This window comes from Pseudomonas sp. NPDC085632, assembly GCF_044541255.1.
Taxonomy (GTDB): Bacteria; Pseudomonadota; Gammaproteobacteria; order Pseudomonadales; family Pseudomonadaceae; genus Aquipseudomonas.
On the sequence record NZ_JBITSX010000002.1, the window covers coordinates 170,188 to 227,858 of the forward strand.

General features: G+C 58.2%; 51 protein-coding genes (1 of these 51 running past the window's edge). 33 read left to right on the top strand and 18 right to left on the bottom strand.

What is annotated here, in order from left to right; translation table 11 throughout:
• Positions 1 to 242 precede the first annotated feature (242 nt).
• The 8 genes from ACIF4X_RS02670 (at position 243) to ACIF4X_RS02705 (ending at position 7,402) form a co-directional block, all read left to right on the top strand.
• Positions 243 to 518, top strand: a complete 276-nt coding sequence (locus tag ACIF4X_RS02670; RefSeq protein ID WP_397480811.1) for a hypothetical protein — start codon at positions 243 to 245, stop codon at positions 516 to 518.
• A gap of 94 nt (positions 519 to 612) precedes the next feature.
• Complete coding sequence (locus ACIF4X_RS02675) at positions 613 to 1,755, top strand: hypothetical protein (RefSeq protein ID WP_397480812.1); 1,143 nt, start codon at positions 613 to 615, stop codon at positions 1,753 to 1,755.
• 359 nt (positions 1,756 to 2,114) lie between these two features.
• Positions 2,115 to 2,414: a hypothetical protein gene (locus ACIF4X_RS02680; RefSeq protein WP_397480813.1), complete on the top strand. Its 300-nt coding sequence runs from the start codon at positions 2,115 to 2,117 to the stop codon at positions 2,412 to 2,414.
• A gap of 177 nt (positions 2,415 to 2,591) precedes the next feature.
• On the top strand, positions 2,592 to 2,753 hold the full coding sequence (locus ACIF4X_RS02685; protein ID WP_230669414.1) for a YhfG family protein: 162 nt from the start codon (positions 2,592 to 2,594) through the stop codon (positions 2,751 to 2,753).
• 173 nt (positions 2,754 to 2,926) lie between these two features.
• The gene (locus ACIF4X_RS02690) at positions 2,927 to 3,421 is read left to right on the top strand and encodes a helix-turn-helix domain-containing protein (RefSeq protein WP_397480814.1); all 495 of its coding nucleotides are present in this window, start codon (positions 2,927 to 2,929) and stop codon (positions 3,419 to 3,421) included.
• Entirely contained in the window at positions 3,418 to 4,683 is a 1,266-nt protein-coding gene (locus tag ACIF4X_RS02695; protein WP_397480815.1) for a type II toxin-antitoxin system HipA family toxin, read from the top strand. The genes ACIF4X_RS02690 and ACIF4X_RS02695 overlap by 4 nt, the downstream gene beginning before the upstream one ends.
• A 291-nt stretch (positions 4,684 to 4,974) precedes the next feature.
• Entirely contained in the window at positions 4,975 to 6,042 is a 1,068-nt protein-coding gene (locus tag ACIF4X_RS02700) for a nucleoid-associated protein (RefSeq protein WP_397480816.1), read from the top strand.
• Positions 6,029 to 7,402: a hypothetical protein gene (locus ACIF4X_RS02705; RefSeq protein ID WP_397480817.1), complete on the top strand. Its 1,374-nt coding sequence runs from the start codon at positions 6,029 to 6,031 to the stop codon at positions 7,400 to 7,402. Before ACIF4X_RS02700 ends, ACIF4X_RS02705 begins: the two co-directional genes overlap by 14 nt.
• 69 nt (positions 7,403 to 7,471) lie before the next feature.
• Here the strand turns inward: ACIF4X_RS02705 and ACIF4X_RS02710 are convergent, their stop codons facing one another.
• Positions 7,472 to 9,013: a phosphoenolpyruvate carboxykinase gene (locus ACIF4X_RS02710; protein ID WP_397480818.1), complete on the bottom strand. Its 1,542-nt coding sequence runs from the start codon at positions 9,011 to 9,013 to the stop codon at positions 7,472 to 7,474.
• A 181-nt stretch (positions 9,014 to 9,194) separates the two neighbouring features.
• The gene (hslO, locus tag ACIF4X_RS02715; RefSeq protein WP_129387612.1) at positions 9,195 to 10,097 is read right to left on the bottom strand and encodes an Hsp33 family molecular chaperone HslO; all 903 of its coding nucleotides are present in this window, start codon (positions 10,095 to 10,097) and stop codon (positions 9,195 to 9,197) included.
• Positions 10,098 to 10,202: 105 nt separating this feature from the next.
• Here hslO and ACIF4X_RS02720 point away from each other — a divergent pair, with 105 nt between their 5' ends.
• Positions 10,203 to 11,003, top strand: a complete 801-nt coding sequence (locus ACIF4X_RS02720) for a phosphatase PAP2 family protein (protein ID WP_397480819.1) — start codon at positions 10,203 to 10,205, stop codon at positions 11,001 to 11,003.
• Between the two features lie 154 nt (positions 11,004 to 11,157).
• On the opposite strand, the gene ACIF4X_RS02725 is transcribed toward ACIF4X_RS02720, so the two are convergent.
• The gene (locus ACIF4X_RS02725; RefSeq protein ID WP_397480820.1) at positions 11,158 to 11,565 is read right to left on the bottom strand and encodes an RNA-binding S4 domain-containing protein; all 408 of its coding nucleotides are present in this window, start codon (positions 11,563 to 11,565) and stop codon (positions 11,158 to 11,160) included.
• Positions 11,566 to 11,801: 236 nt separating this feature from the next.
• Here ACIF4X_RS02725 and ACIF4X_RS02730 point away from each other — a divergent pair, with 236 nt between their 5' ends.
• A complete protein-coding gene (locus tag ACIF4X_RS02730; protein ID WP_171057267.1) occupies positions 11,802 to 12,263 on the top strand; it encodes an ATP-dependent zinc protease in 462 nt (153 codons plus the stop codon).
• Positions 12,260 to 13,165, top strand: coding sequence for a 30S ribosomal protein S6--L-glutamate ligase (gene rimK / locus ACIF4X_RS02735; protein ID WP_007949201.1), 906 nt, complete (start codon positions 12,260 to 12,262; stop codon positions 13,163 to 13,165). Before ACIF4X_RS02730 ends, rimK begins: the two co-directional genes overlap by 4 nt.
• Positions 13,166 to 13,365: 200 nt before the next feature.
• Here the strand turns inward: rimK and ACIF4X_RS02740 are convergent, their stop codons facing one another.
• Together ACIF4X_RS02740 and ompR are read right to left on the bottom strand one after the other, a co-directional pair.
• On the bottom strand, positions 13,366 to 14,679 hold the full coding sequence (locus ACIF4X_RS02740) for an ATP-binding protein (protein ID WP_007917930.1): 1,314 nt from the start codon (positions 14,677 to 14,679) through the stop codon (positions 13,366 to 13,368).
• Positions 14,680 to 14,792: 113 nt separating this feature from the next.
• Positions 14,793 to 15,533, bottom strand: a complete 741-nt coding sequence (ompR, locus tag ACIF4X_RS02745; RefSeq protein ID WP_064388985.1) for a two-component system response regulator OmpR — start codon at positions 15,531 to 15,533, stop codon at positions 14,793 to 14,795.
• Positions 15,534 to 15,891: 358 nt separating this feature from the next.
• Between ompR and ACIF4X_RS02750 the strand changes: the two genes are divergently transcribed.
• From ACIF4X_RS02750 to tauD, 7 genes are all read left to right on the top strand, one after another.
• On the top strand, positions 15,892 to 18,216 hold the full coding sequence (locus tag ACIF4X_RS02750; protein ID WP_397480821.1) for a Tex family protein: 2,325 nt from the start codon (positions 15,892 to 15,894) through the stop codon (positions 18,214 to 18,216).
• Positions 18,216 to 18,599, top strand: a complete 384-nt coding sequence (locus tag ACIF4X_RS02755) for a PaaI family thioesterase (RefSeq protein WP_007917925.1) — start codon at positions 18,216 to 18,218, stop codon at positions 18,597 to 18,599. Before ACIF4X_RS02750 ends, ACIF4X_RS02755 begins: the two co-directional genes overlap by 1 nt.
• A gap of 269 nt (positions 18,600 to 18,868) precedes the next feature.
• Positions 18,869 to 20,452, top strand: a complete 1,584-nt coding sequence (gene gshA, locus ACIF4X_RS02760) for a glutamate--cysteine ligase (RefSeq protein ID WP_397480822.1) — start codon at positions 18,869 to 18,871, stop codon at positions 20,450 to 20,452.
• A 300-nt stretch (positions 20,453 to 20,752) separates the two neighbouring features.
• Complete coding sequence (tauA, locus tag ACIF4X_RS02765; protein WP_397480823.1) at positions 20,753 to 21,730, top strand: taurine ABC transporter substrate-binding protein; 978 nt, start codon at positions 20,753 to 20,755, stop codon at positions 21,728 to 21,730.
• 16 nt (positions 21,731 to 21,746) lie between these two features.
• Entirely contained in the window at positions 21,747 to 22,541 is a 795-nt protein-coding gene (tauB, locus tag ACIF4X_RS02770) for a taurine ABC transporter ATP-binding subunit (RefSeq protein WP_397480824.1), read from the top strand.
• Complete coding sequence (gene tauC / locus ACIF4X_RS02775) at positions 22,538 to 23,377, top strand: taurine ABC transporter permease TauC (protein WP_397480825.1); 840 nt, start codon at positions 22,538 to 22,540, stop codon at positions 23,375 to 23,377. The genes tauB and tauC overlap by 4 nt, the downstream gene beginning before the upstream one ends.
• A 58-nt stretch (positions 23,378 to 23,435) precedes the next feature.
• Complete coding sequence (gene tauD / locus ACIF4X_RS02780) at positions 23,436 to 24,278, top strand: taurine dioxygenase (protein WP_397480826.1); 843 nt, start codon at positions 23,436 to 23,438, stop codon at positions 24,276 to 24,278.
• Positions 24,279 to 24,502: 224 nt separating this feature from the next.
• Here tauD and mgrA read toward each other — a convergent pair whose 3' ends face one another.
• The 3 genes from mgrA to ACIF4X_RS02795 form a co-directional block, all read right to left on the bottom strand.
• Positions 24,503 to 25,540 (bottom strand): L-glyceraldehyde 3-phosphate reductase, encoded by a 1,038-nt coding sequence (mgrA, locus tag ACIF4X_RS02785; protein ID WP_007917913.1) that lies wholly within the window; start codon positions 25,538 to 25,540, stop codon positions 24,503 to 24,505.
• 110 nt (positions 25,541 to 25,650) lie between these two features.
• Positions 25,651 to 26,970, bottom strand: a complete 1,320-nt coding sequence (locus ACIF4X_RS02790; RefSeq protein WP_397480827.1) for an LLM class flavin-dependent oxidoreductase — start codon at positions 26,968 to 26,970, stop codon at positions 25,651 to 25,653.
• A 1-nt stretch (position 26,971) separates the two neighbouring features.
• Positions 26,972 to 29,197: a TonB-dependent receptor gene (locus ACIF4X_RS02795; RefSeq protein ID WP_397480828.1), complete on the bottom strand. Its 2,226-nt coding sequence runs from the start codon at positions 29,195 to 29,197 to the stop codon at positions 26,972 to 26,974.
• A gap of 205 nt (positions 29,198 to 29,402) precedes the next feature.
• On the opposite strand from ACIF4X_RS02795, the gene ACIF4X_RS02800 reads away from it, so the two are divergent.
• A complete protein-coding gene (locus ACIF4X_RS02800; protein ID WP_397480829.1) occupies positions 29,403 to 30,440 on the top strand; it encodes a LacI family DNA-binding transcriptional regulator in 1,038 nt (345 codons plus the stop codon).
• A 189-nt stretch (positions 30,441 to 30,629) separates the two neighbouring features.
• Positions 30,630 to 30,890 carry a hypothetical protein gene (locus tag ACIF4X_RS02805; protein ID WP_077570197.1) on the top strand — a complete coding sequence of 87 codons (261 nt, stop codon included), beginning with the start codon at positions 30,630 to 30,632 and terminating at the stop codon, positions 30,888 to 30,890.
• A gap of 23 nt (positions 30,891 to 30,913) precedes the next feature.
• Here ACIF4X_RS02805 and betT read toward each other — a convergent pair whose 3' ends face one another.
• Both betT and epsC read right to left on the bottom strand, forming a co-directional pair.
• Positions 30,914 to 32,875, bottom strand: coding sequence for a choline transporter BetT (betT, locus tag ACIF4X_RS02810; protein ID WP_172828122.1), 1,962 nt, complete (start codon positions 32,873 to 32,875; stop codon positions 30,914 to 30,916).
• 370 nt (positions 32,876 to 33,245) lie between these two features.
• The gene (gene epsC / locus ACIF4X_RS02815) at positions 33,246 to 34,172 is read right to left on the bottom strand and encodes a serine O-acetyltransferase EpsC (protein WP_016983653.1); all 927 of its coding nucleotides are present in this window, start codon (positions 34,170 to 34,172) and stop codon (positions 33,246 to 33,248) included.
• 190 nt (positions 34,173 to 34,362) lie between these two features.
• Between epsC and ACIF4X_RS02820 the strand changes: the two genes are divergently transcribed.
• The 12 genes from ACIF4X_RS02820 (at position 34,363) to ACIF4X_RS02875 (ending at position 46,649) form a co-directional block, all read left to right on the top strand.
• Complete coding sequence (locus tag ACIF4X_RS02820; RefSeq protein ID WP_397480830.1) at positions 34,363 to 35,355, top strand: D-cysteine desulfhydrase; 993 nt, start codon at positions 34,363 to 34,365, stop codon at positions 35,353 to 35,355.
• Between the two features lie 286 nt (positions 35,356 to 35,641).
• Complete coding sequence (gene tcyJ / locus ACIF4X_RS02825; protein WP_397480831.1) at positions 35,642 to 36,442, top strand: cystine ABC transporter substrate-binding protein; 801 nt, start codon at positions 35,642 to 35,644, stop codon at positions 36,440 to 36,442.
• Complete coding sequence (tcyL, locus tag ACIF4X_RS02830; RefSeq protein ID WP_007918741.1) at positions 36,442 to 37,107, top strand: cystine ABC transporter permease; 666 nt, start codon at positions 36,442 to 36,444, stop codon at positions 37,105 to 37,107. Before tcyJ ends, tcyL begins: the two co-directional genes overlap by 1 nt.
• Positions 37,108 to 37,111: 4 nt before the next feature.
• Entirely contained in the window at positions 37,112 to 37,861 is a 750-nt protein-coding gene (gene tcyN, locus ACIF4X_RS02835; RefSeq protein WP_007918739.1) for an L-cystine ABC transporter ATP-binding protein TcyN, read from the top strand.
• Between the two features lie 465 nt (positions 37,862 to 38,326).
• Positions 38,327 to 39,091: a hypothetical protein gene (locus ACIF4X_RS02840; RefSeq protein WP_397480832.1), complete on the top strand. Its 765-nt coding sequence runs from the start codon at positions 38,327 to 38,329 to the stop codon at positions 39,089 to 39,091.
• A 267-nt stretch (positions 39,092 to 39,358) separates the two neighbouring features.
• The gene (locus tag ACIF4X_RS02845; RefSeq protein WP_397480833.1) at positions 39,359 to 40,600 is read left to right on the top strand and encodes an SfnB family sulfur acquisition oxidoreductase; all 1,242 of its coding nucleotides are present in this window, start codon (positions 39,359 to 39,361) and stop codon (positions 40,598 to 40,600) included.
• A 25-nt stretch (positions 40,601 to 40,625) separates the two neighbouring features.
• Positions 40,626 to 41,819 (top strand): SfnB family sulfur acquisition oxidoreductase, encoded by a 1,194-nt coding sequence (locus tag ACIF4X_RS02850; RefSeq protein ID WP_397480834.1) that lies wholly within the window; start codon positions 40,626 to 40,628, stop codon positions 41,817 to 41,819.
• A complete protein-coding gene (locus tag ACIF4X_RS02855) occupies positions 41,819 to 43,177 on the top strand; it encodes an LLM class flavin-dependent oxidoreductase (RefSeq protein ID WP_397480835.1) in 1,359 nt (452 codons plus the stop codon). Before ACIF4X_RS02850 ends, ACIF4X_RS02855 begins: the two co-directional genes overlap by 1 nt.
• Positions 43,178 to 43,302: 125 nt before the next feature.
• The gene (locus ACIF4X_RS02860) at positions 43,303 to 44,112 is read left to right on the top strand and encodes a MetQ/NlpA family ABC transporter substrate-binding protein (protein ID WP_397480836.1); all 810 of its coding nucleotides are present in this window, start codon (positions 43,303 to 43,305) and stop codon (positions 44,110 to 44,112) included.
• 2 nt (positions 44,113 to 44,114) lie between these two features.
• Positions 44,115 to 45,236: a methionine ABC transporter ATP-binding protein gene (locus ACIF4X_RS02865; protein ID WP_397480837.1), complete on the top strand. Its 1,122-nt coding sequence runs from the start codon at positions 44,115 to 44,117 to the stop codon at positions 45,234 to 45,236.
• Positions 45,226 to 45,870, top strand: a complete 645-nt coding sequence (locus ACIF4X_RS02870) for a methionine ABC transporter permease (protein ID WP_034151854.1) — start codon at positions 45,226 to 45,228, stop codon at positions 45,868 to 45,870. The genes ACIF4X_RS02865 and ACIF4X_RS02870 overlap by 11 nt, the downstream gene beginning before the upstream one ends.
• Before the next feature lie 152 nt (positions 45,871 to 46,022).
• Positions 46,023 to 46,649, top strand: coding sequence for a class I SAM-dependent methyltransferase (locus tag ACIF4X_RS02875; RefSeq protein ID WP_397480838.1), 627 nt, complete (start codon positions 46,023 to 46,025; stop codon positions 46,647 to 46,649).
• Between the two features lie 218 nt (positions 46,650 to 46,867).
• Here the strand turns inward: ACIF4X_RS02875 and ACIF4X_RS02880 are convergent, their stop codons facing one another.
• From ACIF4X_RS02880 to ACIF4X_RS02890, 3 genes are read right to left on the bottom strand one after another with little or no spacing between them, the layout of a single operon-like run.
• On the bottom strand, positions 46,868 to 49,915 hold the full coding sequence (locus tag ACIF4X_RS02880) for an efflux RND transporter permease subunit (protein WP_397480839.1): 3,048 nt from the start codon (positions 49,913 to 49,915) through the stop codon (positions 46,868 to 46,870).
• Entirely contained in the window at positions 49,912 to 50,976 is a 1,065-nt protein-coding gene (locus ACIF4X_RS02885) for an efflux RND transporter periplasmic adaptor subunit (protein ID WP_397480840.1), read from the bottom strand. Before ACIF4X_RS02885 ends, ACIF4X_RS02880 begins: the two co-directional genes overlap by 4 nt.
• On the bottom strand, positions 50,973 to 52,076 hold the full coding sequence (locus ACIF4X_RS02890; RefSeq protein ID WP_397480841.1) for an efflux RND transporter periplasmic adaptor subunit: 1,104 nt from the start codon (positions 52,074 to 52,076) through the stop codon (positions 50,973 to 50,975). Before ACIF4X_RS02890 ends, ACIF4X_RS02885 begins: the two co-directional genes overlap by 4 nt.
• Positions 52,077 to 52,278: 202 nt before the next feature.
• Here ACIF4X_RS02890 and ACIF4X_RS02895 point away from each other — a divergent pair, with 202 nt between their 5' ends.
• On the top strand, positions 52,279 to 53,475 hold the full coding sequence (locus tag ACIF4X_RS02895; RefSeq protein WP_397480842.1) for an AAA family ATPase: 1,197 nt from the start codon (positions 52,279 to 52,281) through the stop codon (positions 53,473 to 53,475).
• 221 nt (positions 53,476 to 53,696) lie between these two features.
• On the opposite strand, the gene ACIF4X_RS02900 is transcribed toward ACIF4X_RS02895, so the two are convergent.
• The 5 genes from ACIF4X_RS02900 to ACIF4X_RS02920 all read right to left on the bottom strand — a co-directional run.
• Complete coding sequence (locus ACIF4X_RS02900; protein ID WP_016985632.1) at positions 53,697 to 54,569, bottom strand: transporter substrate-binding domain-containing protein; 873 nt, start codon at positions 54,567 to 54,569, stop codon at positions 53,697 to 53,699.
• Positions 54,566 to 55,348, bottom strand: a complete 783-nt coding sequence (locus tag ACIF4X_RS02905; protein ID WP_397480843.1) for an amino acid ABC transporter ATP-binding protein — start codon at positions 55,346 to 55,348, stop codon at positions 54,566 to 54,568. Before ACIF4X_RS02905 ends, ACIF4X_RS02900 begins: the two co-directional genes overlap by 4 nt.
• A complete protein-coding gene (locus tag ACIF4X_RS02910; RefSeq protein ID WP_053116496.1) occupies positions 55,345 to 56,004 on the bottom strand; it encodes an amino acid ABC transporter permease in 660 nt (219 codons plus the stop codon). The genes ACIF4X_RS02905 and ACIF4X_RS02910 overlap by 4 nt, the downstream gene beginning before the upstream one ends.
• Positions 55,985 to 56,650: an amino acid ABC transporter permease gene (locus ACIF4X_RS02915; protein ID WP_397480844.1), complete on the bottom strand. Its 666-nt coding sequence runs from the start codon at positions 56,648 to 56,650 to the stop codon at positions 55,985 to 55,987. Before ACIF4X_RS02915 ends, ACIF4X_RS02910 begins: the two co-directional genes overlap by 20 nt.
• Before the next feature lie 645 nt (positions 56,651 to 57,295).
• Positions 57,296 to 57,671 carry the end of a MetQ/NlpA family ABC transporter substrate-binding protein gene (locus ACIF4X_RS02920; RefSeq protein WP_322845508.1) on the bottom strand. 422 nt of this gene lie beyond the right edge of the window, so the window shows 376 of its 798 coding nt (coding positions 423-798); its start codon lies beyond the right edge, outside the window; its stop codon occupies positions 57,296 to 57,298.

A 57,671-nucleotide genomic window follows, 5' to 3' on the forward strand; every position in this document is an offset into this window, starting at 1 on the left:
CGATACAGCGGTTTATCGCGAATCGCCTGACAATCACGTAGGAATTATTACGCCTAAGGGTTTTGGCCTGAAAAAGCTGGGAAAACACGTAGGGCATTTCCTCAAAACACGGAAAAACCCCTACGAATACTGTCCATTGCGGCTGTCTTGTCCCACAGAGAATCGCCCTTCTATAGTGGCCGGCGCGGCTGCAAACACTCTGCCGGCCCGCCCCAGCGCCTTCGAACAGGACATGCCTCACCATGATCAACCGCTATCGCCCCCTCAAGACCTGCTACAGCGAAAAACCCGTACTGCTTATCGACAGCCACTGCAGCCAGACTGACCTGATCAATGCCGCCGATCAGCGTCTGCGCGCAGCCAGTGATTTGCTGGAAACGCTCTACTGCTTATGTTTCAAACAGGCTGACGTGAAAGATATTCCCAACATCGTCAATGCCCTTTATCTGCTGGTGCAGGACGGTTGCGACTTACTTGAAGTTGCCAAACTGAAAACACCGCAAACAACATACAACTAATCCGCATTACAAATGCGGAAACACCACCACACTTTATTTATACATGCAACTGACACTAACTTGTTCGCTCTTACAACTAAACGAGAGCAACACCATGACAGTTTTAACTATATTTTTTTGCGGCACGGGTTCCAACAAGTTCGATACCGCCCATGAAAACTTCTGGGACGGCGAACTGGTTTCCACGCTGGCTGCCAACCATAGCGGCCGTGAGTTCGCCGAATGGATCGTCGTCGACGGCCCCGGCAGCGGCAACCTGCAAGCCGATGACCTGTTCACCAAGACCAAGGAGTACGGCCTCACCGGCACGCTGTTCGGCAAAGGCTGGGAAGAAAACGTACAGCATGCCGTCAATGTCATCAAGGGCAAATGCGACTGGCAGCGTGAGCAACTGACCGAGGCGGAATACAACCGCCTTAAAGCCGCCGGCATTCCTATTGAGGATGTGAAGGTCGAAGGTTCGTGGTTCTGGCGCAAATATAACTACGGTGATCGCAGCGTGACCCAACAGAAGTTACAGGAGCAGATTATCAAGACGTTTCGCAAGGACGCTGTCATTCCCACTCAAGTCAATCTGGTGGGTTGGAGTCGAGGCGGAATAAGTTGCCATATGCTGGCCAATGCGATGTTAAATGATCGAGAGTTGAACAATATCCCGGTGAATATATTTGCCCTTGATCCAGTCCCGGGCATCGGTAACTTCCAGGACGCACGCGTCAAACTCGGCGCCAACGTCAAAGAATATGTCGCCTTCTATGCCCGCGATGAACGCTCCAAAGGATTCAGCTGTGTCATTCCGCAAACCGCCACCGGCACTAAAACCTGCGTGTACCCGATGGCCGGCCGCCACGCGACCATGGCCGGCAACGCCACCGCCGCCGGCGGCGTACCCACCAACAGCGGCGACCTGAAAACGCTGGTTGAACCTGGCCGCATCGTCCGCCACCTCGCCGAAACCTGCCTCAAGCGCTGGGGCGTACAACTGAACAAAACCCTGAATCTGAGCGAAACAGATCTGCTGCGCCTGACGGGCGCCATCGTCGCCGACGAAGCGCGCTACAAGCAGATGCACAGCATTTCCTACACCTACTTCACCGAACTGGATAAAGGTGAGCGCTATGTTTCGCTGGGTAGCAAAGGGGTGCCGTTCTCGGCGGTGAAGGGTTCGATCTACGCGCCGGCAACGGGGCTGACGACGAGCCTGTTAAACGTTGCGGAGTATCGGAATATTGGTTGATGGCGCTGGGGGTGTGAGCGCACGAAAAAACCTACAGCAATGGCCTATTCGCTATTCGTCCAGTTCCTACAAACCTAGACTCCGTTGCCGCCTATCGCGGCTTGGTAAGTCAAATCTATAGTCGTGGCTGTCGCTGCCTAATCAGCGACTCAGGCTTGGTCACCTGATGGAACACACAAACACGTCCGTTGTATGCTGCCGACACTTCAAATGTCTGCATGCTTCATGGTGACTGTGTTCGGGACGCTTTCGAGCGTGCCGGATTGTGTGTTCCTCCGGTTGACCAACCTGAACACAGTTCGCCTCCCATCGCTTGGTCACGGTGGGGATGACACTTCACGACATCTGGAATACACATTATGAAAGCATGGAACCCGCTTACCCCTGATCGCTACCGCCCACTCGAATCCAACCTCACCGATACCAAGCCTCTCCTCATCGACACAGCCGCCAACCCGCAAGACATCCTCGAATGCGCCGTCCAGCGCCTGCGCGCTTCGAGCGACCTGCTTCGCACCCTCTACTGCCTCAGCTTCAAACAAGCCGACGTCGAAGACATCCCCCACATCACCCACGCCCTCTATTTGCTGACGCAGGATGGCTGTGACCTGCTGCAAGTCGCACAGCAGCAGATGCTCAATTGGAAGGCTCCAGTCTGAAATTGAGTGATCGTATCGCTCTTATGCACTCTGTGAGAGCGATCAAAAAAACGGTAATTAAACATGGGAGCAACCATGAGCAAATTCTTTGATGAGCTGATGGAAAGCGTTATCGAAATGGACGAGATCTTACGCAAAAATCATCGCGATTCAGACTCAAATGCTGACACGAGCGTTTTGACGTTTCAGCAAAAGCAGGCCCATTACGACAAGGTTCGCCGGTCAAACTACTTGGCTAGCCTAAGTATTGAAGGTTTTGAAACCACCCCTGCCGATGCTGAAAAGCCACTTTCCTCACGCATGGAGGTTCTCGAAAAGTACCGGCAAAAACCGGGCTGACTCGAGGAAGCGCTTACGTTTAAGTGGCATTATTCTAGCTATACAAACCAAAAACAGATGGAATAATGCCACTTAACTTCTTTTTTTCAGGGATCTTGCGGCAAACAGCGCCCTTCAGCTTAAGTGCTATTATTCTGGCAGTTAAGGTCAAAAAATGAAGGAATACTGCCACCATGGCCAAGAAAACAGCGCCGCTTTTGCCCTCCACTGCTCGACTTCTGGTCGACTTTGGTGAACGCCTGAAGCTGGCTCGCCTGCGCCGAAAATTGACGGCCAAGCAAGTCGCTGAACGATCTGGCATGTCGCTAACAACCTTGCGCCATCTGGAGTCAGGTGGATCAGGCGTAACCATCGGCGCCTATTTGTCGGTCATGCAAGTGCTGGGGCTGGAAAAGGATCTGAATAAACTGGCTGCAGCCGATGAAATGGGTCGCCAATTGCAGGATGCGCAGTTAATGCCTGCAACACGATCCGCAGCGAAAAAGCCCCAGCGAGTACGAGCAGTCAGTGCGGCAAAAAAGGGCGCATCTGAACACGCCGGGACTTCAAACGTTATCGATGCCGCCACTACCACGAAAATTCCTGCTGACTTCCCATTCAACACACACTCACTCTCCAGCCTTTTGAACCAGAAGAAAAAGGCCGGCCCCCCGACAGGTGAAGAATGACGCTGATTGCTGTTTATGCAGACTGGGAATCCTTGAAAGGCGCCAGACGCCTCGGGTTTCTACACGCAAGGAAAACACGCAACACCAACGTGTTCGAATTTGAGTACGACCCGAAAGCGCTGGCCGATCCCGAGTTGAGTTCCATAACTCTAGACCCGCGCATCGGCCCCTTCGAAGGCCGCCAATTCCCCGGCGAACATCAGAGCCGATTTGGCGTCTTTGCAGACTCGAGCCCCGATCGTTGGGGCCAACTGCTGATGAAACGCCGCTTGGAAAGGGACATTCGCGACGGCTTGCTTCCCAGCAACAGCAAGTTGTTCGAATCCGATTACCTGCTTGGCGTGCACGACCTGTTCCGTGTCGGCGCCCTTCGCTACAAACTCAATGACGAAGGCAAATTCCTCGACGACCGCGACGGCGTTGCCGCCCCACCCTTTGTCGAGCTACGCGCGTTAGAGCAGGCAAGTCTCGCCCTGGAAAACGATAGGGACAACACAGCCACCGAGGGCCGCGAATGGCTAAGAATGCTCATCGCACCTGGCGGCTCGCTGGGCGGCGCCAGACCGAAAGCCAGCGTCGTCGACGAGTTCGGCCAACTGTGGATCGCCAAATTCCCAAGTACGAGGGATGACTACGATGTTGGTGGTTGGGAATTTGTAGTAAACGCTTTGGCGGTCAACTGTGGTCTGCGTGTTGCGACCGGCATGGCCCGACGCTACGCAAGCGATCACCACTGCTTCCTGGTGAAGCGTTTCGACCGAACCGCGCGCGGCGGCCGACATCACTTCGCATCAGCCATGACCATGACCAACCGCGTCGACAGCGACGACGCCTCAACCGGCGCCAGCTATCTAGAGTTGGCGGAAGTAATCATGGAACACGGCTCAGACCCCAACACCGACCTCCGTGAACTCTGGTCACGAATTGTCTTCAACATCCTGGTCTCCAACACCGACGACCACCTGCGAAACCATGGCTTTATTCTGGATCCGGGTCGGGGATGGCGATTGTCGGCAGCGTATGACATGAATCCCGTGGCGCATGCGGATGGGTTGAAGCTGAACATCACTGATGCTGACAATGCTTTGGATTTGGAGCTTGCGAGGGAAGTCGCGGGGTATTTTCGAGTTAGCCGTAAAGATGTAGAAAATACTATTGAGAATTTTAAGGAGGTGATAAATCAATGGTCAAAACTAGCGAGTGCCATGAGAATATCTAATCGTGAGCGAGACAATATGTCATCTGCTTTTTTCAGCACCTAATTCAATACCGATGCTTATCCATCATTTGTAGTTCAGTCCTCAAAAATGACTTATGCTCGCCCGAAAAGTCGATTTTCCGGTATGGCAGCGACTAAGGTATTAGCTTAATCTTAGATCCGATACTGGCAAGCTGATGCTATACCGGCTACTCTCATCAAATAGACTTTGCGGACTGTCACTCAGAAAAACATTCTGAAAAGTCAATTTTTACAAAATTGTCTAAAACAAAAGATAAAACGTAACCAAAAAAAACTAAACGCGTCATAACGTCAGACACGAGTAGGGACACGAATGACAAGTATCGAACAGATCGAAGAAGAAATCACCATAAACTCAACCGCCGTAGTTGAGCGAATTATATTTCATATAGTTGGCCCAAAATTAAAGACCCCACTAATACTTACAGAAGTGGAAGATCCCAGCACCCACTCTGACTTTTTTATCGACAGACTCATAGAAACGGCTAAAGGCACTGCCTATAACTTCAATGCTGCATCAGGGGTTAGAGATCAAGTTTTTCTTGCCATTAGCAGTGACCACGCATTCGTCGACTGCTCCGAAATTCTAGCCGTCCGATTTCAAGAGTTATATGAAAATGACAAACGCCTAATCCCTGGTGTTCTTATGCTTTTGAAAATAAAATGCGAAGAAAAATATTATGCTGCGATTATAAAATACGATGACATAAAAGTAATTTCTTACAAAACTCAAGCGACAGTAGATGGAAAAGTAAAACCAATCCTCGACTTGATTTTGAACACGTTTGTCCAAGACAAAAAAGCGCTACAAAAATCCGCACTCATAAATGTCAACAATAATGCTGGCCAACTTCTCTGCATTGACAGAAGTGGAAAAAACGGCGACATCACGGACATGTTTAAAAAATACTTGGATTCAAGCAGAAAATTTAGCCATGAAACATTAGTCGACCGCCTACTTCTTGCACTAACTGAAACTGCAACCACTAATAAAGAAATTATTCCAGCAGAAATAATCCGAAAAATAAAGACTGCAGCGAAAGATGCAATTTCTACTATTCAAAGCTTCAACCCTAAGTCACCGGCCACGCTATTACATGCACTATTCGGCCCTCTCCATACACATGAGAAAATAAAAGCCACATTCGAAAAAGCGTTAAAAAAACAGAAAATAGCAAACGAAACTATAAAAATACCAACAGGCTATTTTAAAAAACCGGCTAAAAAAATTAAAGAAACGCAAGAAGGCGTTCGAGTAATTTACACTCAAGAACATGTTGACTCAGGTGCTATTACATTCGAAGACGAAAACGGCTACAAATCTTTTAAAGCCACGACTATTGAGTATCGAATAGACGACGAATACCATGGAAAAAATTAACGCCATACTCAAAAAATCGATACTAAAAAATGAAAACGTCGATCAGGCTCTATTTTCGATAAGCTCCTTGACGTGCGAAGAAAGCACCCTATTAAACACTTTCAGCACCGATAATTCGGAGATCTTTCAACTACTTGTTACTACCGAATATGGCGACGAGTTTAAACTACCATGCGTTGATCAAGAGCAATTAAACAAGCCGATAGATTTGCTAATAACCAAAACACCCAACCCTAACCATGCTTATTTTTTTACATTAAAGGGATTTGAAAATGGACTTTCCCATAAATCTGTAGACAACCGAAAAACTATATTTATAAATGCTAAATTTGAAGAATTTTTCTCAAGAAGTTGCAAATTTAAGCAATGGGGAAAATACGAAAATAACTCCAACGAAGAAAAAAAATTTATTGATGCTAGAAAGCTAATCAAAGACGCAAGCGCGGGACAGTTGGCTTCAAACATTGAGTTCTGGATTACGCATCTTGAGCCGAAGGCCGTCAGTGATGTTTACTCAATATGGCTAAAAAAATCCATTCCCAAAGCCTCACTAATTTTCTGTTCTGAGATATGGAGAGAGAACCAATCTCTCAAACTCGTGATCAATGGCACAAAAAAACTCGAAGCCGAATTCGACACGAACGCTTTATATCCAAACTCCATTCACGAATCCAACATAAATGAAGCCGCAAACTGGATGTTCGATCTCGATAGAGAAGTAGATATTAGGCATCTACTGCTAACTACAAGACTATCAAACTTGCAAATTAAGGCATCTGAGAACTGGCTAACTTTTTTGAGTCGAGTATTACCGAAATGCCTCGAAAATGCAAAAAACGATTACAAAGCTCACATACACAGCAAAACTTCTGACACGCTTAAAGCAATAGCAGATATTAGAAAAATAATCGCAGAAGAATCATCAAAAATAATTGATCGAACACATGCACTTTCCGTCACACTTTTTCGCGATATCGCAATAGCTTTCAGCGCTATAAGTATTCGAATAATAACAATTCCTGCACAAGGCAGCTTGGAAAATGAAAAAATCATTCTTTTGCTTTTATCAGCTGGATGGCTACTTACTAGCTTGAGAATTACGACGAAAACAAACTACCTATATATAAGGTCACTTGCAAAATCAAGATTCTTTTGGAGCAGAAAAGTTAATACAACAATACCAATTTCCGAATTTAAAGAGCTTTCTGAAAAACCCTTTCGGGATGCTGTCTCTGCCTACAACAAAATACGTAAAATCGCGGAGCACACATACTTCACATCAATTTTTTTACTTATATTTTTTGCATTTTACAAACACATTCTAAATTTTATACAGATAATCGCCACATCTACTTGTTAGCCAATTATCAATTTCCCCACAAAAAAGCCGCCCTAAAGGGCGGCTTTTTCATTCACTACAAACCAAGTCTTACAACTTCGGACCTGCAGCCTTGATCGCGTCGCTCACTTCGAACTTCTTGAAGTTCTCGATGAACAGACCGGCCAGTGCTTTCGCAGCCTCGTCGTACGCAGCCTTGTCAGCCCAGGTGTTGCGTGGGTTGAGCAGGTTGGTTTCAACGCCCGGTACGGCCAGTGGCACGTCGAGGTTGATGGTGTCGAGGTGTTCGGTGGCTGCACCGATCAGCGCGCCGCTCTGGATCGCTGCGATCACTGCGCGGGTGGTCGGGATGTTGAAGCGTTTGCCGACGCCGTAGCCGCCGCCGGTCCAGCCGGTGTTGACCAGGTAGACCTTGGAGCCGAAGCCGCGGATGCGCTTGATCAGCAACTCTGCGTATTCGCCAGCCGGACGCGGGAAGAACGGTGCGCCGAAGCAGGTGGAGAAGGTCGACTTGATGCCGCTGCCCGAACCCATTTCAGTCGAGCCCACCAGTGCGGTGTAGCCGGACAGAAAGTGGTAGGCCGCTTGTTCTTCGTTGAGGATCGACACTGGCGGCAGTACGCCGGTCAGGTCGCAAGTCAGGAAGATCACCGCGTTTGGCTCGCCACCGAGGTTATGCTCGGAACGCTTGGCAACGTGCTCCAGCGGGTACGCGGCGCGGCTGTTCTGGGTCAGGCTGACATCGGCGTAGTCGGCGTTCTTGGCGTCGTCGATGACGACGTTTTCCAGGACTGCGCCGTGCTTGATGGCTTTCCAGATAACCGGCTCGTTCTTCTCGGAGAGGTCGATGCACTTGGCATAGCAACCGCCTTCGATGTTGAACACCACGCCTTCGCCCCAGCCGTGTTCGTCGTCACCGATCAGGTAACGGCTTTCGTCAGCCGACAGGGTGGTTTTACCGGTGCCCGACAGACCGAAGAACAGGGTCACGTCGCCTTCTTCGCCGATGTTGGCAGCGCAGTGCATTGGCAGCACGTCAGCGGCCGGCAGCAGGAAGTTCTGCACGGAGAACATGGCTTTCTTCATCTCACCGGCGTAACGCATGCCAGCGATCAGCACTTTCTTCTGTGCGAAGTTGAGGATCACGCAACCGTCGGAGTTGGTGCCGTCACGCTCAGGCACGCACTCGAAGTTGGCGACGTTGAGCACTTGCCACTCTTCACGACCGGCCGGGTTGTATTGGGCCGGGTTGATGAACAGGCAACGACCGAACAGATTCTGCCAGGCAGTCTGGGTGGTCATTTTCACGGCCAGGTAGTGATCTTCCGCCGCGCCTACATGCACGTGGGACACAAAGTGCTCTTGCGCGTTGTTGAATGCTTCTACGCGAGCCCACAGCGCGTCGAACTTGTCGGCCGGGAACTTGCGGTTGATCGGGCCCCAGGCGATAGCGGCCTGGGTGGAAGGCTCTTCAACGATGAAACGGTCAACAGGCGAACGACCGGTGCGGTGACCAGTGCGAACAACCAGAGCGCCGGTATCGGCAAGCTCGCCCTCACCGCGGTTCAGGGCTTCTTTTACCAGATCATCAACACTCAGATCGGTGTACACGGCGTTATTGGCTTGCGTCATGAGGTTCCCCGTCGGCCAGTGGCCGAGTGTGCTCCAAACGTTTTGTAGTAGAAAGTCGTGCACTACTACCGCGAAAAAAGTGGGCCGGATTATGCCAGAAAAGCCCAAAAAGAGTAGGGTCCTCCCGTCGTAACGGCGATATTCCGTCGTTACGCAGTGAATTTACCTGCGCTGAACCGTTTTAGTGCCGGGTATCTGACGGCGTGTCGACGCCTGCGCCAGCGAACAATTGAGCAACATCCGTGGCATCGAACAGGTAGCGCTCGTTACAGAACTGGCAATCAACCTCGATGTTGCCACCGTGTTCGACCACCAATTGCTGCGCATCTTCCAGACCGAGACTGACCAACGCATTGCCTGAGCGTTCCCGCGAGCAGCTGCAACGGAAGCGCAGTTTCTGCACATCGAACAGACGAACCTGCTCTTCGTGGTAGAGGCGATGCAGTACGGTTTCGTTGTCCAGGCTGAGCAATTCATCGGCGGTCAGGGTGGTGGCCAGTGCGGTGATGTGCTGCCAGCTGGCGGCGCGATCTTCTTCGTCTTTCAGACGATCGGCCGGCAGTTGCTGCAGCAGCAGGCCACGAGCGCGACGACCGTCGGCAAACAGCTTGAAGCGGGTGCCGACCTGTTGCGACATGACGAAATAGTTGGTGAAGCAATCGGACAGGGTTTCGCCGTCGAGATCGACGATGCCCTGATAGCGCTGGCCGACAGTCGGGTCGACGGTCAACGCCAGAACGCCATTGGGCATCAGATCGGCGAGGGTAGCGTCCGCGGCAATCTGGTCAGCGTGATAACGCGCCAGACCACGGATGTCGCGGTCGCTGGAGCACTCGATCATCAGCATCGGGATCGGCCCTTCGGAACGCGCCTGCAGAATCAGCAGTCCATCGAACTTGAGGGTGCCCACCAGCAACGAGGCGGCCGCCATCAGTTCGCCCAACAATTGCGCGACCGGCTCCGGGTACGGGTGCTTGGCAAGGACTTCGGCATAGCTGCGCTCAAGCGCAACCAGTTCGCCGCGCGTATCGCTGTCATCGAAGATGAAACGTTGGGTGAAATCGGTATCCGGTAGGTCGGTCATAATTTTGGGTATCTGAATGTGGTGACAAAATGGTTACAAGACGTGAAAATTTGCACTTCTTGGCACTCTTTTTAGTGCCGACTGCTCTGCCATGGGAGGCATTTTATGAACAATCCGGGTTTGTTCCAATCAAGGTGGAACCTCGGCCGGCTGGTTCTGTGCAACATAGTGCCATTAGCGCTACTGGCTTTCTGGTTATGGCCTACGGGCAACTCGCTGTGTGTGATTTTCGACGAGTGGCTGTTTCGCTCACTCAACGCGCCGCTGGCCAGCAACCCGATATGGCTCCATATCTGGGCAATTGCAAGTATGCGTCCATTCGACGTCGTCGTTGGCTTGATCCTGCTGACGCTGCTGATCAAGGGCGACTGGGTGTTCAAGGCCATTGACGTGCGCCGGGCTTTTTTCGGTTTTCTTTCGATCCTGCTGTTGATGGTGGTGATTCGTGCGCTGTTTTCCAAGTTCGCCGACCATATGAATTGGCAGCACAGCAGCCCGTCGATGGTGCTTGAGGGTGCCGTGCACATCAGCGATTACTTCCCGGTTCTGGAAAAAACCTGGGAAGTGAAGGATCGCTCGAGCCAGAGCTTTCCCGGTGACCACGCTTCAGTGTTGTTGATCTGGGCGCTGTTCATGGGCGTGTTCAGCCGTACGGCCGGCCAGTTTGTGACGATCTGGGGCCTGGCGCTGTTGTTCATGCTGCCGCGACTGGTGGCCGGTGCGCATTGGGGTCAGGACGATTACATCGGTGGCGTATTGCTGGCGGTATGGGCGTTGGGGTGGGGTTACTACACGCCGTTTGCGTATCACGCTTCAAACTTCTGGCTGAAGGTGACGGCGCCGATCTTTGCGTTGCTGGGCAAGTTGCCACTGGTTTCGCGGATGAGTGTGGTGCGTAGCGCCTGATACCGAGTTGTTCATGGCGAGTGCTGCGCACTCGAATCGCTAGCAGGCTAGCTCCCACAGTGACCGCGTCGAGCTCAGGCAACTCGCTCCCACATTGGAATGCAGTCCCTTGTGGGAGCTAGCCTGCTAGCGATGGGGCCACACTCACCAAGCATTACTCGTCGTTACTGCTGCCGCGAAACTTGAACAAATCCCGCCGCTGTTTTTTGCTCGGTTTGCCGTCGGTGCTCACGCCCAACGCCCCCGCCTTGCGCATCGCCGCAGCCGCTTCACGCTTGGCAATACTCGCCTCGGTTTCTGCATACAGCATCTGCGCCTCCGGTGCGCCGCGTCGTACAATCGACAATGCTTCGACCTTCACTGAACGAACCTCAAACCCGGTACGAATCTCGAACTCATCGCCAATGCGTGGCTCTTTGCCAGGCTTGCAGCGCTCGCCGCGACAATGCACCTTGCCACTCTCGATCGCTGCTTTGGCCAAGGCGCGGGTTTTGTAAAAACGCGCAGCCCACAGCCACTTGTCGAGACGGACCTTGTCGTCCTCTTCGCTTTTTTGTGCCATGGCATTTCCTCATTCTGAAATATTGATGAACTGTACTACCGTTTCAGTCATGTCATGAATGACCGCGTCCCGGATTACAATGTGCGCGTTTCGGCGCCTGCTTCAGGGGCCGGAAATCCGGGCTGTAGAAATCTGTCGCCTTTTAACCCTTATTCTGCGTGAATACCGCGAATCCGGCCTCGTGCGGGCTGAAGCGGTTGTCACGGTTGAGCATTTTTTTGAAGACATTTGACCATTTGACCGTTGTCGGTCTGCGCGAGTGGGTGGCGCTCCCGGATTTGGGAGTTGCGGGCCTGCGAGCAAAAATCGACACCGGCGCCAGCACCTCCAGCCTGCATGCCACCGACATCGAGCCGTTCGAACGCGACGGCGAGAAGTGGGTGCGATTCACTGCGCATCTGGGCACGGTGGTGCAATTGCGCCACCGTCGCTGCGAAGCACCCCTGGTAACACGCAAAACCATCAAAAGCTCCAACGGCCATGCGCAGGTGCGCTACGTCATCAGCACCACACTGGCTCTCGGTGATCGGGTCTGGCCGGTCGAGTTCACGCTCGCCTGCCGCAAGTCCATGCGCTATCGCCTGTTGCTCGGTTCCAAAGCCCTGATCGACGGCCAGTTGGTGGTCAATCCGGGCATCAAGTACGTACAAGACAAGCCGGTGTTCCCGGTATCTACCTCCTCCACAGGTGTTGCATGAAGATCGCTGTGCTGTCGCGAAACCCGCGTCTGTATTCCACCCGCCGTCTGGTCGAAGCCGGAACCGAGCGCGGGCATGAAATGGTAGTGATCGACACCCTGCGCGCCTACATGAACATCGCCAGCCACAAGCCGCAGATCCACTATCGCGGCAAACCGCTGGAAGGCTTCGATGCGGTGATCCCGCGGATCGGTGCGTCGGTGACGTTTTATGGTTGCGCGGTGTTGCGCCAGTTCGAAATGATGGGGGTGTTCCCGCTCAACGAATCGGTGGCCATCGCCCGTTCGCGCGACAAATTGCGTTCGCTGCAACTGCTGTCACGTCGCGGTATCGGCTTGCCGGTCACCGGATTTGCTCACTCGCCGGACGATATTCCTGACCTGATCGACATGGTCAACGGCGCACCGCTGGTGATCAAAGTGCTGGAAGGCACCCAGGGTATCGGCGTGGTGCTGTGCGAAACCGCGACCGCTGCTGAATCGGTGATCGAGGCGTTCATGGGCCTGAAGCAGAACATCATGGTCCAGGAATACATCAAGGAAGCCGGCGGTGCGGATATTCGTTGCTTCGTGGTCGGCGACAAGGTCATCGCGGCGATGAAGCGTCAGGCCAAACCGGGTGAGTTTCGCTCTAACCTGCATCGCGGCGGCAGCGCCAGCCTGATCAAGATCACCCCGGAAGAACGCATGACCGCGTTGCGCGCAGCGAAGGTCATGGGCCTGGCCGTGGCGGGTGTGGATATCCTGCGCTCCAATCACGGGCCGCTGGTGATGGAAGTGAACTCGTCGCCGGGGCTGGAAGGGATCGAGACCACCACCGGGAAGAATGTGGCGGGGATCATCATTGAGCATCTTGAGAAGAATGGCGGGCCGAATATGACCCGGACCAAAGGCAAGGGCTAGAGCCAAGAGCAACAGCCCCTCACCCTAACCCTCTCCCAGAGGGAGAGGGGACTGATTGGGGGATGCTTAAGAGATACGCCGACCTGATCCTGCTGTGCCGAATCCATAATCGACTCGGAATTTCGGGTCGATGTATGCCGCCAGACACCTCGGTCGGCCCCCTCTCCCTCCGGGAGAGGGCTGGGGTGAGGGGCTTTTGTCTACACAGCATCCCGCGGCAACATCAACCCCAACGGCAACCTCACCCGCGCTTCCAGCCCACCACCGGACCGGTTGCGCAGTTCAACATTGCCGCCATGCATCGAAGCGATCCGCTTCACAATCGCCAACCCCAACCCGGTGCCCTTCCCGCCCCTGGCACGATCGCCTCGGGTAAACGGGTTGAAAATCGCCTCCAGCTCCGAAGGATCGATCCCCGCGCCACGGTCCATCACACTCAGCACCACATACGGCGCACTGACGTCACCGGACACATAAGCCGCGACTTCAACGTGACCGCCGGCATGGTTCAAGGCGTTGCCGATCAGGTTGTTCAGCAAGCGCTTCATCGATACCCGACGCAGCGGAAACGGCTGGATCGGCTCCAGACGCAAACGCACTTTCTCTTCATTCTGGTTGTACGGTGCCGCGACCTCGCGCACCAGATCCGTCAGATCCACCTCTTCCACCGACTCGTCACGACCGTCGCGGATGAACGCGAGGAACTGGTCAAGAATCGCGTCCATGTCTTCGATGTCGCGCACCATGTCGTCGGTCAGGTCGTTGCGGTCGCCCATCAACTCCAGCGACAGCCGCAACCGCGTCAACGGTGTGCGCAAGTCATGGGATACGCCGGCCAGCATCAACTCGCGCTCGCGCCCGGCCTGCTCGACGTCTTCGGCCATCTGGTTGAAGGCGCGATACACCTCGGTCATCTCGCTCGGCGTATCGCTGATCGGCAGCCGTACGCTGCGGCCCTGACCGAGCTGCCGGGCGGCGTACACCAAGCGTTTCAAGGGCTGGTTGAGCTGGCTGACGAAAATCCATGCCGACGCCGTCGACAACAAACCAATCGCAAGGAACCAGCCAAGCACGTTCCAGATTTTCTGGCCGCGCAGCGGGTGCGGATACAACGGCACCTTCAACCAGCCGTCACCGAGGCTCGGTGCACGCACCCACAGCGCTGGCGGTGAATGCATGCGCAGGCGCACTTCGGTGTCGGCACCCAGTTCGGCCTGCATCTGTCGCTGGTAGATTTCGCTGTAGGGCCAGTGCTGTTCACCTTCCGGCACACCGGCGCCCACGACCCGAATCAGGGTGGCGGCATCAGCGATCTTCGCGCGGTTTTCTTCATCGGCAGCCCAATAGGCTCGCAGCGTCAGGGCGACGCCGTGGCTGTATTGGCGGTCCACCAGCACGTCTTCGTTCATCAACAGATAAACCAGGGTCAGCGCCTTGGAAAACAGCACGACGATGAGCACCAGCCAAAGGGTGCGGGAGAAAAAACTTTGGGGGAACCAGACAGGGGTTTTCATCTATAACCGCTACACACTTGCAGGAGCGAGCAATGCTCGCATATTGCGGATTGCGAGTCTGCGGGCATGACCGTTCGACCAAAACCTGCAGACCCGCTCCTACAAATCGCCGATCACTTGGTGGCGGCGCCATCCGGTACAAACACGTAGCCCACACCCCAGACGGTCTGGATGTAGCGCGGCTTCGATGGATCCGGCTCGATCATGCGGCGCAGACGGGAAATCTGCACATCGATGGAACGCTCAAGGGCATCCCACTCGCGGCCTCGGGCCAGGTTCATCAGTTTGTCGCGGGTCAGCGGCTGACGCGCGTTCATCACCAGTGCCTTGAGTACCGCAAACTCACCGGTGGTGAGCATGTGCACTTCGTCGCCGCGTTTCAGTTCACGGGTGGCCAGCGACAACACGTAATCACCGAAGGTGACGTTTTCGTCCTCACTGCCCGGTGCGCCCGGTACCGGTGCGGCCTGGCGACGCAGGACGGCTTTGACCCGGGCCATCAGCTCGTCCGGGTTGAACGGCTTGGCCAGATAGTCATCGGCGCCCAGTTCCAGACCCTTGATACGGCTCAGCTCGTCGCCTTTGGCGGTGAGCATGATGATCGGAATCTGGTTGTTGGCGCCACGCAGGCGACGGCAAGCGGTCAGACCGTCTTCGCCGGGCAGCATCAGGTCGAGAACGACCAGATTGAAAACTTCACGCGACAGCAGACGATCCATCTGCTCGGTGTTCGGTACGGTACGGGCACGGTAGCCCTTGCTGACGAAAAAACGTTCCAGCAGGCTGCTAAGGCCTGGATCGTCGTCAACGATGAGAATTTTTTCGCCTTCAGCAGTTTGTGCAGTGCTGCTCATTGGATGCTCCTTTTAGCTCGGCGCGCATTATGGCGTAGCTGCCGTTATACGCACCGTGTGCATTGTTAGCAGATTTTTCCTTCACTGCCAGAAAACCGGGGTTTATGCCTACAGACTGCGACGCCCCCGAATGACAGAACGCTGGTTATAATGCGCGGCGTTTTGTGCCAGGCAACGTCTGAATCGTTACCGCAGGTGGCAGGCTTTTTTTCCTGTCGTGCGCAGTAATTGTTCGATTTCACGGGTCAATGGGCTGCCTTTTGACCCAGGCAGCGGCAATTTTCTAGCCGCTCAACCAGACTCCGGGCCTTTATTTGCGCGCCTGAGAGCCTGCTTTCACAATATGTCAGGTGGTTTTATGGACAGCATCAACAGCCGCATTGCCGAGGAACTCGGTGTACGCCCACAACAGGTCGAAGCGGCCGTCGCGCTACTCGATGAAGGGTCTACCGTTCCCTTCATCGCCCGTTACCGGAAAGAAGTCACCGGCAGCCTCGATGACACCCAGTTGCGTCATCTGGAAGAGCGTTTGCGCTACCTGCGAGAACTCGACGAACGGCGCATCAGCATCCTCGCCAGCATCGAAGAGCAAGGCAAACTCACCCCTGCCCTCGAACGCGACATCAAACTCGCCGACACCAAGACCCGCCTCGAAGACTTGTACCTGCCGTACAAGCAGAAGCGCCGCACCAAGGGCCAGATCGCCCTGGAAGCCGGCGTCGGCGACTTGGCCGACGGCCTGTTCAACGACCCGAACCTGGCCCCGGAAACCGAAGCCGCGCGCTTCGTTGACGCCGAAAAAGGCGTGGCCGACGTGAAGGCTGCGCTCGAAGGCGCGAAATACATTCTCATGGAACGTTTCGCCGAAGACGCCAGCCTGCTGGAAAAACTGCGTAACTACCTGAAACAGGAAGCGACCCTCAGTGCCCGCGTCATCGCTGGCAAGGAAGAGGAAGGTGCCAAGTTCCGCGATTACTTCGAACACGACGAACCGCTGAAAAGCATGCCATCGCACCGCGCACTGGCAATTTTCCGTGGCCGCAACGAAGGCATCCTCAGCTCCGCGCTGAAAGTCGGCGACGAACTGCCGGGCACCATGCACCCGTGCGAGGGCATGATCGGCCAGCAATTCAACATCCAGAACCAGAATCGCCCGGCCGACAAATGGCTCGGCGAAGTGGTGCGCTGGACGTGGAAGGTCAAGCTCTACACACACCTGGAAACCGACCTGCTCGGCGAACTGCGCGACGGCGCCGAGACCGAAGCGATCAACGTGTTCGCGCACAACCTGCACGACTTGTTGCTGGCCGCGCCGGCCGGCCCCCGCGCAACCCTGGGTCTCGACCCGGGCCTGCGTACCGGTTGCAAGGTTGCCGTGGTCGACTCGACCGGCAAACTGCTCGATCACGCCACGGTTTACCCACACGTGCCGCACAACAAGTGGGATCAGACCATCGCCATTCTGGCCGCCCTGTGCGCCAAGCACTCGGTCGACCTGATTGCCATCGGCAACGGCACCGCCAGCCGCGAGACCGACAAACTGGCGATCGAGCTGATCAAAAAATACCCAGCGATGAAGATGACCAAGGTCATGGTTTCCGAAGCGGGTGCATCGGTGTACTCGGCGTCGGAACTGGCGGCCAAGGAGTTCCCGGATCTGGACGTGTCGATCCGTGGCGCCGTGTCCATCGCCCGTCGCCTGCAGGATCCACTGGCTGAACTGGTGAAAATCGATCCGAAATCCATCGGTGTCGGCCAGTATCAGCACGACGTCTCGCAGTTGAAACTGGCGCGTGGTCTGGACGCTGTGGTCGAGGACTGCGTGAACGCCGTCGGCGTTGACGTGAACACTGCTTCGGTGGCGCTGCTGGCACGCATCTCCGGCCTCAACGCAACGCTGGCGCAGAACATCGTCGCTCACCGCGACGAACACGGCGCATTCAAAACCCGTGCAGCACTGAAGAAAGTCGCGCGTCTGGGCGAAAAAACCTTCGAACAGGCTGCCGGCTTCTTGCGCGTGATGAACGGCGACAACCCGCTGGATTCCTCGGCAGTTCACCCGGAAGCCTATCCGCTGGTGCAACGCATTGCCGCTGAAACCGACCGTGATATCCGCTCGCTGATCGGTGATGCAAGCTTCCTCAAGCGTCTGGACCCGAAGAAATTCACCGACGAAACCTTCGGTCTGCCAACCGTGACCGACATCATCCAGGAACTGGAAAAACCGGGCCGCGACCCGCGTCCGGAGTTCAAGACTGCCGAGTTCCAGGAAGGCGTCGAAGACCTCAAGGATCTGCAACTGGGGATGATTCTCGAGGGCGTGGTGACCAACGTGACCGCATTCGGTGCCTTCGTCGACATCGGCGTGCATCAGGACGGTCTGGTGCATATCTCGGCACTGTCGGAGAAGTTCATCAAGGATCCACGCGAAGCGGTGAAGGCCGGTGATGTGGTGAAAGTGAAGGTCATGGAAGTCGACATCCCGCGCAAACGCGTCGGCCTGTCGATGCGTATGGGCGACACTCCGGGCGAGAAGATCGACGGTGCCCGTGGCTCGCGTCCGGGCTCGGCGCAACGCCAGCCGTCGAACAACGCGCCACGCAAGGAAACAGCAACCGCCGCACCAGTGAATAATGCGATGGCCTCGCTGTTCGCCAACGCCAAGCAGTTGAAGAAACGCTGATGGAAATTCCGGCCGGGCTCGTCGAGAGCGCGTTTTTCAAGCTGTTGGGCTGCCGCCTGCACAGCCTGGAAACCGGGGTGGCGCAAGTCGCCCTGGTGCTGGAACCCGAATTGCGCAATCGCGGCGGCAAATTGCACGGTGGCGCGCTGTTCAGTCTGGTCGACATCGCCATGGGGCTGGCTTGTTCCAGCACCCACGGCTTCGATCAGCAGAGCGCGACCATCGAGTGCAAGATCAACTATATCCGCGCCGTTTCCGATGGCGAGGTGCTGTGCACGGCGCGGGTCATCCACCCGGGCCGCCGCACTTTAGTGGTCGAAGCCGACGTGATGCAGGGCGACAAACTGGTCGCAAAAGCACAAGGCACGTTCGCTGTCCTGTAGCTAGACGCCATCAATTTGAGTTAATTTCGGCGCAACGAATCCTGTGGGAGCGAGCCTGCTCGCGAAGAGGGTGTATCAGCAATGCAGATGTCGGCTGACACACCGCCTTCGCGAGCAGGCTCGCTCCCACAGGGATTGTGCAGTTCCTGACTGACCGGCAAATGGCCTGCCGCTACAAAACCAGGCGAAAACGCCAGTTTCAACTTCACCCTTGTAGACCGTCCTGCCCACCCCCATATTGGGGCGACTGACGCGTGAAGGAATCCAAATTGAGCGAACTTCTCAACCGCCGCCTGGCTCTGCTCGGCGAGCGCGCTAACCTCTCTCTGCTCGAGCAGTGCCTGCACGGTATCGAACGTGAATGCCTGCGCGTGACCAGCGAAGGTCGCCTGGCGCAAACGCCGCACCCCGAAGCCTTGGGTTCCGCGCTGACCAACGAACAGATCACCACCGACTACTCCGAGTCGCTGCTGGAATTCATCACGCCCGCCCTGCCGGATCCGGCTGATACGCTGGCGAGCCTGGACAAGATTCACCGTTTTGCCTACAGCAAACTCGGCAACGAGTACCTGTGGAGTCCATCGATGCCGTGCCCGTTGCCGGCCGAGGAAGACATCCCGATCGCCTATTACGGCACCTCTAACATCGGTCAGCTCAAGTACGTCTACCGCAAAGGCCTGGCCCTGCGGTACGGCAAGACCATGCAGTGCATTGCCGGGATTCACTACAACTTCTCCCTGCCGGAAAAGCTCTGGCCACTGCTGCGCGAAACCGAAGGTTTTGTCGGCACTGACCGCGACTTCCAGTCGTTTTCCTACATTGCGCTGATCCGTAATTTCCGTCGCTACAGCTGGCTGCTGATGTACCTGTTCGGGGCGTCGCCAGCGCTGGACGCCGGTTTCCTCCGTGGTCGTTCGCATCAACTCGAACAACTTGATCCGGACACCCTGTATCTGCCGTACGCGACCAGCCTGCGCATGAGCGACCTCGGTTACCAGAGCAACGCCCAGGCCGGCCTGACGCCGTGCTACAACGATCTGGCGAGCTACACCGACAGCCTGCGCAAAGCCGTGGCCACGCCGTACGCACCGTACGTTGAAGTCGGCACGCACCAGGATGGTGAGTGGGTGCAGCTCAACACCAACATCCTGCAGATCGAAAACGAGTACTACTCCAACATCCGCCCGAAACGCGTGACCTACACCGGCGAGCGGCCGATTCAGGCGCTGGTGGCGCGTGGCATTCAGTACGTTGAAGTGCGATGCCTGGACATCAACCCGTTCCTGCCGATGGGCATCGACCTCACCGAGTCGCGCTTCCTCGACGCGTTCCTGCTGTTCTGCGCGCTGAACGATAGCCCGCTGCTGACCAATACCTCGTGCGGCAACGCCACGTCGAACTTCCTCAGCGTGGTCAAGGAAGGTCGCCGCCCGGGCCTAGAGTTGCAGCGTGACGGTGAGTCTGTCGAGATGAAGACCTGGGCTGCCGAACTGCTGGAACAAATCGCCCCGCTGGCGGCGTTGCTGGATCAGAGCCATGGCGGCGATGCGCACAGCAAGGCGCTGGATGCGCAACTGGCCAAGGTCAGTGACCCGTCACTGACGCCATCCGCGCAGGTGTTGGCGGCGATGGCTGAGCACAAGGAAAGCTTTGCGCAGTTCTCGTTGCGTCAGAGCCAGGCGCATGCCGAGTTTTTCCGTAGCGAGCCTTTGGCGGCGGATGAGCAGGCGAAGTTTGAGGAGTTGGCGCGTACTTCTCTGGCTGCGCAGGCTGAGCTGGAGCAGAACGAGGTGGGGGATTTTGATGTGTTTGTCGGGTCCTATCAGGCGAGCATTCTGGCAATCAGTAATTAAAAGTTGTCGGTAAAAAGATCGCAGCCTGCGGCAGCTCCTACATGGGAATGAGATTTCCTGTAGGAGCTGCCGAAGGCTGCGATCTTTTGCTTTGCTTAGATTGATCGTTCCCACGCTCCGCGTGGTAACGCCTCAAGGGACGCTCCGCGTCCAGGTGACGCGGAGCGTAGGACCGATCTGCTCTCCTCCTTAGATTTTTCCGCTCATAAGCTCATTCTAAAAAGTTATTTATTTACCGATTCTTAGATCATTTAGTCTCCTTTCACGCCGACGCTCGGTCGCCTGATATGGAGCTCTTCAATGAAACTGAATTTTCCGCTTCGCCTGCTCGCCGCAGCCTCCCTGGCCGCCGCGAGTTTTCTGGCTCAGGCCGCCGACCTCACCGTCGCCTACCAAACCACCGTTGACCCAGCGAAAGTCGCCCAGGCCGACGGCGCTTACGAAAAAGCCACCAAAGCCGATATCGCCTGGCGCAAGTTCGACAACGGCGCCGACATCATCGCCGCCATCGCTTCCGGTGATGTGCAGATCGGCTACCTCGGTTCGAGTCCGCTGACCGCTGCGATCACCCGCAAAGTCCCGGTCGAAACCTTCCTCATCGCCACCCAGATCGGCGCCGCCGAAGCACTGGTCGCCCGCGACGGTTCCGGCATCAAGACCCCGCAGGATCTGATCGGCAAGAAAATCGCCGTGCCGTTCGTGTCGACCGGGCACTACAGCCTGCTCGCCGCGCTGAAGCACTGGAACATCGACCCGTCGAAAGTCACCGTGCTCAACCTCGCCCCGCCAGCGATCATCGCGGCGTGGAAACGCGGTGACATCGACGCCACTTACGTGTGGGATCCGGCGCTGGGCGTGGCCAAGGAAAACGGCAAAGTGCTGATCACTTCCGGCGAACTGGCCAAGTTTGGCGCGCCGACCTTCGATGCGTGGATCGTGCGCAAAGACTTCGCCGAGAAGCACCCGGAAATCGTCACCGCGTTCGCCAAGGTCACCCTCGACGCCTACGCCGATTACCGCAAAGACCCGAAAGCCTGGCTCGCCGATCAATCCAACGTCGACAAACTGGTGAAACTCTCCGGCGCCAAGGCCAGCGACATTCCGCTGCTGCTGCAAGGCAACGTCTACCCGCTGGCGGCTGATCAGGTAGTCACCCTCGGCGCGCCGACCACCAAAGCCATTACCGACACCGCTGCGTTCCTCAAGGAGCAAGGCAAGGTCGAAGCCGTTCTGCCGGACTACGCGCCGTACGTCAGCGCCAAATTCATCACCAACTGATCGGGAGTTAACCGCGATGGCCTTGCTACAGCTGGAGCGCATCAGCGCACAGTACCCGGGCAGCCCGACACCGGTGCTGGCGGATATTTCTCTGACCCTGGGGCCTCAGCAACTGCTGGTCGCCCTCGGCCCGTCCGGCAGTGGCAAGACTTCGTTGTTGAACCTGATTGCCGGTTTCGTCGAACCGAGCGCCGGGCGCATCACTCTCGACGGCGTGCCGGTCAAAGGCCCGAGCGCCGAACGTGGCGTGGTGTTCCAGGATGACGCGTTGCTGCCTTGGCAGGACGTGTTGGCCAACGTCGCGTTCGGCCTGGAACTGGCCGGGGTCGCCAAAGACAAACGCGAAAAAATCGCCCGTGAAATGCTGGCGTTGGTTGATCTTTCCGGTTTCGAAAGCCGCCGCATCTGGCAAATCTCCGGTGGCCAGAAACAACGCGTCGGCCTCGCCCGCGCCCTCGCCGCTGACCCGCGTGTGTTGCTGATGGACGAGCCTTTCGGTGCCCTCGACGCGTTCACCCGCGAGCAGATGCAGGAGCTGTTGCTGCAAGTCTGGCAGCGCACGGCCAAGCCGGTTTTCCTGATTACCCACGACATTGAAGAAGCGGTGTTCCTTGCCACTGACTTGATTCTGCTTGCACCGAATCCGGGGCAAATCGTTGAACGTCTGCATCTGGATTTCGGTCAGCGTTACGCCGCTGGCGAGTCCGCCCGCGCGATCAAATCCGATCCGCGCTTTATCGAAACCCGCGAACACGTGCTGAGCAAAGTGTTCTCGCAACGCAGCGCCGGGCAACGGCAGGAGCGCGCATGAGCAGTTACGACGTTTCCTCGGCAGCAGTAAAACCGGTCAGCGCTTCGGTGGCGATTCCTGTGCGCCGCAGCCTCAGCACGCGCTGGATCAGCCTGCTGACGCTGTTCGCTTTGTTGGCCATCTGGTGGGCGGTGACTGCCACTGGTTTGATCGAACCACTGTTCTTGCCGCCACCGTCCGCCGTACTGCAAAAAGGTTGGCTGCTGGCGACCACGGGATACATGGATTCGACGTTGTGGCAGCACCTGGGCGCGAGCCTGAGCCGCATCGGTCTGGGTCTTGGTTTTGCGATTTTGACCGCTGTGCCGGTGGGCATTGCGATCGGCGCCAACCGCATCGCCCGTGGTGTGCTCGATCCGCTGATCGAGTTCTACCGTCCGATTCCGCCATTGGCCTATCTGCCGCTGATCGTGATCTGGTGCGGCATCGGTGAGTTGTCGAAAGTGCTGCTGATTTATCTGGCGATTTTTGCGCCGATTGCCATCGCTACCGCCACTGGCGTGCGCACAGTTGATCCAGCGAAATTGCGCGCAGCGCAGTCGTTGGGAGCGACGCGCGTGCAGCTGATTCGTCATGTGATTTTGCCGAGCGCGTTGCCGGACATTCTTACCGGCGTGCGTATTGGTCTGGGCGTTGGCTGGTCGACACTGGTTGCCGCTGAACTGATCGCCGCCACCAGTGGTTTGGGCTTTATGGTGCAGTCGGCCGCGCAATTCCTGGTCACTGATGTCGTGGTGCTGGGGATTCTGGTCATCGCCCTGATCGCCTTCGCCATGGAAATGGGCCTGCGCGCCCTGCAGCGCAAATTGGTGCCGTGGCACGGCCAGGCCCACTGATTTTTTTCAGCACTGACTACCCCGACACATCGGGGCCCGAGAATTGAAGAGAAAGACCATGAGCAGCCTCAACATCACCCCGTTAAGCTCAGCCCTCGGCGCACAAATCAGCGGCGTCGACATCAGCCAGCCATTGGGCCTGGAACACCGCGACGCGATTGAGCAGGCGCTGCTCAAATATCAGGTTTTATTCTTCCGCAATCAGCCAATCGAGCCGCCGCAACAGGCGCGCTTCGCCGCCTATTTCGGCGACCTGCACATCCACCCGATCTACCCGAACGTACCGGAACAACCGGAAGTGCTGATCCTCGACACCGCCGTCACCGACGTGCGTGACAACGCGATCTGGCACACCGACGTGACCTTCCTGCCGACACCTGCGATGGGCGCGGTGCTCAGCGCCAAGTTGCTGCCGGAGTTTGGTGGCGACACATTGTGGGCCAGCGGCATTGCCGCGTATGAAGCGCTGTCGGCGCCGCTGAAAAGTTTGCTCGAAGGGCTGACCGCGACTCACGATTTCACACGCTCGTTTCCGCTGGAGCGCTATGGCAACACGCCTGAAGCATTGGCGCAGTGGGAGGAGGCGCGACGCAAGAATCCACCGCTGTCGCATCCGGTGATTCGTACGCATCCGGTCAGTGGACGGCGGTCGTTGTTCGTCAATGAAGGCTTCACGTCGAAGCTCAATGAGCTATCGGAAACCGAGAGCGAGGCGATTCTGAAGTTTCTCTTCGCCCATGCGACGCGGCCGGAATTCACCATTCGCTGGCGCTGGCAGCAGGACGATATTGCGTTCTGGGATAACCGCGTGACGCAGCATTACGCGGTGGATGATTACCGCCCGGCGCGGCGGGTGATGCAGCGGGCGACGGTGTTGGGGGATGTGCCGTTTTTTCGTTGAGCCTTGAACAGCAAAAGCCCCTCACCCTAACCCTCCCGAAACGTCGGACCGCCCCGAGGGAGAGGGGACTGACCGAGGTGTTTGTACGAGCTACATCGACCTGAAATATCGGGTTGAATTCAAGTATTGAAAAGCATGAAGATCGGCTCCCTTTCCCCCTCGCCCCCCTGGGGGAGAGGGCTGGGGTGAGGGGGTTGGATCTTGCTGACCCAACCCAATCTTCATCACTCCGCCGTCGAAGGTTTTTCCCAAAGATTGATCCCACCCTCTTGGGCAAACCGGTCAATCTCCGCCAACTCTTCAGCACTAAAACTCAAATTCTTCAACGCCCCGACGTTCTCGATAATCTGCTCCGGCCGGCTCGCACCAATCAGCGCAGAAGTCACCCGAGGATCGCGCAGCGTCCACGCCAGCGCCAGTTGCGCCAGGCTCTGACCGCGACGCTTGGCGATTTCATTCAGCGCCCGCACGTGAGCAATGTTGGCCTCGGACAAGTGCGAAGCCTGCAGCGAACCACCGCCCGGACGATTGACCCGCGCATCCGCCGGCACGCCGTTGAGGTATTTGTCGGTGAGCAACCCTTGCGCCAGCGGCGTAAAGGCAATCACGCCTGTACCCAGTTCATCGGTGGTATCCAGCAGATCTTTTTCCACCCAGCGATTAAGCAGGTTGTAGGCCGGCTGATGAATCAGCAGCGGCACTTTCCACTCTTTCAACAGCGCCGCGATCTCGCGGGTTTTCACACCCGAGTACGACGAGATACCGATGTACAACGCCTTACCCTGCTGCACGGCAGTGGCGAGGGCGCTGGCAGTTTCTTCCAGTGGGGTGTCCGGGTCGAAGCGGTGCGAATAGAAAATATCTACATAGTCGAGCCCGAGGCGTTGCAGGCTCTGGTCGAGGCTGGCCAGCACGTATTTGCGCGAGCCGCCGCCCTGACCGTAAGGGCCGGGCCACATGTCCCAGCCGGCCTTGCTGGAGATGATCAGTTCGTCACGGTACTGCTTGAAGTCTTCACGCAGCAGGCGGCCGAAATTGATCTCGGCGCTGCCGTACGGCGGGCCATAGTTGTTGGCCAGGTCGAAGTGATTGATGCCCAGATCGAACGCGGTGCGCAGCAAGGCGCGCTGGGTGTCGATCGGCGTGCTGTCGCCAAAGTTGTGCCACAGGCCCAGCGACAGCGCCGGCAGCACCAATCCGCTGCGGCCGACGCGGCGGTAAGGGATGGAGTCGTAGCGGTTTTCGGCAGCGGTGTAAGTCATCGAATCCTCTCTTGTCTGTCTTGAAATGGGTGTCGACTGCTTCGCGAGCAAGCTCGCTCCCACCTTTGGAATGCATTTCCCTGTGGGATCGAGCTTGCTCGCGAAGGGTGTTACACAAATCGATTGCCGGGCCGGGCCAGGCCAAGGTTCTCGCGCAACGTCCGGCCCTCATACTCCGTTCTGAACAAACCACGCCGTTGCAGTTCCGGGACCACGCCACCGGCGAAGTCTTCGAGCCCACCCGGCAGGTGCGGTACCAGCACGTTGAAGCCGTCCGCCGCGCCTTGTTCAAACCATTCCTGCAAACGATCAGCAATCTGCTCCGGCGTACCGACCAGGCTGTAATGCCCTCGCCCACCTGCAATCTTGCGACCCAGTTCGGCAAGGCTCAGGTTTTCCCGACCCGCCAATTCAGTTAGCAATTTTTGCCGGCTCTGCTGACCGCTTTCCGTCAGCGGCAACTCCGGCAACGGCCCATCCAGCGGGTACTTCGACAAATCGAAGTTGCCCAGCATACGCCCAAGCAAGGCGACGCCAACCTCGGGTTCGACTAATTGCTGAAACGTTTCACATTTTTCCTGCGCCTCGGCTTCGGTGCGACCGACCACGACAAAAACCCCGGGCATTATTTTCAGCGAATCGGCGCTGCGTCCGTACTTCGGTAGACGTCCTTTGAGGTCAGCGTAAAACGCCTGAGCACTGGCCAAGGATGTCTGCGCGGTGAATACCACCTCAGCGGTCTGCGCCGCCAATTCACGCCCCGTCTCGGAAGAGCCGGCCTGCACGATCACCGGTTGCCCCTGCGGCGAGCGTGCAACGTTGAGCGGGCCTTTGACCCGGAAGTGCTCGCCGACGTGATCCAGCACGTGCAGCTTCGCAGGGTCGTAATACGCCCCACTGGCCTTGTCGCGCGCAAACGCATCATCCTCCCAACTGTCCCAAAGCCCGGTGACTACCTGATGAAATTCGCGAGCGCGGCTGTAGCGTTCGGCATGGCCGATATGTTCGTCACGCCCGAAATTAAGCGCCTCGGCAGCGTTGTCCGATGTCACCAGATTCCACCCCGCACGCCCACCCGAAAGATGATCGAGCGAGGCAAATTTGCGCGCCACGTGATACGGCTCGTTGTAACTGGTGGTCGCCGTAGCGATCAGGCCGATGTGCTCGGTCACCGCACTGAGGGCCGAGAGCAAGGTCAGCGGCTCAAAGTGATCCGAGCGCGCCATGCGACTGGCGATGTCCTGGGTCGGCGCGGCAACACTGTCAGCAACAAACAACGCATCGAACTTCGCCGCCTCGGCAATCTGCGCCAGCCATTTGTAATGAGCGAAATCCAGACCCGCATTGGCCGGCACATCCGGATGACGCCACGCCGCAACGTGGTGCCCGGTGGCCATGAGGAACGCACCGAGTTTCAACTGTCTGCTCATCTCAGAAATCCTTGCGCAGTTGCACGCCGAAATAGCGCTCGTCATCCCGTGGCACGGCGCGATAAATGTAATTGCCGCCGCTGGCGAGCAATGGCGAATAGGACTTATCGGTGAGGTTCTTGCCCAGCAGCGCGACGCGCCAGCCATTGCTGTAATCGGCCAGCGCAACACTGGCGTTCCACAGACCGTAGGCGCCCTGTTTGGTGTCGACGTTCTGGCTGATGTCGTACTGCACTTCGCTCTGCCAGCTGTAGTCGGTGCCGAGTTCGAGATCCAGACCGTTATCCAGCGGGATGCTGTAGTCGGCGCGCACGTAGCTTTTCCAGTCCGGGCTGAACGGCAGCGGTTTGCCGTTGACGTTGCACGACGCCGCCGCGCCCGCCGGGCAGGCGAATTCGTCGATGCGTGCGCGGGTGTAGGCCAGTGCGCCGGACAGTTTCAACTGCTGGGTGGCCTGCAAGGCGTAATCGAGTTCGACACCTTCGGTGCTGACACTGCCAGCGTTGATCAAACGCGTCACAACCTGACCGGCGACGGTGTCGAAGAAGTTCGCCTGATAGTTGTCGTAGTCGCTGTGGAATACCGCGAGGTTGGTGGTCAGGCGATTGTTCCAGCTCGTCGCTTTGATCCCCGCTTCCCAGGTGTTGGAGGTCTCCGGTTTAAGCGCCTCGGTGTCGCGCGGCTGCATGTTGAAGAACACGTTGTAGGCAGGGCCTTTGTAGCCGCGCGAATACGTCAGATAAGTGGTGACCGTATCGCTCAAGTCGTACTGCACGCCGAGGCGGCCGGACCAACCGTCTTCGTCCACAGAACCGGAACTGCTGGTCGCCGGTTGAATGCCGCTGACCGTGGTCGCCGAAGTGGAAACGCGGCGGTGATCGTATTCGAGATCATCGTGGGTGTAGCGCAGGCCGGCAATGCCGCGAAAGTCGGAGGTGAAGTTCAGCGTGCTCTCGCCGAACACCGCGTAACTGTCGCTGGTGGTGCTGTAATCGGCGACGCCACGGTCGGTGCGCGTGGTGGTCGTCAGGGTGCGCTGATAGGTTTCCTCGTCTTTGCCGTGCATGTAGAACAGACCGCCGACGTATTCAAGGAATTCGCCTTTCGGTGAGGCCAGACGCAGCTCTTGCGAGTATTGATCGAAGGCCAGATCACCCTTGTCTGCCGTGCCGGGAAACGCTGCGGTCACCGTGCCGAGACGATCGCCGTCCTGATACTGCGTGTTGTCCCAGCCACGCCACGCGGTGATCGACGTCAGCGTGTAATCGCCCAGTTGCCAGTCGAGCTGGCCGGACAAACCTTTGTTGATGTCCTCGACGTGTGAACGGGTGTCGGTGTTGATGTCGCGATTGTGGCTAGTCGCATTGACCGGGCTCAGCGCGTTGGCGAAGGCCGGGGTCAGCGACTTGCTGACCACGCCGTTGGGGCCGTCGTCGTGGGACTGCATGTAGTCGGCGATCAGGGTGAAAGTGACGTCGTCATTTGGCGTGAATTCCAGTTTGCCGCGCACGCCGCGATGGTTGTAGCCGTTGACTTCCTGACCGTTGTGTTGGTTGTCGACGTTGCCATCGTAGGTGCCGAACAGCGTGCTGATAGAGCCCTTCAACGTCTCCGGAATCAGGCTGCCGCCAATGCCGAACCGGGTGCGGCTTTCGTTGCCGCTGTAGTAGGACTGATCGATGTAGCCGTGTGTTTCGGCGGTCGGTGCCTTGCTGGTGATGTTGAGCACGCCGGCCGAGGCGTTTTTGCCAAACAGCGTGCCTTGCGGGCCGCGCAATACTTCGACGCGCTCCAGATCCAGCAAGTCGAGAGTGGATTGGCCGGGGCGCGCATAGACCACGCCATCGATCACCGTCGCCACGGTCGGCTCGACGCCCGGCGAGGTGGAAATCGTGCCGACACCGCGCACGAACAACGAGGTGTCCTTGTTCGAAGCGCCAGTGCGGAAGTTCAGCGACGGCACTTGCTGGACGATGCTCGCCACGCCGTTGCGGTTATCGCGTTCAAGCTGTTCGCCGTCGATCACCGACACCGCCACCGGCACTTTTTGCAGCGACTCTTCGCGACGCGTGGCCGTGACGGTCACGGATTTGAGTGTCGGCTCCTGATCACTGCTCTCGGCAGCGAATGCGTTGGGCAACGGCAGCGCCGCCAACCCCGTGAATAACCAGCCGGCGGCGCGAATCGACTGCGCCAGTGTGTGTGTCGCCCCAGGAATGTTGTGCATGTTTGCCCGCTCGAAATTGGCCCTTAACCGCTGCCGTTCTGCGACGACAGCGCCTGAATCGGTGTCTTGGGCATTCGCTCGAGCGAGTAGCAGACAGCGCGCTTTGTTAGCGCTACCATCGACAGTATTGGCAAGCCACACATAGAGCGTCCAATACTGAAAAATTACTTTTATATTCGATTTGGTTTTTAAGAAGGATCGAGCCTTGAGCGAAGAAAAACCCCGCAAACGTCGTGGCGCCGGACGTGTGACCCTCAATGCCGTGGCACGTGAGGCCGGGGTTTCGGCGATTACCGTGTCGCGATATTTCAATCAGCCCGAGCAGGTTTCGCCCGAGCGCCGCGAGCGGATTGCGGCGGTGGTGGCTGAGTTGGGTTACGTGCCGAATCTGGTGGCCGGTGGCCTGGCCTCGGCGCGGGGGAAAATCGTCGGCATGGTCATCCCGAACATCTCCGGGCCGATCTTCGCCAATACCATTCAGGGTTTCAGCGACACGCTCAGTCGTCATGGTTATCAGCTATTGCTGGCGTCGAGTTACTTCAGCACTGAACAAGAAGAAAACGCCGTGCGTGCGTTTCTCGGCTGGGCGCCGGCGGCGCTGGTGTTGACCAGTCACTTTCACAGTGCGGGCACGGAAAAGATGATTGCCGAAGCGGATATTCCGGTGATTGAAACCTGGGATTACCAGCCGGATCGCGAGCCGATGCAGATCGGTTTTTCGCATTTTGAAGTGGGCGTGACGGCGGCGAAGTATCTGCTGGGAAAAGGCTACCGACGCATTGCCTTCGTGCAGAACAGCGCTGCGGGCGACTTCAGCGCACTGGAGCGCCGCGACGGTTACGCGGCGACCTTACGAAATTCCGGCCTGGAGCCGTGGGTCTTCGCCCCCGATGCTGACCGCACGCCATTCGAGGCCGGCAAACAGGCGATGGACGTCCTGATGAACGCCTCACCGCGCCCCGATGCGATCATCTTCGCCAACGACAACCTCGCCGCCGGCGGCCTGCTGGCCGGGCAACGCGCGGGTATCAAAATCCCCGAAGACTGCGCCGTTATCGGCTTCGGGGATTACCCGTTCGCCGAGATGTTGCTGCCCAGCCTGAGCACGATCAAACCACCGGCACTCGAGATCGGTGTACTCGCCGCAACCCGCGTACTGGAAAGCCTTGGGGTATTGCCGAGCGACGAGGTGCAGCGGCTGAACCTGCTGCAGTGCCAGGTCATCGAACGCGAAAGCACCTGATGAATATGGCGGGGGCTGGATTGGCTATGCTCTAAAGAACACCAAGGTGGCCCCTTCGCGAGCAGGCTCGCTCTCACAGGGATTTCCTGTGTACATGAAATTTATGTCCAGCCGGGATCCATTGTGGGAGCGAGCCTGCTCGCGAAAGCGGTCTTTCAGGCGATACCCATCCATCAGGCAGAACGCCCCATGCACACCGCCATCATTATTTTCTTCGGCCTGATCCTGCTCGCCCTGATGCTGTACATCGGCGAGCGCATCGGCTTCAGCCGCCAGACCATGGGCTACGGCTTCGCCGCGCTGTGGTTGGCGTTGACGGTGATCAATGGCGCGGTGGGCGTGGTGCATGCCGGCCAGTCTGTGGGATCGGAGATAGCCATTGGCAGTGCGGTATTCGGGGTGCCGGTGGCGGCGATGGTGTTGTTCATGGTGCTGAGCGCCGAGTCGTAAACGGCCCGGCGCCCAGCTGCCGATCAACGCACCAGATGCAGGAACTGCATGTGGCGTTCGTACTGATCGAGGATGTCGTTGATGATCTGCTCTTTGGTGTAGCCGACCAGATCGTAGTCCTGACTGCCCTCGCTCAAATGCACTTCGGCGCGGTAATAGCGGCGGTTGTTGAGCTGCTTCGAGCCCATCCCGCCACGCGCGAATGACGGCGTGAAATAGCCGCGCATCTGCACCTGATAGATGAACGGATGCGCATCACCATGGCCGATTTCGAGGCTGACGCTGTCATTCGCCGGATCCGGCTGGGTGACGACGTTCAGGCCTTTCTCGACGAACACCGCCGTCACTTCTTCAATCGCCGGGCGCACCGTGGTGTCCATGAAGCGGTACACCTCGTCGCGCGACGGGAAGTGCACAGCCTGACTCAAGCGCTGTCGCCAGCCGCCCGTGCCGCGCCGCGAACCGGAGACCGGTGCCAGCGAATGCAACTGCGCGATCTGCTTCTGCGACTCCAGATAGAACGCCTTGTGCAGGCCCCACATCATCAGCAGCAGAATCAGCGAGAACGGCAACGAGGTCAGTACCACCGCTGACTTCAGCGCATCGATGCTGCCAGAGAACAGCAACGCACTGGTGATCAGCGCCGTCATCGCGCCCCAGAACACCCGCAGCCATTTCGGCCCGTCTTCGTCCGGATTGCCGCCCTTGGCCGACAGGGTCGAGAGCACCACGGTGCCGGAATCGGCAGAGGTGACGAAGAACACGAAGCTGATAAACACCGTCACGGCGATGACGGTTTTGCTCCATGGGTAGGTTTCCAGCAGCAGGTAAATGCTCATCGACGGGTTGTCGAGGGCCGACATGCCCAGCGCGCTCATGCCGTGGTTGAGTACCTGATCGATGGCGCTGTTGCCGAAGATCGACATCCACGCGAGGGTGAAACCGAGCGGAATCAGCAGCACGCCGAAGACGAATTCGCGGATGGTGCGGCCACGGGAAATCCGTGCGATGAACAGGCCCACGAACGGCGACCATGCAATCCACCAGGCCCAGTAAAACACCGTCCAGCCGCCGAGCCAGTCGCTCGGTTTGTCGTAGGCATAGAGGTCGAAGCTCTTCATCGGCAAGGCGCCGAGGTAGTCGCCGATATTCTGGATCAAGGTGTTGAGCAGGTGCTGGGTAGGCCCGGCGAACAACACAAACAGCAGCAGTGCACAGGCCAGCAGCATGTTGATGTCGGACATCACCCGCACGCCTTTATCCACACCGGAGACCGCAACAATGATCGCCGCGCCCATCATCAGCGTGATCAGGCCGACCTGAATCCACTGGGTGTGTGCGATGCCGAACAGGTAGTCGAGACCGGAGTTGAGGTGCAACACCCCAAAGCCCATGTCGGCGCCCAGACCGAACACCGTGGCGATGATGCCGAAGCCATCCACTGCGTAACCGATGGGGCCGTTGATGCGCTTGCCGATCAGCGGGTACAGCGCCGAGCGCAGGGCCAGCGGCAGGTTGTGGCGGTAAGCGAAATAGGCCAGCGCCATGCCGACGAAGGCGAACACGCCCCAGCCATGCAGGCCCCAATGCAGAAACAGAACCTGCATCGCCTGACGTGCCGCATCCGCCGTGCCGGCCTCGCCTTGCGGCGGTTGCAGCATGTGCGTCAGCGGTTCCGAGACGCAGAAGAAGAACAACGTGATGCTGATCCCGGCGGCGAACAGCATGCCGGCCCAGGACAGGTAACTGAATTCGGGTTCGTCGTGGTCGGCACCGAGTTTTATCTTGCCGTAGCCGGATAAGGCGGTGACCACCACGAAGACCAGATACAGGGTCATCGCGAGCATGTAGTACCAGCCGACCGTGTTGGCCGCCCAGTTTTGCGCCTCCAGCAGCCAGGCGCCGGCCTGTTCAGGCATGGCGATGACCACGAGACCAAACAGCAGAATGACCGTCGCGGCGAAGTAGAACACCGGCGGATTCATGCGCACCAGACCGCTGGCGGGGGTAGACGATGCACTCATGAAACGTGCACCTCGAGGGGTTGAAACATGGCTGAAATGATCGGACTCAGCAAAGGCAAGCCTCCTGTTGTGAGCGGGCAGCGAACCACCGGTTTAACTTGAATGAACGTTCAAGTTAAACATGGATAGGGTGGTAAGGACTAATCGCAGGGCTGGGCGGTAGTTTTCCTACAGTAGCCCAAGGAGGTGTATGACGCGGGTTTGGAGGAATTCGTTCAACAGCAACATGGCCTTATGCCCATACCTGTAGGAGCTGCCGAAGGCTGCGATCTTTTGCTGTAGTTTTTGTAGATCAAAAGATCGCAGCCTTCGGCAGCTCCTACATGGGATCTTACTTTTGCGTGCCGTCATCGTGCTGCAGGTTGGCCTGGGTCAGATTGCATCCGGCCGGCACGCTGCGCGTCAGCCAGACATTGCCGCCAATGGTCGACCCCTTGCCAATGGTAATCCGCCCAAGAATCGTCGCCCCGGCGTAAATCACCACATCGTCTTCCACGATCGGATGACGCGGATGGCCCTTCTGCAACTGCCCGTCCTCATCCGCCGGAAAGCGCTTGGCGCCCAACGTCACCGCCTGATAAATCCGCACGCGCTCGCCAATGATCGCCGTCTCACCAATCACCACACCCGTACCGTGATCGATAAAGAAGCTGCGGCCGATCTGCGCACCCGGATGGATATCGATGCCGGTCGCCGAATGGGCGATTTCCGCGCTGATCCGCGCCAGCAGCGGCAGCCCGGCACGATACAAATGATGAGCGAGACGATGGTGAATCACCGCCAGAATCCCCGGATAGCACAGCAGCACCTCATCAACACTGCGCGCCGCCGGATCACCGTGATAAGCGGCCAGCACATCGGTGTCGAGCAGCGTGCGCAGGCCCGGCAACGCCAAGGCAAAGTCCTGCACGATCTGGATGGCACGAGCCTCGACCTCAGTGTCAGCCTGCGCGCTATGGCGGGCGACGTAGCGCAGCTCCAGGCGGGTCTGCGCCAACAAGGCATTCAGCGCGACATCGAGGGTGTGGCCGACGTAGAAATCCTCACTCTCTTCGCGCAGATCGACCGGCCCCAAACGCATCGGGAACAGCGCGCCACACAACGCTTCAAGAATCTCCGCCATCGCTGCCCGCGACGGTAACTCGCGCCCCCCCTGCTCGCCGGAGGCCCGGCCGTTCTGTGCCCGCCACTGATCCCGCGCGCTGCGCAGTTGACTGACGATGGTCTGCAATTGCCAATGGCTGGAACGCTCGCTCACGGTAAAGACTCCTCACGGGCGGCCGGACTGTCTGGCCGCGTCAACGGCGCCTACTTTACGGCATGCTTACGAGGGCGAATTAAGAACCGATAGTGCTGGCCTCAGTTCATTTGGCTATAAGCGATCCACGGTTGCCCCAGCAAAAGCGCGTGCCTATAGTCCTTTCATCTTCCTCCGCCAGTACGGACTCATGATCAAACAACAGCTGGACCGCTTTAACCGTCTCGACCTGCTCGGCCACCCGACGCCACTGGAAAAACTCGAACGCTTGTCCACCTGGCTCGGTCGCGAGGTGTACATCAAACGCGATGACCTGACGCCGCTGGCCATGGGCGGCAACAAACTGCGCAAACTCGAATACCTCGCTGCCGATGCCTTGGCGCAAGGCGCCGACACGCTGATCACCGCCGGCGCCTTGCAATCGAACCACGTCCGCCAGACCGCCGCACTGGCCGCCAAATTGGGCTTGGGTTGCGTGGCGCTGCTGGAAAATCCGCTGGGCACTGACGACAGCAATTACACAGGCAACGGCAACCGTTTGCTGCTGGATCTGTTCGACACCAAGGTCGAACTCGTCGCCAACCTCGACAACGCTGACGAACAACTGGCGGCCCTCGCCGTGCGTTTGCGCAGCAATGGCAAGAAGCCGTATCTGGTGCCGATCGGAGGCTCGAATGCGCTCGGTGCGTTGGGTTACGTGCGCGCAGGGCTGGAACTGGCTGAGCAGATCAAGGACACCGGGCCGAATTTCGCCGCAGTGGTGTTGGCCTCGGGCAGCGCCGGGACGCACAGTGGCCTGGCATTGGCGTTGAGCGAAGTGTTGCCGCAATTGCCGGTGATTGGCGTGACGGTTTCGCGCAGTGAAGAAGACCAGCGGCCGAAGGTTCAGGGCCTCGCCGAACGTACGGCGGAGCTGCTCGGCGTCGAGCTGCCAGCGAGTTTCAAGGTTGAGTTGTGGGACGAATATTTCGGCCCGCGTTATGGCGAGCCGAATGCCGGAACGTTGGCGGCGGTGAAGTTGCTGGCGAGTCAGGAAGCGCTGTTGCTGGATCCGGTTTATACCGGCAAGGCGATGGCGGGGTTGCTGGACGGGATCGGGCGTCAGCGCTTTGATGAGGGGCCGATTATTTTCTTGCACACCGGCGGCGCGCCGGCGTTGTTTGCTTATAGGGATTTTCTGTAAGAGCAAAATCAAAAGATCGCAGCCTGCGGCAGCTCCTACACGGGATTACCTGTAGGAGCTGCCGCAGGCTGCGATCTTTTTCCACAGACGCTTCATATTCCAATAAAGAATATCATTTTCAATATTAAGTATTTTCAAGTCTAACCAAGACATCCTATAGTCTCGCCGCAGGCGAATTTCGCGCAAGACGCATAAGCTGCTTTAAGGCAGGATAGCGCTGTCGTCGAAATCATAAATTCGCCAACTTTCCTTAAGCGTCTTCCATAAGAAAACACAGGGGCTCGTCATGAATTTTTCCGCACTACGTCGCAATCTGCTGGTGGGTTCGCTGGGCCTGGCGCTGAGCGCCGGTCTGATCGGCCAGGCAGTGGCCGGTGAGCAGCTGCAACAGATCAAGGACAAGGGCGTTATCAACGTCGGCCTGGAAGGCACTTATCCACCGTTCAGCTTCGTCGATGCCGACGGCAAACTGTCCGGTTTCGAAGTCGAACTCTCCGAAGCGCTGGCGCAAAAGCTTGGTGTCAAAGCCAAGGTTCAGCCAACCAAGTGGGACGGTATCCTCGCGGCGCTGGAATCCAAGCGTCTGGACGTTGTCGTCAACCAGGTGACCATCTCCGAAGAGCGCAAGAAGAAGTATGACTTCTCCGAGCCGTACACCGTTTCCGGGATTCAGGCGCTGGTGCTGAAAAGCAAAGAAGCGACGCTGAACATCAAGACCGCCGCCGACCTGTCCGGCAAGAAAGTCGGTGTAGGCCTGGGCACCAACTACGAACAATGGGTCCGCGCCAACGTGCCAGGCGCTGACGTGCGCACCTACGACGATGATCCGACCAAGTTCGCCGACCTCAACAACGGCCGCACCGACGCCATCCTGATCGACCGTCTGGCCGCCCTCGAGTATGCCAAGAAAGCGCCGAAAACCGTCGCTGCCGGTGAAGCTTTCTCCCGTCAGGAAGCCGGTGTTGCCCTGCGCAAGGGCGAGCCTGAACTGCTGGCCGCCGTGAACAAGGCCCTCGACGAGCTGCGTGCCGACGGCACCCTGAAGAAGCTGTCCGAGAAGTACTTCAACGCTGACGTCACTAAGTAATGGAAGAGGCTTTCCAACTCGCACTGGACTCCGCGCCCTTCTTGCTCAAGGGCGCGTACTACACGGTAGTCCTCAGCCTCGGCGGGATGTTCTTCGGCCTGCTGCTGGGCTTCGGCCTGGCGCTGATGCGCCTGTCGCGCTTCAAATCGGTGAGCTGGCTGGCGCGCATCTACGTGTCGTTCTTTCGTGGCACGCCGTTGCTGGTGCAACTGTTCGTGATCTATTACGGCTTGCCGCAATTGGGTCTCGAACTGGATCCGCTGCCGGCGGCACTGATTGGCTTCTCGCTGAACATGGCCGCTTACGCCTGTGAAATCCTCCGCGCTGCGATCGGTTCGATCGAGCGTGGTCAGTGGGAAGCCGCTGCGAGCATCGGCATGACCCGTGCGCAAACCCTGCGCCGGGCCATCCTGCCGCAAGCGATGCGCACGGCGTTGCCGCCGCTGGGCAACAGCTTCATTTCGCTGGTCAAGGACACGGCACTGGCCGCCACCATTCAGGTGCCGGAGCTGTTCCGTCAGGCGCAATTGATTACCGCCCGGACTTTTGAAGTCTTCACCATGTATCTTGCCGCCGCGCTGATCTACTGGATTCTGGCCACGGTGCTTTCGCACTTCCAGAACAAGTTGGAAGAGCGGGTCAATCGGCACGACCAGGAGTCCTGACCCCATGATTGTCGTGGAAAAACTGACCAAGCAATTCAAGGGTCAAGTGGTGCTCAATGGCATCGACCTTGAGGTCAAGGAAGGCGAAGTCGTCGCGATCATCGGCCCCAGCGGTTCGGGGAAAACGACATTCCTGCGCTGTCTGAATTTCCTTGAACAACCCACCAGCGGCCGGATCAAGGTCGGCGATATCGAGATTGATACCAGCCGCCCGCTCAACCAGCAGCAAAGTCTGGTGCGCAACCTGCGCCAGCATGTGGGCTTTGTGTTCCAGAACTTCAACCTGTTCCCCCATCGCACCGCATTGGAGAACGTCATCGAAGGCCCGATCGTGGTCAAGAAGATGCCGCGCGACGCTGCCATTGTTCTGGGCAAAAAGCTCATGGCCAAGGTGGGGCTCGCCGGCAAGGAAGATGCTTATCCTCGTCGCCTCTCCGGCGGTCAGCAACAGCGCGTGGCGATTGCCCGGGCGCTGGCGATGGAACCGGAAGTGATCCTGTTCGACGAACCGACGTCGGCTCTCGACCCGGAACTGGTCGGCGAAGTGCTGGCGACCATTCGTGGCCTGGCTGAAGAGAAACGCACCATGGTCATCGTCACCCACGAAATGGGTTTTGCTCGCGACGTGGCCAACCGTGTGGTGTTTTTTGACAAAGGCGTGATCGTTGAACAAGGCGAAGCCAAAGCATTGTTTGCCAATCCGAAAGAAGAACGCACTAAACAGTTTCTCAGCAAGTTTCTGAATCACGCCTAAATAATTTTATCGCCGCATCGGAAACTTCCACGGATGGAAGTTACCTTCAACAAACACCAGCATTACCCCTCCAGACAACACATATCCGAAGCGGTACATATATATGTTCTGCAACAGATAATGCCCGCCTGCTACCCGCTCCACCCGGCATGAGAGCGCTCGAATAAATCTAAGCAAAAAACGCAAAAAAACCTTCAGTTCCGTGGCTCATTTCGTCTTGGCACTTAGGCATCCGGCCTCAACGACGTAGGAAACTTCTGATTAATTCGTAATTAACGGATTAACTAACATCGTCTATTGACACCCCCTCCCGCAGACTCTTATCTAGTCGACAACCGGCACCACTTAGTTCAACCAACCCCGTATTCAACTTGAATAAAAGTTCAATGTTTTATTGCCAGTTTATTCACGCCTTTTGTTCTTCCAGAAACGGACTTCGCTGCAAGGCTTCAAGGAGAGAAATCGATGACCCGAACTTCGCATACCCCCGAACTGGCAGCGCCGACCGTGACGCCAGCGCAAAAAAACGGCATCAATCTGGCCGCCGCCGCCCATCTGGTGGTCGAGGTGTCACCCTATCCCGACATGGATAGCGGAGACCTGATCGAGCTGTTCTGGAACAAATGCTATGTCGCCTCCAGGGTGCTGACAGCGGATGACGTCGGCACCGCAATCAGCCTACGGGTCCCGGAAAGCTTTATCGTCAACGGCACCACGCGCATTCACTACCGGGTGATGCAGGTCGGTCAGGGGCCGGCGTTATCGGCGGCGACGCGCGTGCAGGTCAAACTGGACTGCCCCGGCGGGCAACCTTCAGCGCTGAGCGGAGACGAAAACCAGCAACTGGCCCCCGTGACCATCCCCGACGCCATTCGCCGTCAGGGTGTGAATCCAAACCAGATCAAACGCGGCGTTCCGCTGACCATTGAGCCCTACCTGAACATGGCCGAGGACGACGCCATTACCTTGCGCTGGGGCGATGTACGCATGGATCTGGCGCCGATCACGGCAGCGGATATCGGGTTGCCGATTCAGGTCTGGGTGCCCCCGGCGGTGATTGTCGAAGCAGGCGAGGATCTGCGGCTGGACGTGACGTATTGCATTCTCGATCGGGTCGGCAACAACTCGCGCTGGGCGCCGCCAAGAACGCTGAAGATCGGTTGCGCAAACCCTTATCTGAAAGTGCCCCTCAGGCCAAAACTCTTGGCTGCCGAATCGCGTAAAGATTGATCCTCTCAACGATGAAGGGGCCCCGGCCCCCTTATCTGAAAATTCTTAACCAACCCGACCATCACCCCTTCTATACATATTCCTAAAAGTTAGTTTATTTAATATTTATACACGCTTAGGGTATATGAACCGGACCACCGGACATTCTTTCGTTCGCCGCACTTTTGCGGCGTTTTTCATGAGATGTGAGGTAGGTAGTATGGTCCGGAACACAATCACCCCAGTGCAGATCGCCAGGGCATTGCGTGCAGCCAAGGAGCGGCACTGATGTCCAGTCTGGCAGACGCAAACGTCCAGTCGGATCTGGACATCGCCCCACTGTTGTTGCCCGCGCAGGTCTTGCGCAACGACGCCCAAGCCATCAAGGCCGCCCATGAACTGGCGCAAGTCGCCCGCGTGCAGGCTGCCAAACGCGACCGTCAGCGCAAGTTGCCGTGGTCAGAAATCGAGCAATTCACCCGCAGCGGTCTGGGCAGCATTGCCATCCCGCGTGAATACGGTGGTCCGCAGGTTTCGTTCGTCACATTGGCCGAAGTATTCGCGATCATTTCTGCCGCCGATCCGGCGCTGGGACAGATCCCGCAGAACCAGTTCGGCATCATCAATCTGGTGCTCGGCAGCGCCACCGAAGCGCAGAAAAAGCAGCTGTTCCAGAGCGTTCTGGAAGGCTGGCGCATCGGCAACGCCGGCCCGGAACGCGGCACAAAAAACACCCTGGAGCTGAAAGCTCGGATCACCGCCCACGGTGATGATTACGTGATCAACGGCCAGAAGTTTTATTCCACCGGTGCGCTGTTTGCGCATTGGGTGGCGGTCAAGGCGCTCAACGATGACGGCAAGCAAGTGCTGGCCTTTGTCCGTCGTGGTACGCCGGGCCTGCGCATCGTTGATGACTGGTCAGGCTTCGGTCAGCGCACCACTGCCAGCGGCACGATTCTGTTGAACAACGTGCGTGTCGAGTCGAGCCTGGTCGTCGACAACTGGAAGATCAACGAAACCCCAAACACCCAAGGCGCCGTGTCGCAGCTGATTCAAGCGGCCATCGACGCCGGCATCGCCCGTGGTGCCATCGACGACGCCATCGAGTTCGTCAAAACCCGTGCACGGCCATGGATCGATGCCAAGGTTGATCGCGCCAGCGATGACCTCTACGTAATCGCCGACATCGGCAAATTGAAAATCGAGCTGCACGCCGCCGAAGCGCTGCTGCGCAAAGCCGGCAAAGTCCTTGATCTAGTGCACGCCGCAACGCTCACCGCAGAATCCGCCGCACGCGCTTCTATCGCCGTGGCCGAAGCGAAAGTGCTGACCACCGAAATTTCTTTACTCGCCAGCGAGAAACTTTTCGAACTGGCCGGCAGCCGCGCGACCCTCGCCGAATTCAACCTCGACCGTCACTGGCGCAACGCCCGCGTGCACACGCTGCACGACCCGGTGCGCTGGAAATATCACGCGGTCGGCGCCTACCGCCTCAACGGCACTTTGCCGGCTCGCCATTCCTGGATCTGAGACGACCAGACATCTGGAGAAAAACATGACGCTTTCCCATCACGTCGCGGTCATCACCAGCGATGAGCAAGCCCTGATCGTCGCCAGCGACCTGGCCGAAGATTTCAAACGCGACAGCGCCCTGCGCGACCGTGAACGTCGCTTGCCACTGCCGGAACTCGATGTATTTTCCCGCTCCGGTCTATGGGGCATCAGCGTGCCGAAAGAATACGGTGGCGCCGGCGTGTCCAACGTGACCCTGGCGAAAGTCATCGCCCTGATCGCTCAGGCTGACGGTTCGCTCGGGCAGATTCCGCAGAACCATTTCTACGCGCTGGAAGTGCTGCGGGTGAACGGTAGCCATGCGCAGAAACAGCGGCTGTACGCCGAGGTTATCGCCGGCCAACGCTTCGGCAATGCCTTGGCAGAACTGGGCACCAAAACGGCCCACGACCGCGTCACCAGTCTCAAACGCGACGGTGACGGCTATCGCATCAATGGCCGCAAGTTCTATGCGACCGGAGCGATTTACGCTCAGCGCATTCCGACTTCTGTGGTGGATGAAAACGGCGTACAGCAATTGGCTTTCGTCCCGCGTGACAGCAAAGGCCTGACGGTGATCGACGACTGGAGCGGCTTTGGCCAACGCACCACCGGTAGCGGCTCCGTAGTGTTCGAAGACGTGTATGTGGCCGCCGAAGACGTGCTGCCGTTTCAAAGCGCTTTCGAACGCCCAACCACGGTCGGCCCGTTGGCACAAATCCTTCACGCCGCCATCGACACCGGCATCGCCCGCGCCGCTTACGAAGACGCGCTGCACTTCGTGCGCAGCAAAACCCGCCCATGGATCGATTCCGGCAACGATAAAGCCACCGAAGATCCGCTGACGCTGAAAAGCTTCGGCCACTTGAGCATTCGCCTGCACGCCACCGAAGCCTTGCTCGAACGTGCCGGCGAATTCCTCGACGCCGCGCAAGCCGAGACCAACGCAGAGACCGTCGCTGCCGCATCCATTGCCGTCGCCGAAGCACGGGCGATCAGCACCGAAATTTCTCTGGCCGCCGGCAGCACCTTGTTCGAACTGGCCGGTAGCCAGGCGACCCTGATCGAGCACGGCCTCGACCGCCACTGGCGTAACGCCCGCGTGCATACGCTGCACGACCCGGTGCGCTGGAAGTATCACGCGGTGGGCAACTACTACCTCAATGACGAAAAACCTCCGTTGCGAGGGACGATCTGATGAGCGCCGCAAAAAAGAAGATCCTGCTCAACGCGTTCAACATGAACTGCATCGGCCACATCAACCATGGCCTGTGGACGCATCCGCGCGACACCTCGACGCGCTACAACACCCTCGAATACTGGACGGAACTGGCGCAATTGCTTGAGCGTGGGCTGTTCGACGGCTTGTTCATCGCCGACATCGTCGGTGTGTACGACGTCTACCAGAACTCGGTCGACGTGACGCTGAAAGAGTCGATCCAGTTACCGGTCAACGATCCGCTGCTGCTGGTTTCAGCCATGGCCGCCGTGACCAAAAATCTCGGCTTCGGCCTCACCGCGAATCTCACCTACGAGCCGCCCTATCTGTTCGCCCGCCGCATGTCCACGCTCGATCACTTGAGCCGTGGTCGCGTCGGCTGGAACATCGTCACCGGCTACCTCGACAGCGCCGCCAAAGCCATGGGCCTGCGCGAACAGGTCGAGCACGACCGTCGTTATGATCAGGCCGACGAGTACCTGGAAGTGCTCTACAAACTCTGGGAAGGCAGTTGGGAAAACGGCGCCGTACTCAACGACCGCGAACAACGCATCTACGCCAACCCGGAAAAAGTGCACAAGGTCGAACACAAGGGCGAGTTTTATCAGGTCGAGGGCTATCACCTCTGCGAGCCTTCACCACAACGCACGCCAGTGTTGTTTCAGGCGGGCAGTTCTGATCGCGGTTTGCTCTTCGCCGGGCGCCATGCCGAGTGCGTTTTCATCAGCGGTCAGAACAAGCCATCGACCAGGGTTCAGGTCGACAAAGTGCGTGCCAGCGCCGTTGAAGCGGGGCGAAATCCCGAGGACATCAAGGTGTTCATGGGCCTTAACGTGATTGTCGGCGCGACTGAGGAAGCCGCCTGGGCCAAGCACGCCGAGTATCTCAGCTACGCCAGCGCCGAGGCCGGCGTGGCGCATTTTTCCGCGTCGACCGGCATCGATTTTTCGCAGTACGAAATCGACGAACCGATCCAGTACGTGAAGAGCAACGCGATTCAGTCGGCGACCAAGAACCTGCAGAACAACGACTGGACCCGGCGCAAATTGCTCGATCAGCACGCCCTTGGTGGTCGTTACATCACCGTGGTCGGCTCGGCTGAGCAAGTGGCGGATGAACTGGAATCGTGGATTGCCGAGACCGGCCTCGATGGGTTCAATCTGACGCGGATTGTTACGCCGGAAAGTTATATCCATTTCATTGACCTGGTGATTCCGGAGCTACAGCGGCGTGGTTCCTACAAGACCGCGTATGACACCGGCAGCTTGCGCGAGAAGCTGTTTCATGGCGAAGCGCACCTGCCCGCGCAGCACACAGGCTCCGCGTTTCGCCGCTAGAAAGCATCGCTGGCAAGCCAGCTCCCACAAGGGTCTGTAGCGTTCACAAAACCTGTGGGAGCTGGCTTGCCAGCGATGAGGCCACAACAGACACCAAAAATTTATGCACTGACTGGAAAACCATCATGACCAACAAACGCCTGTCCCACCCAGTCAAAGCACTGGCCCTGGCCCTCGGCCTGTTCAGCTCGGCGGTCTTCGCCGCCGACGCTCCGCTGAAAATCGGCACCACCGCCGCCTTCGCCATCCCGCTGGAAGCCGCCGTCGAAGAGGCCTCCAAACAAGGCCTGAACGTCGAGTTGGTGGAGTTCACCGACTGGATCGCACCGAACGTCAGCCTCGCCGCTGGCGACATCGACGTGAACTACTTCCAGCACATCCCGTTCCTCGAAAACGCCAAAGCTGCGTCCGGTTTTGATCTGGTGCCGTTCGCCCCAGGGATCATCAACAACGTCGGCCTCTATTCGAAAAAATACAAAAGCTTCGATGAGTTGCCCGAAGGCGCCAGCGTCGCCATCGCCAACGACCCGATCAACAGTGGCCGGGGTTTGCAGCTGCTGGCCAAGGCTGGTTTGATCACGCTGAAACCGGGCGTCGGCTACAAGGCTACCGAAGACGATATCGTCGCCAACCCAAAGAAAATCAAAATCCTCCAGGTCGAAGCCGTGCAACTGGTGCGCGCCTATGACGACGCCGATCTGGTCCAGGGCTACCCGGCCTACATCCGTCTGGCGAAGACTTTCGATGCCGGTTCGGCACTGCTGTTCGACGGCCTCGACCACAAGGAATACGTGATCCAGTTCGTCATCCAGCCGAAGAGCAAAACCGATCCGCGCCTGATCAAATTCGTCGATATTTACCAGCATTCGCCGGTCGTTCGCGCGGCGCTGGATAAGGCCCACGGCAAGCTGTATCAAGCCGGCTGGGAAAGCTGAGCATGACGGCCGCGATCCAACGGCGACTGGAGATTCCAGAGCCCCACAATGCTGAAAAAACCGAGCTGCACCCCGAGTTGAATCGCGCCCACGTACGTTTCATCGGCCTGGGTAAAACCTACAACGGCCGGCAAGGCCCGGTCGCGGCTTTGCAGGGCATCGATCTGGCAATTCAGCGCGGCGAAGTGTTCGGCATTATCGGCCGCAGCGGCGCCGGCAAGTCGTCGCTGATTCGCACGATCAATCGTCTGGAGCAACCGACCTCAGGGCGGGTGTTGATCGATCAAGTCGACATCGGCGAGTTCGATGAAGACCGTCTTGTCGCCCTGCGCCGGCGTATCGGCATGATTTTTCAGCACTTCAATCTGATGTCGGCCAAGACTGTTTGGCAGAACGTCGAACTGCCGCTGAAAGTCGCGGGCGTGCCGAAAGAACAACGCGAGAAAAAGGTGCGTGAACTGCTCGAGCTGGTCGGCCTGCAAGCCAAGCACAAGGCCTATCCTGCGCAGCTGTCCGGCGGGCAGAAACAACGCGTAGGCATCGCCCGCGCGTTGGTTCATGACCCGGATATTCTGCTCTGCGACGAGGCCACTTCGGCGCTCGATCCAGAGACCACCCAGTCGATCCTTGGCCTGCTGCGCGAGATCAATCAACGCCTGGGCCTGACCATCGTGCTGATCACTCACGAAATGGCGGTGATTCGCGAAATCTGTGATCGCGTTGTCGTGCTCGAACATGGTCGGATCGTCGAGCAAGGCCCGGTGTGGGAAGTGTTCGGCAATCCACAGCACGAAGTCAGCCAAACCTTGCTCGCACCGCTGCAACACGCGCTACCGGAAGAATTGCAAAGCCGCTTGCACACGCAAGCGCCCTCCTCCGCTGCCGCTGTGGTGCTGCGCTTGCAGTTCACTGGCAGTGCCAGTGACGAACCGGATCTGGCTGCGTTGTTCGCCGCCCTCGGTGGCCAAGTGAAGTTGCTGCAGGGTGGCGTCGAACGGATTCAGGGGCATGCGCTGGGGCAATTACTGTTGGCGGTGAGCGGATCTTCGCTCAGCGCTCAGCAGTTGCACGAACGCGCGGCACCTTGGGCGCAACGGGTGGAGGTGCTGGGTTATGTGGTTTGATCGCTTGTTGCAGGGTTTTATCGACACGTTCCTGATGGTCGGTGTTTCGTCGCTGATCGCGCTGCTGGTGGGGATTCCCATGGCGGTGATTCTGGTCACCAGCGACAAGGGCGGCATCTACGAAGCGCCGGTTTTGAACCGTGCCTTGGGCGCGTTCGTGAACCTGTTCCGCTCGATCCCGTTTCTGATTCTGATGGTCGCGCTGATTCCGTTTACCCGGTTGATTGTCGGCACTACATACGGTGTCTGGGCAGCGGTGGTACCGCTGACGATTGCCGCGACGCCGTTCTTTGCGCGGATTGCTGAAGTCAGTCTGCGTGAGGTCGATCATGGTTTGATCGAAGCCGCGCAGGCGATGGGTTGCCGGCGTTGGCACATTGTCTGGCATGTGTTGTTGCCGGAGGCGCTTCCGGGAATTGTCGGCGGTTTCACCATTACCTTGGTGACAATGATCAACTCCTCGGCAATGGCCGGGGCAATTGGTGCTGGCGGGTTGGGCGATATCGCCTATCGCTACGGCTATCAGCGCTTTGACAGCCAGATCATGTTGACGGTGATTGTCTTGCTGGTGGCGTTGGTGGCGGTGATTCAGTTGGGTGGGGATCGGTTGGCTCGGGGGTTGAATAAGCGGTGAGGCAAGATCAAAAGATCGCAGCCTGCGGCAGCTCCTGCAGGACCGACGTCGACCGTTGGATGAACGGTGCAATCGGCCCCTGTAGGAGCTGCCGCAGGCTGCGATCTTTTCGCTTATAGTCGGCACATCTCTCCCTGAACATGCACCCGACCATGAAGCAAACCCCCAACGATCTCGAACAGATCACCGCCACCACCCTCGGCCACTACAACTCGGTGGCCGAAGATTTTCGTGAAGGCACTCGCGATCACGATGTCAGCCAGAACATCAATGCGTTGCTGCGGCATATCCAGGTCTCAGCGCCCTTCACGATTCTGGATTTCGGCTGCGGCCCGGGCCGGGATTTGCAAACGTTTACACGGATGGGTCACATCGCCGTCGGCCTCGACGGTTCGCAGGAATTTGCGCGAATGGCCCGTGAGGACAGTGGCTGTGAGGTGTTGCAGCAGGATTTTCTGAAACTGGATCTGCCGGCCGAACGTTTCGACGGAATCTTCGCCAACGCGGTGCTGTTTCATGTGCCGTTGCAGGAATTACCACGGGTACTCAAGCAACTGCACGGCGCGTTGAAACCGGGTGGCGTGTTGTTCAGTTCCAATCCACGTGGGGATAATCGTGAGGGCTGGAACGGGCCGCGGTATGGCTCGTATCACGATCTGGCGGCGTGGCAAGGGTTGCTGTCGGCGGCGGGGTTTGTCGAGCTTGAGCATTACTACCGCCCGGCAGGGCTGCCGCGAGAGCAGCAGCCTTGGTTGGCCAGCGTCTGGCGCAAGGACTGAGTTGAGTCAGGAAAAGCCCCTCATCGGAACGCCGCCCGCCCAGCCCTCTCCCACAGGGAGAGGGGGCCGACCGAGATGCCTCGCTTCATACATCGACCTGAGAGACCGAGTCGATTATGGATTCAGCGAAGATATTTCAGGTCGGCGTATCTCCAAGGCAGCCCCTCACCCTAACCCTCTCCCTTGGGAGAGGGTTAGGGTGAGGGGCTGCTGTTGACTCAATCCTTCTTCGGCTCGCGAATCTTGTACCAGGCCACATACAGCGCCGGCAGGAACAGCAGCGTCAGCAACGTCGCCACCACGATCCCGCCAATCATCGCGTACGCCATCGGCCCCCAGAACACTTCGCGGGCGATCGGGATCATGCCCATGCTCGCTGCCGCAGCAGTGAGCAGAATCGGCCGGCGTCGATGCTCGGTCGCCTCGACCACCGCGTCCCACGGCGCATAACCTTTCTTCTCGAACTCATCGATCTGCGTCACCAGAATCACCGAGTTACGGATGATGATGCCGATCAGCGCAAGAATCCCCAGTATCGCCACAAAACCCATCGGCGTACCGGTCGGCACCAGCGCCAGCACCACGCCGATCAGCCCCAGCGGCGCGACACTCGCCACCAGGAACATCTTCTGCACGCTGTGCAGCTGGATCATCAGAAAGGTCGCCATCAAAAACAGCATCAACGGCAGGACCTTGGCAATCGGCCCCTGCGCCTTGCCGCTTTCCTCGACCGTACCGCCGGTGGCGACTTTGTAGCCGACCGGCAGTTTCTCGGCGAAGGCATCAATCGACGGCTTGAGGATTTTCACCAGATCGGTCGGCTGGATCTCGTCGCGCACCGAAGCCTTGATGGTGATGGTCGGCAAACGGTCGCGACGCCACACCAGCGGTTGTTCCAGTTCATATCGAACCGTGGCAAACGCCAGCAATGGAATCGACGTACCACTCGGCGTGACGATCTGCAGGTTTTGCAAGGTTTCCGGCGTGCCGCGTTCGGAATCCACCGCACGACCGACCACGTTGATCAGGTAGATATCGTCATCGACCTGGGTCAACGGCGAGCCACTGACGATGCTGTTCATCAGGTTCGCCACGTCTTCGGACGACAGTCCGAGCTGCCGGGCCTTGTCCTGGGCGATGTCGATGCGCAGGACTTTGCCCGGCTCGTTCCAGTCGTAAATGATCTCGCCGATGTGCGAGTTCTTGTCCAGTTCGGTGGCGAGGTCGATGGCGTGTTTGCGCACTTGATCGATGTCCTTGCCGCTGACCCGGTACTGGATCGGACGCCCCACTGGCGGGCCCATTTCCAGCGCCTGCACGTAGCTGCCAATCCCGACGAACTCTTTGCGTAACCGCTCACGCAGTCGTGCGCTCAGCGCCTCGCGAGACTCGAAGCCTTTGCTGACGATCACCAGTTGCGCGTAGTACGGGTTCTGCAATTGCTGGTCGAGAGGCAGGTAGAAACGGATCGCGCCCTGACCGATGTAGGTGCTCCAGCGCACGATGTCCGGATCACCCTTGAGGGTTGCTTCCAGTTTGTCGACGGCCTTGCGGGTTTCGTCGATCGAAGCGTTTTGCGGCAGGTTCAGATCGACCAGAATTTCCGGCCGGTCCGATGCCGGGAAGAACTGGTTCTGCACAAAGCGCATGCAAAAAATCGACAGGACAAACAGCAGCACGGTGACGCCGATCGCCCACCAGCGGTTGCGCATGGCCCACAGCAACCCGCCATTGAATGCGCGGCCGATGCGACCCGGTTCCGCCTCATGGGGTTTCACGTTGGCGCTGAGGATGTGCACGCCGATCACCGGCGCGAAGAACACCGCCACCACCCACGAGACGATCATCGCCACCGCGATCACCGCAAACAGTGTGTAGGTGTACTCACCGGCAGAACTGGCGTTGAGGCCGATCGGCACGAAACCGGCGACGGTCACCAGCGTACCGGTGAGCATCGGGAACGCCGTCGAGGTGTAGGCGAACGTGGCAGCCTGCTCCTTGGTCTCGCCCATCTCCAGGCGCGTGACCATCATCTCCACGGTAATCATCGCGTCGTCCACCAGCAGGCCGAGGGCGATGATCAGTGCGCCGAGAGAAATCCGCTGCATGGTGATACCGCTGTATTCCATGAACACAAAGACCATCGCCAGCACCAGCGGGATCGAGCACGCCACCACCAGACCGGCGCGCACGCCGAGGCTGATGAAGCTGACCACCAGCACGATGATCACCGCCTCGAACAGGGCACTGGTAAAGCCACCGACCGCTTCTTCCACCACCACCGCCTGATCGGACACCGTGTGCACGCCGACGCCGACCGGCAAGTCCGCCGTCAGTTGGTCGATGCGCGCATGCAAGGCCTTGCCAAATTCCTGAACGTTGCCGCCCTTCTGCATGGCAATGGCGAGGCCGATGGCCGGTTTGCCGTCGAAACGAAACTCCGGAGTGGCCGGATCGACGTAACCGCGACTGATGTCGGCAATATCGGCCAGACGATAGAAACGATCATTGAGCTTGAGATTGACCTCAGCCAGATCCTTCTCCGACGCGAACTGCCCCGACGTCCGCACGGAAATCCGCTCGGGCCCGGCCTCGATCACGCCTGCCGGCGTCACGGCGTTCTGCGATTGCAGGCTTTCCACCACCTGGCGTTGGTCAATGCCCAGCGCTGCGAGTTTGCGCGTGGAGAAGTTCAGGTAAATCACTTCGTCCTGCTGGCCGACCATTTCGATCTTGCCCAGCCCCGGCACATTGCGGATCTCCGCGCGGGCCTGTTCGACGTAATCGCGCAGCTGCCGCATGGTCAGTCCGTCGGCAGTGAACGCATACACCGAACCGAACACGTCACCGAACTCGTCGTTGAATCCCGGCCCCTGAATCCCTTGGGGAAACTGCCCGCGAATGTCGTTGATCTTCTTGCGCACCTGGTACCAGATTTCCGGGATGTCCTTGGCACTGGTGGTGTCGCGCAGGTACACGTAGACCGTCGATTCGCCTGGGCGCGTGTAGCTTTTCACGTAGTCGAGGGAGTCGAGTTCTTCGAGTTTTTTCTCGATGCGGTCGGTGACCTGCTTGAGGGTTTCCTCCTGCGTCGCACCCGGCCATTTGGTCTGGATCACCATGGTCTTGATGGTGAACGACGGGTCTTCTTCGCGGCCCAGATTGAAGTACGAGAACACGCCCATCAGCAACGCGACGAACATCAGGTACCAGACGAAAGACTGATGCTTGAGGGCCCATTCGGAGAGGTTGAAAGAGCCTTTCATTGACTGTCCTCGTCAAGTTTCACGGATTGTCCGGGTTTGAGACTGTTGACGCCGGCGCTGACCACGCGCTCGCCGTTCTTCACACCGCCCGCGAGCACCACGCTGCTGTCAGTGCGGCTGATCACCGTGACGTCACGGGGACTGACGGTTTTGTTTTGCGTGTCGATCACCCAGATGCGCGGTTTGCCGTCGACCTCCTGCAACGCCGTGACGGGCAATTCGATACGCGGTTTGATGGCCGAACTCAGGGTGACGCTGATCGCCGTGCCGAGGCGAAAGCCGTCGGGCGTCTCGGCCAGGGTCAGGCGTGCACGCCGGGTGCGCGTGGCGCTCTGGGCCTGCGGCTCGATCTCGCGGATGACGGCCGTGGTGTTGATGCTCGGGTCGAGTTGCGCGGCCACGGAAAACACCACGTCGCTGGGGATCTGATCGACCAGGGTATCCGGCAGATCGATCACCGCTTCCTTGATGTCCGGTTGCGCCAGCGTCACCACTTGCTGACCCGCCGTGACCACCTGCCCGGCCTCGGCATTCCACGCGGTGACCACGGCGCGGTGGTCGGAGCGCAGTTCGGTGTAGCCGAGCTGGTCCTTGCTCTGGTTGACCGCCGCGCGCGCCTGATCCAGCGAGGCTTGCGTGGTTTTCAGATCGGTGGTGGCAATGTCCAGTTGTGCCTGCGCACCGACGCCGCGATCAAACAGCGCCTGCTGACGGCGAGCGTTGGCTTGCGCGTTGATCAATTGCGCCTGGACTTTGGCCAGATCGCCTTGAGCCGAGCGCAACTGGTTTTGCTGATCGGACGGGTCGAGGGTGGCGAGCAATGTGCCCTTCTCCACCTCGGCGCCGACATCGACGTTACGGCTGGCGATACGGCCACCGACGCGGAAACCGGTGTTGCTCTCGTAGCGCGCCTGGATGCTGCCGGCAAAACGGCCGAGGTTTTCCTCACTCAGCGCTTCGACTTTGACCGACAGCACCGGACGTACCGGCTCGGGCGGCGGTTCTTTCTTCGAGCACGCGGCCAACAACACAGCAACAGGTAACAGCCACAGAGACTTCATGGCTGCGCTCCCGGTTGCAGATCCTTGTAGGTGTTTTCGGCAATCTCGACTTTCATTCCCGGGTGCAACAACTGTCCGCCGGCAACGATGACTTTCTCGCCACCCTTGAGGCCTTCGCTGATGATGACTTTGCCCGTCAGGTAACGGCCGACGGTGACCGTGTGCAACTGCGCCTCACCTTTGTCGTCGACAAGCCACACCGCCGGGTCACTGATATTTTTCGTCAGCGCCGACCACGGCAGTTCGACTGCCGATTTACCCGAGCCTTTGGCCGTGGCACTGACCACCGAACCGAGCTGCATGCCCGGCGGCAGTTTGTCGAGGGTGACTTTGACCTGCACGGTGCCGGACTGTGCCGACACCGCCGGGGTGACTTCGCGCACGGTGCCGGTGGTTTTGATCTCGGGGTTATCGAGCAGGCTGACGGTGATCCTGTTATCCGCAGGGCGTTCAGCGAGCAGCGATTCATAAACGTTGAACACCGCATCGCGATCGCCATCGCGAGCCAGACTGAAAATCGGCGCGGTGGCCTGCACGACCTGGCCGACCTCGGCCTGACGCTCAGTGATAACGCCCGGCGCGTCAGCGATCAGTGAGGTGTAACTGAGTTGATCCTTGGCATTGGCCAGTTGCGCCTGCGCCGCGCTCAGAGCGCTCTGGCTGCTGCGCAATGCGGCTTGTGCGGAATCGTATTCGCTCTGGCTGGTGTAGCCCTTGGGCAGCAGTTTTTGCTGACGCACGAACGCCGCAGCGCTCTGTTTCACCCGGGCTTGTTCAGCGACGACCTGGGCTTGAGCCGAATCGACGTTGGTCTGCAAATCCTTGGGGTCGAGTTTGGCCAGCACCTGTTTGGCGGTGACGCGGTCGCCGACATCGACCATGCGCTGGATGATCTTGCCGCCGACGCGAAACGACAATTCAGTCTGCACGCGCGCCTGCACATCACCGGTCAACGTCACCGAAGCCGCGTAGTCCGCGGGTTTGACTTCCTGTACAAAAACCCGTGGCAAGTATTCCTCAGGGGCCTTTTTTTCGCCGCAAGCGGTCAGCAGGGTGAACAGACTCAGCACGACCGCTGTTTTCAAACCGGGACTCGCCATGCAGACTCCTTCCTGTGTACGAACGTGCAAGTGACGATACGACTGTGAGCTTAGAACAGGGTTCCGCCTTCGCCTGCGCGATCACAATATTTCCCCGTAGGAGCTGCCGAAGGCTGCAATCTTTTGAATGGTGTTTTTAAAAGATCAAAAGATCGCAGCCTGCGGCAGCTCCTACAATGGGCGCCTGAAGAGAAGGAATTCCATGCTCAAGACCCTGGCGGTGGCCAATTACCGCTCGATCAACAAATTGGTAATCCCGCTCGGCCGCCTGAACCTGATCACCGGCCCCAACGGCAGCGGCAAGTCCAATCTTTATCGGGCCTTGCGCCTGCTGGCGGAAACCGCTCAGGGCGGTGTGGTCAATGCGCTGGCCCGTGAGGGTGGGCTGGATTCGACCTTCTGGGCCGGGCCGGAAACCATCAGCCGGCGCATGCGCAGCGGCGAAGTGCCCATTCAGTCGACGGTTCGTCAGGGGGTGAAGCGATTGCGCCTGGGGTTTGCCGGGGAAGATTTCAGTTACTCGATCAGCCTCGGGCTGCCCGACTCCAACGGGCACTTCATGTTGCCCGAACATTCGCGGCCGATCCCCTCGCGCTTCAGCCTCGACCCGCAGATCAAGCGCGAATGCATCTGGGCCGGCCCGCATTATCGGCCCGCCAGCCTGTTGGTGGACCGCGACGGTCCGATGATCCGCGCACGCGCCGAGCGCAAATGGGATGTGCTGGCACAGCACACGCCGAACTTTGACAGCCTGTTCGATCAGGTCGGCAGCCTGCGCAGCTCGCCGGAAGTGTTCCAGATGCGTGAGTTCATCCGCCGCTGGCGCTTCTACGATCATTTTCGCAGCGATGCCGACGCGCCGGTGCGCCAACCGCAACTGGGCACGCGCACGCCGGTGCTGCATCACGATGGGCGTGATCTGGCGGCGGCGTTGCAGACCATCATTGAGATAGGTGACGGCGACGCGATGCGTGCGGCGATTACCGATGCGTTTCCGGGCGCACGGGTGCATATCGAAGCGCAGGCCGGTGGACGTTTTGCCATCGAGTTTTATCAGGAAGGTTTGTTGCGGCCATTGTCGGCGGCGGAATTGTCGGACGGGACGTTGCGCTATCTGCTGCTGGTCGCAGCGCTGCTGACGCCACGGCCACCGTCATTAATGGTGCTGAACGAACCGGAAACCAGTCTGCACCCGGATCTGTTGCCGGCGTTGGCGCGGTTGATTATCCGGGCCTCGGAGCAGTGTCAGGTGTGGGTGGTGTCCCATGCGCGGCGGTTGATTTCGGCGTTGCAGGAAGATCCGGAGTGCAACTGCATTGTGCTGGAGAAAACCCTGGGACAGACGGGGATTGTCGGCCAGCGGGTGCTGGATGAGCCGGCGTGGAACTGGCCGGATTGAGCGTTCCAGCCAAAAGCCCCTCACCCTAACCCTCTCCCAGAGGGAGAGGGGACTGATTGGGGGATGCTGTTGAATTACGCCGACGTGAAAATGCATCTGTGAATCCATAATCGACTCGGTTCCGCAGGTCGATGTCCGATGCAAGACAACTCGGTCGGCTCCCTCTCCCTCGGGAGAGGGCTGGGGTGAGGGGCAAGCCTCACCACCGACCCAACAGACAATCACCCCTGCCACTTGCCCCCTTCAACAATCACGCTCTCAGGCTTGGTGTCATCGCTCAATTCTTTACGCACATATTGGTCGTACAGCTTGAGCAGATACTTCTCCTCACCCAGCTTTGTCAGCTCGGTATTCACCCAGTCACGCAGCTCGATATTGCCCTTCTTCACCGCCGGCGCAATCGGCGCTTCGGCACCGAGCTTTTCATCGAGCACGCGATAGCCCGGGTTCTGCTTGGCCCAGCTGAACAGCACCAGGTTGTCCTGTGCATAAGCATCGCCACGGCCATTGGCCAGGGCTTGCAACGACTCGGAGTTTTTCTCGAACTTCAGCAGTTTCCAGTCCGGGTGATTCTTGGTCAGCCAGATATCAGCAGTCGTGCCGGTAGTAACGATGGTGGTGCGGGTCGCCAGGTCATCCAGGTTTTTCACCGAGCTGCTTTGTGGCACCAGTGCCTGCACTGCAACCTTGAGGTTCGGGTTGGTGAATTCCACCGCTTCCTTGCGCTCAGGCGTGACGGTCATGTTGGCGAGGATCAGGTCGACCTTGTCGCTCTGCAGGAACGGAATGCGGCTCGCCGGCTCGACGGCCACGAACTCGACCTTGTTTTCATCGCCGAGCAGATCCTTGGCGAAACGCCGGCCGATATCAGTATCAAAGCCGACGTAGCGCCCGGCCTCGTCGACAAAACCGAACGGTGGCTTATCGGTGAACACGCCGACGATCAGTTTGTCGCGAGCCTTGATCTTGTCCAGGTAACCGGCCGGCGCGGTGCTTTCGCTGGCGACCTTCGGCTTCGGCGGTTCTTCGGTTTTGCTGCATCCGGCAAGCAGTGCGAGGCTGAGCAAGGGCAGTAAAAAAGCGGCAGTTTTCATAACAGTTCCAGTTCCTTTGTCGGATTCGTTTTTGGCAGTGTTGCAACGAAGGAGAACTTCTCCAGAAACTGCTGCGCGCGTGCGGTTTGCGGGTTCGTAAAGAAAATCTCGGGCGGGTTCTGTTCAAGGATGCGCCCGGCATCCATGAACACGATGCGGTCGGCCACCGCGCGGGCGAAGGCCATTTCGTGGGTGACGATCAACAGGGTCATGCCTTCGCGAGCGAGGCCCTGAATGACTTGCAACACTTCCTTGACCATCTCCGGGTCGAGGGCGGCGGTGACTTCGTCGAAGAGCATCACGCGCGGGTTCATGCACAGCGAACGGACGATAGCGATGCGTTGTTGCTGGCCGCCGGAGAGCTGGCGCGGGAAGGCATCACGCTTGTCTGCCAGGCCAACGCGTTCGAGCAGCGCTTCGGCTTGCTGCTGCGCTTCGCGGCGCTGGCGCTTCTGCACCTTGAGCGGGCCGAGCAGCAGGTTGTCGAGCACGCTCATGTGCGGGAACAGGTGATAACTCTGGAACACCATGCCGATCTGCTGACGGATCTCGCGCCAGTCAGTGGACTTGCCCAGCAGCTCGCGGCCGACAAATTTCAGGCTGCCGCTGTGCGCCTCTTCCAGACCATTGAGGCAACGCAGCAGGGTGCTTTTGCCGCAACCGCTGGGTCCGAGGATGACGATCACTTCGCCGCTCAGCACTTGCAGATCAATGCCGGTGAGCACCTGTTGCTCGCCATAGAATTTGTTGAAGCCGTGAAACTCGATCAATGCGCTCATGCTTGCGTCCAGCGCCGCTCCAGCACGCGCGAGGCGGCCGACAGCGGGTAGCAGATGAAAAAGAAAAACAGAAACAGCACGCCGTAGATCAGCACCGATTCATAAGTGCGCTCGATGATCTGCTGACCGACCTTGATCACGTCGACCACGCCGATCAACACCGCCAGTGAGCTGGTCTTGATGATCCGCGTGTAGACATTGATGGTTGGCGGCGTCATGCGTTTCAGCGCTTGTGGCAGCAGCACGTAGCCATAGAGTTGCGCCGCGTTCAGGCCAATCGACAGACCCGCTTCACGCTGCCCGCGTGGCAACGAATGCAGCGCACCGCGCGCCACCTCACCGACCTCACTCGCACCCCACAGCGACAGCACCAGCACTGCGCACCAGAAACTCGGAATGCTCAGGCCGAAGAAAATCGGCAAGCCGAAAAACAACAGGTACAGCCAGACCAGTACCGGAATCGCCCGGAACAGCTCCAGATACACCCGCAAAATCGCGTTCAGCCAGGTGACGTTGAGCGTGCGCAACACGCCGTAGAGCACGCCGCCGACCGTACTGATGGCGATGCTCAGAAACGAGATCGACAAGGTTTGCCCGGCGCCCTTGGCCAATTGCGGCAACGACACCCAGAGCAACTCAAGACCCGAACTGGCCATGCTGGAGCCTCCTTTCCAGACGGTTGAGCAGCAGCGACAGCGGCAAGAACAACAGCACGCAGATCAGCGTCAGCACGGCGAGCATTTCGTAGGTTTTGTAGTAGAGCGCGATGTAGCTTTTGGTGGTGTAGAGAATTTCCGGCACCGCCACCGCCGAGACCACGGTGGTTTCCTTGAGCAGGAAAATGAAATTGGCGAACAGCGACGGCAGGCTGAGGATTCCCGCTTGCGGCAGGATCACATAGCGCAATAGTTGGCCGTGAGAGAGGCCGATGGAGCGCCCCGACTCTAGCTGCGCCTGCGGCACGGCATCGACGCCCGCGCGCAGCACTTCAGTGAGGTAAGCGCCGCCGAGAAAGGTCATGGTAATGATCGCGGCTGTGAAACCGGACACCTGAATCCCTACTGCCGGCAAGGCGAAGTAGACGAAAAACAACTGGATCAGCAGCGGTGTGTTACGCGCCAGCTCAACATACAGGCCCACCAGTTTTTGCAGGCAAGGCGTGCGGAACACCAGAATGGTCGCGTTGAGCAAAGCCACCAGCAACGAGGTGCCGATGGCGATAAATCCCACCTGCAGCGTTACGCCCACGGCTTTGAGAAATGCCGGCAGCGTGCTGAGGATAAATGCGTAATCGAAAGTCATGAAACGTCCTGAACGCCGCTCGGTAAGCGACGGTGATGCAGTCCATGGACAACGGATGGCTGTCCGGCAAGCATCGACTTTATAGGTATAAAAACAAGAATTTAAATACCGTTAAAGCATATTGATATCACCCAAAAAACTATCCTGTGGGTTTGCCGGGAAGGAATAAGAAGGCTATTTTCCTTTGCGCTGTAGGACGGATCTTTTTTTCACGAAAGCCCTCCAAGGACGAACAGCTTTTGGCCAGACTCTCCCGGCCAAACCCATAACAAGGAAGAGAACATGGACGTAAAAGTGCCGCAGCGACTGGATCCGCAGGAGATTTTGAAATTGTTGGTGGCGTTGAGGCGGGCGTTGAAGGCTGCTGCGTAAGTCCAAAGCCCCTCACCCCAGCCCTCTCCCCGAGGGAGAGGGGGCCGACCGCAGTGTCTTTCGTCAAACATCGACCTGACAGACCTTGTCGATTATGGATTCGGTAGAGCCATTTCAGGTCGGCGTACCTCCACAGCATCCCCCAATCAGTCCCCTCTCCCTCTGGGAGAGGGTTAGGGTGAGGGGCTTTTCCAACGTACACACAAAAACGCCGATGACCATCGCTGGCCATCGGCGTTTTCACACTTTGAAGGGGTTCACTCAAGCGTCAGATCAGAACGCCGGCAGTACCGCGCCGTTGTACTTCTTCTCGATGAACGCTTTGACTTCCGGGCTGGTCAGGGCTTTGGCCAGTTTCTGGATCGCGTCGCTGTTCTTGTTGTCCTCACGGGCCACCAGGAAGTTCACGTAAGGCGAGTCAGCGCCTTCGATCACCAGCGCATCTTTCTGCGGGTTCAACTTGGCTTCCAGCGCGTAGTTGGTGTTGATCATGTCCAGATCAACTTCCTTCAGAACGCGTGGCAGCAGCGCCGATTCCAGTTCCTTGAACTTGAAGTTGTGCGGGTTCTTGGCGATGTCTTTCGGCGTTGCCACCGCGTTTTTCGGATCTTTCAGTTCGATCAGGCCAGCCTTCTGCAGCAGGATCAGC

Bases quoted from the DNA above. Each gene is read 5' to 3' on its own strand.
- ACIF4X_RS02670 (WP_397480811.1), top strand. From the start codon at position 243: ATGATCAACCGCTATCGCCCCCTCAAGACCTGCTACAGCGAAAAACCC.
- ACIF4X_RS02675 (WP_397480812.1), top strand. From the start codon at position 613: ATGACAGTTTTAACTATATTTTTTTGCGGCACGGGTTCCAACAAGTTC.
- ACIF4X_RS02680 (WP_397480813.1), top strand. From the start codon at position 2,115: ATGAAAGCATGGAACCCGCTTACCCCTGATCGCTACCGCCCACTCGAA.
- ACIF4X_RS02690 (WP_397480814.1), top strand. From the start codon at position 2,927: ATGGCCAAGAAAACAGCGCCGCTTTTGCCCTCCACTGCTCGACTTCTG.
- ACIF4X_RS02695 (WP_397480815.1), top strand. From the start codon at position 3,418: ATGACGCTGATTGCTGTTTATGCAGACTGGGAATCCTTGAAAGGCGCC.
- ACIF4X_RS02700 (WP_397480816.1), top strand. From the start codon at position 4,975: ATGACAAGTATCGAACAGATCGAAGAAGAAATCACCATAAACTCAACC.
- ACIF4X_RS02705 (WP_397480817.1), top strand. From the start codon at position 6,029: ATGGAAAAAATTAACGCCATACTCAAAAAATCGATACTAAAAAATGAA.
- ACIF4X_RS02710 (WP_397480818.1), bottom strand. From the start codon at position 9,013: ATGACGCAAGCCAATAACGCCGTGTACACCGATCTGAGTGTTGATGAT.
- hslO (WP_129387612.1), bottom strand. From the start codon at position 10,097: ATGACCGACCTACCGGATACCGATTTCACCCAACGTTTCATCTTCGAT.
- ACIF4X_RS02720 (WP_397480819.1), top strand. From the start codon at position 10,203: ATGAACAATCCGGGTTTGTTCCAATCAAGGTGGAACCTCGGCCGGCTG.
- ACIF4X_RS02725 (WP_397480820.1), bottom strand. From the start codon at position 11,565: ATGGCACAAAAAAGCGAAGAGGACGACAAGGTCCGTCTCGACAAGTGG.
- rimK (WP_007949201.1), top strand. From the start codon at position 12,260: ATGAAGATCGCTGTGCTGTCGCGAAACCCGCGTCTGTATTCCACCCGC.
- ACIF4X_RS02740 (WP_007917930.1), bottom strand. From the start codon at position 14,679: ATGAAAACCCCTGTCTGGTTCCCCCAAAGTTTTTTCTCCCGCACCCTT.
- ompR (WP_064388985.1), bottom strand. From the start codon at position 15,533: ATGAGCAGCACTGCACAAACTGCTGAAGGCGAAAAAATTCTCATCGTT.
- ACIF4X_RS02750 (WP_397480821.1), top strand. From the start codon at position 15,892: ATGGACAGCATCAACAGCCGCATTGCCGAGGAACTCGGTGTACGCCCA.
- ACIF4X_RS02755 (WP_007917925.1), top strand. From the start codon at position 18,216: ATGGAAATTCCGGCCGGGCTCGTCGAGAGCGCGTTTTTCAAGCTGTTG.
- tauA (WP_397480823.1), top strand. From the start codon at position 20,753: ATGAAACTGAATTTTCCGCTTCGCCTGCTCGCCGCAGCCTCCCTGGCC.
- tauB (WP_397480824.1), top strand. From the start codon at position 21,747: ATGGCCTTGCTACAGCTGGAGCGCATCAGCGCACAGTACCCGGGCAGC.
- tauC (WP_397480825.1), top strand. From the start codon at position 22,538: ATGAGCAGTTACGACGTTTCCTCGGCAGCAGTAAAACCGGTCAGCGCT.
- tauD (WP_397480826.1), top strand. From the start codon at position 23,436: ATGAGCAGCCTCAACATCACCCCGTTAAGCTCAGCCCTCGGCGCACAA.
- mgrA (WP_007917913.1), bottom strand. From the start codon at position 25,540: ATGACTTACACCGCTGCCGAAAACCGCTACGACTCCATCCCTTACCGC.
- ACIF4X_RS02790 (WP_397480827.1), bottom strand. From the start codon at position 26,970: ATGAGCAGACAGTTGAAACTCGGTGCGTTCCTCATGGCCACCGGGCAC.
- ACIF4X_RS02795 (WP_397480828.1), bottom strand. From the start codon at position 29,197: ATGCACAACATTCCTGGGGCGACACACACACTGGCGCAGTCGATTCGC.
- ACIF4X_RS02805 (WP_077570197.1), top strand. From the start codon at position 30,630: ATGCACACCGCCATCATTATTTTCTTCGGCCTGATCCTGCTCGCCCTG.
- betT (WP_172828122.1), bottom strand. From the start codon at position 32,875: ATGAATCCGCCGGTGTTCTACTTCGCCGCGACGGTCATTCTGCTGTTT.
- ACIF4X_RS02820 (WP_397480830.1), top strand. From the start codon at position 34,363: ATGATCAAACAACAGCTGGACCGCTTTAACCGTCTCGACCTGCTCGGC.
- tcyJ (WP_397480831.1), top strand. From the start codon at position 35,642: ATGAATTTTTCCGCACTACGTCGCAATCTGCTGGTGGGTTCGCTGGGC.
- tcyL (WP_007918741.1), top strand. From the start codon at position 36,442: ATGGAAGAGGCTTTCCAACTCGCACTGGACTCCGCGCCCTTCTTGCTC.
- tcyN (WP_007918739.1), top strand. From the start codon at position 37,112: ATGATTGTCGTGGAAAAACTGACCAAGCAATTCAAGGGTCAAGTGGTG.
- ACIF4X_RS02840 (WP_397480832.1), top strand. From the start codon at position 38,327: ATGACCCGAACTTCGCATACCCCCGAACTGGCAGCGCCGACCGTGACG.
- ACIF4X_RS02845 (WP_397480833.1), top strand. From the start codon at position 39,359: ATGTCCAGTCTGGCAGACGCAAACGTCCAGTCGGATCTGGACATCGCC.
- ACIF4X_RS02850 (WP_397480834.1), top strand. From the start codon at position 40,626: ATGACGCTTTCCCATCACGTCGCGGTCATCACCAGCGATGAGCAAGCC.
- ACIF4X_RS02855 (WP_397480835.1), top strand. From the start codon at position 41,819: ATGAGCGCCGCAAAAAAGAAGATCCTGCTCAACGCGTTCAACATGAAC.
- ACIF4X_RS02860 (WP_397480836.1), top strand. From the start codon at position 43,303: ATGACCAACAAACGCCTGTCCCACCCAGTCAAAGCACTGGCCCTGGCC.
- ACIF4X_RS02865 (WP_397480837.1), top strand. From the start codon at position 44,115: ATGACGGCCGCGATCCAACGGCGACTGGAGATTCCAGAGCCCCACAAT.
- ACIF4X_RS02870 (WP_034151854.1), top strand. From the start codon at position 45,226: ATGTGGTTTGATCGCTTGTTGCAGGGTTTTATCGACACGTTCCTGATG.
- ACIF4X_RS02875 (WP_397480838.1), top strand. From the start codon at position 46,023: ATGAAGCAAACCCCCAACGATCTCGAACAGATCACCGCCACCACCCTC.
- ACIF4X_RS02880 (WP_397480839.1), bottom strand. From the start codon at position 49,915: ATGAAAGGCTCTTTCAACCTCTCCGAATGGGCCCTCAAGCATCAGTCT.
- ACIF4X_RS02885 (WP_397480840.1), bottom strand. From the start codon at position 50,976: ATGAAGTCTCTGTGGCTGTTACCTGTTGCTGTGTTGTTGGCCGCGTGC.
- ACIF4X_RS02890 (WP_397480841.1), bottom strand. From the start codon at position 52,076: ATGGCGAGTCCCGGTTTGAAAACAGCGGTCGTGCTGAGTCTGTTCACC.
- ACIF4X_RS02895 (WP_397480842.1), top strand. From the start codon at position 52,279: ATGCTCAAGACCCTGGCGGTGGCCAATTACCGCTCGATCAACAAATTG.
- ACIF4X_RS02900 (WP_016985632.1), bottom strand. From the start codon at position 54,569: ATGAAAACTGCCGCTTTTTTACTGCCCTTGCTCAGCCTCGCACTGCTT.
- ACIF4X_RS02905 (WP_397480843.1), bottom strand. From the start codon at position 55,348: ATGAGCGCATTGATCGAGTTTCACGGCTTCAACAAATTCTATGGCGAG.
- ACIF4X_RS02910 (WP_053116496.1), bottom strand. From the start codon at position 56,004: ATGGCCAGTTCGGGTCTTGAGTTGCTCTGGGTGTCGTTGCCGCAATTG.
- ACIF4X_RS02915 (WP_397480844.1), bottom strand. From the start codon at position 56,650: ATGACTTTCGATTACGCATTTATCCTCAGCACGCTGCCGGCATTTCTC.